The organism is Rhizobium sp. LjRoot30, from assembly GCF_964253915.1.
Classification (GTDB): Bacteria; Pseudomonadota; Alphaproteobacteria; order Rhizobiales; family Rhizobiaceae; genus Metarhizobium.
Genome location: NZ_CAXUSG020000007.1, coordinates 1 through 56,270 on the forward strand (window position 1 = coordinate 1; position 56,270 = coordinate 56,270).

General features: G+C 62.0%; 51 protein-coding genes and 1 CRISPR repeat array (1 of these 52 running past the window's edge). Of the genes, 27 read left to right on the forward strand and 24 right to left on the reverse strand.

Annotated elements, in window-relative coordinates; translation table 11 throughout:
* Positions 1–15: 15 nt before the first annotated feature.
* Positions 16–707: a CRISPR direct-repeat array (repeat unit 32 nt; unit sequence GTCACCTGCCGTAGGCGGGTGTGGATTGAAAC).
* An 86-nt stretch (positions 708–793) separates the two neighbouring features.
* Genes ACSQ3I_RS15170 through ACSQ3I_RS15185 form a run of 4 tightly spaced genes read right to left on the reverse strand, consistent with a single transcriptional unit; the run spans position 794 to position 4,819 of the window.
* A complete protein-coding gene (locus tag ACSQ3I_RS15170; RefSeq protein ID WP_436000696.1) occupies positions 794–1,408 on the reverse strand; it encodes an ABC-type transport auxiliary lipoprotein family protein in 615 nt (204 codons plus the stop codon).
* Positions 1,409–1,440: 32 nt separating this feature from the next.
* Positions 1,441–2,811: an MlaD family protein gene (locus ACSQ3I_RS15175; RefSeq protein ID WP_436000247.1), complete on the reverse strand. Its 1,371-nt coding sequence runs from the start codon at positions 2,809–2,811 to the stop codon at positions 1,441–1,443.
* A gap of 10 nt (positions 2,812–2,821) precedes the next feature.
* Entirely contained in the window at positions 2,822–3,658 is an 837-nt protein-coding gene (locus ACSQ3I_RS15180; protein ID WP_436000249.1) for an ABC transporter ATP-binding protein, read from the reverse strand.
* 9 nt (positions 3,659–3,667) lie between these two features.
* The gene (locus ACSQ3I_RS15185; RefSeq protein ID WP_436000251.1) at positions 3,668–4,819 is read right to left on the reverse strand and encodes an ABC transporter permease; all 1,152 of its coding nucleotides are present in this window, start codon (positions 4,817–4,819) and stop codon (positions 3,668–3,670) included.
* A 129-nt stretch (positions 4,820–4,948) separates the two neighbouring features.
* Between ACSQ3I_RS15185 and dgcA the strand changes: the two genes are divergently transcribed.
* Positions 4,949–5,932: an N-acetyl-D-Glu racemase DgcA gene (gene dgcA, locus ACSQ3I_RS15190; protein WP_436000253.1), complete on the forward strand. Its 984-nt coding sequence runs from the start codon at positions 4,949–4,951 to the stop codon at positions 5,930–5,932.
* On the opposite strand, the gene ACSQ3I_RS15195 is transcribed toward dgcA, so the two are convergent.
* Both ACSQ3I_RS15195 and ACSQ3I_RS15200 read right to left on the reverse strand, forming a co-directional pair.
* The gene (locus ACSQ3I_RS15195; protein WP_436000255.1) at positions 5,884–7,104 is read right to left on the reverse strand and encodes an MFS transporter; all 1,221 of its coding nucleotides are present in this window, start codon (positions 7,102–7,104) and stop codon (positions 5,884–5,886) included. The two genes, dgcA and ACSQ3I_RS15195, sit on opposite strands and share 49 nt — an antisense overlap.
* Positions 7,105–7,199: 95 nt before the next feature.
* Positions 7,200–8,024, reverse strand: coding sequence for a UDP-2,3-diacylglucosamine diphosphatase (locus ACSQ3I_RS15200; RefSeq protein WP_436000256.1), 825 nt, complete (start codon positions 8,022–8,024; stop codon positions 7,200–7,202).
* A gap of 189 nt (positions 8,025–8,213) precedes the next feature.
* Between ACSQ3I_RS15200 and ACSQ3I_RS15205 the strand changes: the two genes are divergently transcribed.
* Both ACSQ3I_RS15205 and ACSQ3I_RS15210 read left to right on the forward strand, forming a co-directional pair.
* The gene (locus ACSQ3I_RS15205; protein WP_436000257.1) at positions 8,214–10,532 is read left to right on the forward strand and encodes an NADP-dependent malic enzyme; all 2,319 of its coding nucleotides are present in this window, start codon (positions 8,214–8,216) and stop codon (positions 10,530–10,532) included.
* A gap of 130 nt (positions 10,533–10,662) precedes the next feature.
* Complete coding sequence (locus ACSQ3I_RS15210) at positions 10,663–11,775, forward strand: DUF2865 domain-containing protein (protein WP_436000259.1); 1,113 nt, start codon at positions 10,663–10,665, stop codon at positions 11,773–11,775.
* Positions 11,776–11,815: 40 nt separating this feature from the next.
* Here the strand turns inward: ACSQ3I_RS15210 and ACSQ3I_RS15215 are convergent, their stop codons facing one another.
* From ACSQ3I_RS15215 to ACSQ3I_RS15225, 3 genes are all read right to left on the reverse strand, one after another.
* Entirely contained in the window at positions 11,816–13,318 is a 1,503-nt protein-coding gene (locus ACSQ3I_RS15215) for a GGDEF domain-containing protein (RefSeq protein WP_436000261.1), read from the reverse strand.
* 92 nt (positions 13,319–13,410) lie between these two features.
* Positions 13,411–14,253, reverse strand: coding sequence for a TolB family protein (locus tag ACSQ3I_RS15220; protein ID WP_436000263.1), 843 nt, complete (start codon positions 14,251–14,253; stop codon positions 13,411–13,413).
* An 8-nt stretch (positions 14,254–14,261) separates the two neighbouring features.
* On the reverse strand, positions 14,262–15,878 hold the full coding sequence (locus ACSQ3I_RS15225) for a nitrilase-related carbon-nitrogen hydrolase (RefSeq protein WP_436000265.1): 1,617 nt from the start codon (positions 15,876–15,878) through the stop codon (positions 14,262–14,264).
* Between the two features lie 219 nt (positions 15,879–16,097).
* Here ACSQ3I_RS15225 and ACSQ3I_RS15230 point away from each other — a divergent pair, with 219 nt between their 5' ends.
* The 3 genes from ACSQ3I_RS15230 to ACSQ3I_RS15240 all read left to right on the forward strand — a co-directional run bounded on the left by ACSQ3I_RS15230 (position 16,098) and on the right by ACSQ3I_RS15240 (position 19,678).
* On the forward strand, positions 16,098–18,002 hold the full coding sequence (locus ACSQ3I_RS15230; protein ID WP_436000698.1) for an LTA synthase family protein: 1,905 nt from the start codon (positions 16,098–16,100) through the stop codon (positions 18,000–18,002).
* A gap of 130 nt (positions 18,003–18,132) precedes the next feature.
* The gene (locus tag ACSQ3I_RS15235) at positions 18,133–18,660 is read left to right on the forward strand and encodes a DUF1003 domain-containing protein (RefSeq protein ID WP_436000267.1); all 528 of its coding nucleotides are present in this window, start codon (positions 18,133–18,135) and stop codon (positions 18,658–18,660) included.
* Between the two features lie 79 nt (positions 18,661–18,739).
* A complete protein-coding gene (locus ACSQ3I_RS15240) occupies positions 18,740–19,678 on the forward strand; it encodes a hypothetical protein (RefSeq protein WP_436000269.1) in 939 nt (312 codons plus the stop codon).
* Here the strand turns inward: ACSQ3I_RS15240 and ACSQ3I_RS15245 are convergent.
* The gene (locus ACSQ3I_RS15245; RefSeq protein WP_436000270.1) at positions 19,646–20,068 is read right to left on the reverse strand and encodes a GFA family protein; all 423 of its coding nucleotides are present in this window, start codon (positions 20,066–20,068) and stop codon (positions 19,646–19,648) included. The two genes, ACSQ3I_RS15240 and ACSQ3I_RS15245, sit on opposite strands and share 33 nt — an antisense overlap.
* Positions 20,069–20,299: 231 nt before the next feature.
* Between ACSQ3I_RS15245 and ACSQ3I_RS15250 the strand changes: the two genes are divergently transcribed.
* A complete protein-coding gene (locus tag ACSQ3I_RS15250; protein WP_436000271.1) occupies positions 20,300–20,722 on the forward strand; it encodes a TadE/TadG family type IV pilus assembly protein in 423 nt (140 codons plus the stop codon).
* 61 nt (positions 20,723–20,783) lie between these two features.
* Entirely contained in the window at positions 20,784–22,463 is a 1,680-nt protein-coding gene (locus ACSQ3I_RS15255; RefSeq protein WP_436000272.1) for a TadG family pilus assembly protein, read from the forward strand.
* 51 nt (positions 22,464–22,514) lie between these two features.
* Here ACSQ3I_RS15255 and ACSQ3I_RS15260 read toward each other — a convergent pair whose 3' ends face one another.
* From ACSQ3I_RS15260 to rpiA, 4 genes are all read right to left on the reverse strand, one after another.
* Complete coding sequence (locus ACSQ3I_RS15260; protein ID WP_436000274.1) at positions 22,515–23,888, reverse strand: class II 3-deoxy-7-phosphoheptulonate synthase; 1,374 nt, start codon at positions 23,886–23,888, stop codon at positions 22,515–22,517.
* Between the two features lie 137 nt (positions 23,889–24,025).
* Positions 24,026–25,411, reverse strand: coding sequence for a glutathione-disulfide reductase (gene gor, locus ACSQ3I_RS15265; RefSeq protein WP_436000276.1), 1,386 nt, complete (start codon positions 25,409–25,411; stop codon positions 24,026–24,028).
* 126 nt (positions 25,412–25,537) lie between these two features.
* Positions 25,538–26,089 carry a DUF2059 domain-containing protein gene (locus tag ACSQ3I_RS15270; protein ID WP_436000277.1) on the reverse strand — a complete coding sequence of 184 codons (552 nt, stop codon included), beginning with the start codon at positions 26,087–26,089 and terminating at the stop codon, positions 25,538–25,540.
* A gap of 12 nt (positions 26,090–26,101) precedes the next feature.
* Positions 26,102–26,803: a ribose-5-phosphate isomerase RpiA gene (rpiA, locus tag ACSQ3I_RS15275; RefSeq protein ID WP_436000279.1), complete on the reverse strand. Its 702-nt coding sequence runs from the start codon at positions 26,801–26,803 to the stop codon at positions 26,102–26,104.
* 207 nt (positions 26,804–27,010) lie between these two features.
* Here rpiA and ACSQ3I_RS15280 point away from each other — a divergent pair, with 207 nt between their 5' ends.
* Positions 27,011–27,685 carry an HAD family hydrolase gene (locus ACSQ3I_RS15280; RefSeq protein ID WP_436000700.1) on the forward strand — a complete coding sequence of 225 codons (675 nt, stop codon included), beginning with the start codon at positions 27,011–27,013 and terminating at the stop codon, positions 27,683–27,685.
* A gap of 95 nt (positions 27,686–27,780) precedes the next feature.
* Here the strand turns inward: ACSQ3I_RS15280 and ACSQ3I_RS15285 are convergent, their stop codons facing one another.
* Positions 27,781–29,691, reverse strand: a complete 1,911-nt coding sequence (locus tag ACSQ3I_RS15285; protein WP_436000281.1) for a L,D-transpeptidase family protein — start codon at positions 29,689–29,691, stop codon at positions 27,781–27,783.
* 483 nt (positions 29,692–30,174) lie between these two features.
* On the opposite strand from ACSQ3I_RS15285, the gene fumC reads away from it, so the two are divergent.
* The 4 genes from fumC (at position 30,175) to ACSQ3I_RS15305 (ending at position 35,374) form a co-directional block, all read left to right on the forward strand.
* Positions 30,175–31,566 (forward strand): class II fumarate hydratase, encoded by a 1,392-nt coding sequence (gene fumC, locus ACSQ3I_RS15290; protein WP_436000283.1) that lies wholly within the window; start codon positions 30,175–30,177, stop codon positions 31,564–31,566.
* Between the two features lie 131 nt (positions 31,567–31,697).
* Positions 31,698–33,305 carry a fumarate hydratase gene (locus ACSQ3I_RS15295; protein ID WP_436000285.1) on the forward strand — a complete coding sequence of 536 codons (1,608 nt, stop codon included), beginning with the start codon at positions 31,698–31,700 and terminating at the stop codon, positions 33,303–33,305.
* 181 nt (positions 33,306–33,486) lie between these two features.
* Positions 33,487–34,557: a GGDEF domain-containing protein gene (locus tag ACSQ3I_RS15300; protein ID WP_436000287.1), complete on the forward strand. Its 1,071-nt coding sequence runs from the start codon at positions 33,487–33,489 to the stop codon at positions 34,555–34,557.
* Between the two features lie 160 nt (positions 34,558–34,717).
* On the forward strand, positions 34,718–35,374 hold the full coding sequence (locus ACSQ3I_RS15305; RefSeq protein WP_436000289.1) for a L,D-transpeptidase: 657 nt from the start codon (positions 34,718–34,720) through the stop codon (positions 35,372–35,374).
* Between the two features lie 54 nt (positions 35,375–35,428).
* Here ACSQ3I_RS15305 and ACSQ3I_RS15310 read toward each other — a convergent pair whose 3' ends face one another.
* The 5 genes from ACSQ3I_RS15310 to ACSQ3I_RS15330 all read right to left on the reverse strand — a co-directional run bounded on the left by ACSQ3I_RS15310 (position 35,429) and on the right by ACSQ3I_RS15330 (position 39,767).
* Complete coding sequence (locus ACSQ3I_RS15310) at positions 35,429–36,226, reverse strand: M15 family metallopeptidase (protein ID WP_436000290.1); 798 nt, start codon at positions 36,224–36,226, stop codon at positions 35,429–35,431.
* Positions 36,210–36,599: a hypothetical protein gene (locus tag ACSQ3I_RS15315; protein WP_436000292.1), complete on the reverse strand. Its 390-nt coding sequence runs from the start codon at positions 36,597–36,599 to the stop codon at positions 36,210–36,212. Before ACSQ3I_RS15315 ends, ACSQ3I_RS15310 begins: the two co-directional genes overlap by 17 nt.
* Before the next feature lie 155 nt (positions 36,600–36,754).
* Complete coding sequence (locus ACSQ3I_RS15320) at positions 36,755–37,363, reverse strand: pyridoxamine 5'-phosphate oxidase family protein (RefSeq protein ID WP_436000294.1); 609 nt, start codon at positions 37,361–37,363, stop codon at positions 36,755–36,757.
* Between the two features lie 75 nt (positions 37,364–37,438).
* Positions 37,439–39,274 carry a monovalent cation:proton antiporter-2 (CPA2) family protein gene (locus tag ACSQ3I_RS15325; RefSeq protein WP_436000296.1) on the reverse strand — a complete coding sequence of 612 codons (1,836 nt, stop codon included), beginning with the start codon at positions 39,272–39,274 and terminating at the stop codon, positions 37,439–37,441.
* 118 nt (positions 39,275–39,392) lie between these two features.
* Positions 39,393–39,767 carry a gamma-butyrobetaine hydroxylase-like domain-containing protein gene (locus tag ACSQ3I_RS15330; protein ID WP_436000297.1) on the reverse strand — a complete coding sequence of 125 codons (375 nt, stop codon included), beginning with the start codon at positions 39,765–39,767 and terminating at the stop codon, positions 39,393–39,395.
* 202 nt (positions 39,768–39,969) lie between these two features.
* Here ACSQ3I_RS15330 and moaA point away from each other — a divergent pair, with 202 nt between their 5' ends.
* Together moaA and ACSQ3I_RS15340 are read left to right on the forward strand one after the other, a co-directional pair.
* The gene (gene moaA / locus ACSQ3I_RS15335) at positions 39,970–40,959 is read left to right on the forward strand and encodes a GTP 3',8-cyclase MoaA (protein ID WP_436000701.1); all 990 of its coding nucleotides are present in this window, start codon (positions 39,970–39,972) and stop codon (positions 40,957–40,959) included.
* Between the two features lie 128 nt (positions 40,960–41,087).
* A complete protein-coding gene (locus tag ACSQ3I_RS15340) occupies positions 41,088–41,993 on the forward strand; it encodes a S1C family serine protease (RefSeq protein WP_436000298.1) in 906 nt (301 codons plus the stop codon).
* 66 nt (positions 41,994–42,059) lie between these two features.
* Here the strand turns inward: ACSQ3I_RS15340 and ACSQ3I_RS15345 are convergent, their stop codons facing one another.
* Complete coding sequence (locus tag ACSQ3I_RS15345) at positions 42,060–44,624, reverse strand: methyl-accepting chemotaxis protein (RefSeq protein WP_436000300.1); 2,565 nt, start codon at positions 44,622–44,624, stop codon at positions 42,060–42,062.
* Between the two features lie 317 nt (positions 44,625–44,941).
* Between ACSQ3I_RS15345 and ACSQ3I_RS15350 the strand changes: the two genes are divergently transcribed.
* From ACSQ3I_RS15350 to mobB, 3 genes are read left to right on the forward strand one after another with little or no spacing between them, the layout of a single operon-like run.
* Positions 44,942–45,856 carry a DMT family transporter gene (locus ACSQ3I_RS15350; protein WP_436000302.1) on the forward strand — a complete coding sequence of 305 codons (915 nt, stop codon included), beginning with the start codon at positions 44,942–44,944 and terminating at the stop codon, positions 45,854–45,856.
* Entirely contained in the window at positions 45,856–46,491 is a 636-nt protein-coding gene (mobA, locus tag ACSQ3I_RS15355; RefSeq protein WP_436000304.1) for a molybdenum cofactor guanylyltransferase MobA, read from the forward strand. Before ACSQ3I_RS15350 ends, mobA begins: the two co-directional genes overlap by 1 nt.
* A complete protein-coding gene (gene mobB, locus ACSQ3I_RS15360; protein ID WP_436000305.1) occupies positions 46,488–47,006 on the forward strand; it encodes a molybdopterin-guanine dinucleotide biosynthesis protein B in 519 nt (172 codons plus the stop codon). The genes mobA and mobB overlap by 4 nt, the downstream gene beginning before the upstream one ends.
* 58 nt (positions 47,007–47,064) lie before the next feature.
* Here the strand turns inward: mobB and ACSQ3I_RS15365 are convergent, their stop codons facing one another.
* The gene (locus ACSQ3I_RS15365) at positions 47,065–49,323 is read right to left on the reverse strand and encodes an OmpA family protein (protein WP_436000307.1); all 2,259 of its coding nucleotides are present in this window, start codon (positions 49,321–49,323) and stop codon (positions 47,065–47,067) included.
* Between ACSQ3I_RS15365 and ACSQ3I_RS15370 the strand changes: the two genes are divergently transcribed.
* The 9 genes from ACSQ3I_RS15370 (at position 49,322) to ACSQ3I_RS15410 (ending at position 55,624) form a co-directional block, all read left to right on the forward strand.
* Positions 49,322–49,549: a hypothetical protein gene (locus tag ACSQ3I_RS15370; protein ID WP_436000309.1), complete on the forward strand. Its 228-nt coding sequence runs from the start codon at positions 49,322–49,324 to the stop codon at positions 49,547–49,549. The genes ACSQ3I_RS15365 and ACSQ3I_RS15370 overlap by 2 nt on opposite strands.
* Before the next feature lie 112 nt (positions 49,550–49,661).
* The gene (locus ACSQ3I_RS15375; protein ID WP_436000311.1) at positions 49,662–50,444 is read left to right on the forward strand and encodes an ABC transporter substrate-binding protein; all 783 of its coding nucleotides are present in this window, start codon (positions 49,662–49,664) and stop codon (positions 50,442–50,444) included.
* 123 nt (positions 50,445–50,567) lie between these two features.
* A complete protein-coding gene (locus ACSQ3I_RS15380) occupies positions 50,568–51,371 on the forward strand; it encodes an ABC transporter permease (RefSeq protein ID WP_436000313.1) in 804 nt (267 codons plus the stop codon).
* Positions 51,368–52,198 (forward strand): ABC transporter permease, encoded by an 831-nt coding sequence (locus ACSQ3I_RS15385; RefSeq protein ID WP_436000315.1) that lies wholly within the window; start codon positions 51,368–51,370, stop codon positions 52,196–52,198. The genes ACSQ3I_RS15380 and ACSQ3I_RS15385 overlap by 4 nt, the downstream gene beginning before the upstream one ends.
* Before the next feature lie 159 nt (positions 52,199–52,357).
* The gene (locus ACSQ3I_RS15390; protein ID WP_436000317.1) at positions 52,358–52,624 is read left to right on the forward strand and encodes an usg protein; all 267 of its coding nucleotides are present in this window, start codon (positions 52,358–52,360) and stop codon (positions 52,622–52,624) included.
* 113 nt (positions 52,625–52,737) lie between these two features.
* A complete protein-coding gene (locus ACSQ3I_RS15395) occupies positions 52,738–53,550 on the forward strand; it encodes a methyltransferase (protein ID WP_436000319.1) in 813 nt (270 codons plus the stop codon).
* A 111-nt stretch (positions 53,551–53,661) separates the two neighbouring features.
* Positions 53,662–54,534, forward strand: coding sequence for an NAD(P)-dependent oxidoreductase (locus tag ACSQ3I_RS15400; RefSeq protein ID WP_436000321.1), 873 nt, complete (start codon positions 53,662–53,664; stop codon positions 54,532–54,534).
* Entirely contained in the window at positions 54,531–54,929 is a 399-nt protein-coding gene (locus ACSQ3I_RS15405; protein ID WP_436000323.1) for a hypothetical protein, read from the forward strand. Before ACSQ3I_RS15400 ends, ACSQ3I_RS15405 begins: the two co-directional genes overlap by 4 nt.
* Entirely contained in the window at positions 54,926–55,624 is a 699-nt protein-coding gene (locus ACSQ3I_RS15410; RefSeq protein ID WP_436000324.1) for a DNA alkylation repair protein, read from the forward strand. Before ACSQ3I_RS15405 ends, ACSQ3I_RS15410 begins: the two co-directional genes overlap by 4 nt.
* A 17-nt stretch (positions 55,625–55,641) precedes the next feature.
* On the opposite strand, the gene ACSQ3I_RS15415 is transcribed toward ACSQ3I_RS15410, so the two are convergent.
* Complete coding sequence (locus tag ACSQ3I_RS15415) at positions 55,642–56,130, reverse strand: Lrp/AsnC family transcriptional regulator (RefSeq protein WP_436000326.1); 489 nt, start codon at positions 56,128–56,130, stop codon at positions 55,642–55,644.
* A 71-nt stretch (positions 56,131–56,201) separates the two neighbouring features.
* A protein-coding gene (locus ACSQ3I_RS15420) for a uracil-DNA glycosylase family protein (RefSeq protein ID WP_436000328.1) crosses the window boundary here: on the reverse strand, positions 56,202–56,270 show its 3' end. It continues 558 nt past the right edge of the window; only the last 69 of its 627 coding nucleotides appear in the window; the start codon falls outside the window, past its right edge — the gene reads right to left on this strand; its stop codon occupies positions 56,202–56,204.

Below are 56,270 nucleotides of genomic sequence, written 5' to 3' on the forward strand. Positions count from 1 at the left end.
GGCTCTTCCGCTTCGGTCACCTGCCGTAGGCAGGTGTGGATTGAAACTGGTCAAGACGAAGACCGATAGAAACTCCACCAGTCACCTGCCGTAGGCAGGTGTGGATTGAAACATCGGCATCGCAGTCTAGCCCCATCCGCTTCGGTGTCACCTGCCGTAGGCGGGTGTGGATTGAAACTGGTGGATGCCGCCACGCACGATGGCGTTGGCCGGTCACCTGCCGTAGGCGGGTGTGGATTGAAACAGTGTCAGGGCGTTGAGCGTGTGCGGATCTTCATGTCACCTGCCGTAGGCGGATGTGGATTGAAACTGGAATTCGATTGACAGGGCGTGCCGTGCGGCAAGTCACCTGCCGTAGGCGGGTGTGGATTGAAACCCCAAGGCCGGCGTCGATCCGGCATCCGACCGCGTCACCTGCCGTAGGCGAGTGTGGATTGAAACGCGCTGGCCTGCCTGCTCACGTCCTGCGCTACCAGTCACCTGCCGTAGGCGGGTGTGGATTGAAACTGTCCTGCCTCGCCACCACGGAGGGCTCCGACCGGTCACCTGCCGTAGGCGGGTGTGGATTGAAACATCGATAGCGAAGCCGAGCGCCGCAAGCTCACGCGGTCACCTGCCGTAGGCGGGTGTGGATTGAAACCAGGATATCGCGGTCACGGCTGCAATGGGGATGAGGTCACCCGCCGTAGGCGGGTGCGGATCGAAACGAACAGGAACGACGCGAAGAGGTCATGCCTTGGCCGGGACAGGCATCATCCGGAAACTCTCCGGATGATGTTTCCCTTGCAGCGGTTCAGATTGCCCGCAGCGTCCAGTCGACGATCTCGGCCGTCACCTTGGCAAAGGCTGCATCCAGCGCGCGGATGAAGGCGGTGTTGCCGGCGCCGCTGGCGACGGGGGACGCGGCGGAGAAAATCTTCTGGGCAATCACGGTGCCGTTGCGGTCGTTGAGGATTTTTACGGAAATCTCGACATTCGCCCGGCGGCCTGCCGTATCGATCTCGAAGGCGCGGATATCGCTGACGATCTGGTAGTCGATTGCCAGCCCCTGCCCCGGCTTGCCAACACCGCCGAGCTTGCCGGTGTTTTCGAAAGCTTCCACCAGCTTGGCCTGGACCATACGCGGCAGCTTGTCGCTCCACTGCGCCTTCGACAGATATTGGATCTCGGCGCCGGAAACACGCACCAGCACCTGTTCGCTGCCAAGCGCGCTCAGCGCCGTCGGTTCGGGCACGAGGATCTGGCGGTTGCGGGCCGAAGGACCGTCGGCGGAAACGGCGGTGTTGAGGTCGAACGTATCGTTCTGGGCGCCGCCGCCACAGCCGGTCAGCAGTGCGGCAACCAGCGGCAGCACGACGAGCAGGCTGCGTTTCGGGCAACGACGCAGAACCAGTTGCGATCCGACCATGCTCTTCCCACCCTTCGTCGTTGTCACGCGCATCAATGCCGGTTCCGGCCGTTATAGGTCTTGACCGTGTCGCCGCCGAATATCAGCCGTTGCGGGTCGCGGTCGAAATTGCTGATCGCATCGTTGAGGCTCTCCACCGTACGGCGGGTTTCACCGACCAGCGTCTGCACGTCGCGCAGGCCAGTCGAGGAGAAACGTGCCAGATTGTCGGCAATCGGCCCGATACGGGCATTGAGATTGTCGGCAACGCTGCGGAAGGAGTCCAGCGTCTTGCGCGCCTCGGCAAACAGCGAGTTGGCATCACCCGACCCGAGCAGGCCATCGACCTTGGCGAGGATGCCGTCGACACGGCTGGAGGCGGCATTCAGCTTTTTGGCCATGTCGGAAACATCGGCGATCGTCTGGTCGATTTCCTGCTGCCGCTTGGAGATATTGTCGGTCACGCCGCGAATCGAGGCGATCGCCTGGCGCGCATCCGCAGTCGCCGTCGAGATGTCGTCGACCGAGCCACTGATCTTGGCCGTGTCCACCGCCGCCAGCAGGTCTTCGGCCTTCTTGAGCGCCCGCTCGGCCTCGGCGCCAAAGCGGCTGAACGTCTCCGCCGTCTGCCGGAAGGACTTGACCGTTTCGCTCAACTGGCCGCTCGACGCGGCAATGTCGGTGCTGATCTTTTCCGCATTGGCAACGATCGTGCGGATTTTTTCGGGCTCGACACTCTTCACCAGCGATTCAACCCCTTCGATGGTCGAATCGAGGCGGCCGGAAATGCCGGTGACGGTGTCGGAGAGCGATGCGACACTCTTGAGGAACTTGTCGATACCCTCGGAATTGGCCTTCAACGAGTCGGTGAACTGCTCGACATTGCGGACCGTGTTGGTCAGCGGGTCGCGGGCATCGCGCACAAAACCCTGAATGTCATCGATGGCATCGTCCGCCTTGCCCATGATCTTGTCGGCAGTGGCGAGCAGGTTGGTGACGCTCGACTGGTCGGCCAGCATGATCGCTGTCTGGCCCTTGTCGCGAGCCGCCTGCAGGATGTTTTCTTCACCGGTCTTGCCGCCGGAAAGCTCGACATAGGCCGCGCCCGTCAGGCCCTGGATTTCCAGCACTGCCTTGGTGGAGGTGTAGATCGGCGTGTCTTCCTTGACCTCGGCAAGCGCAATCGAGAACTCCGGCTCATCCTTGTCGATCGCCAGGTTGCGCACGGTGCCCACCGCGATGCCGTTGAAGCGCACCGGCGAACCGACGCTCAGGCCGTTGGCCGAGCCCGGAATGCGGATGATCAGGTCCGTCATCGGGCCGCCGCGGCCGTACTGGGCCATCCAGTAGACAAAGCCGAATGCGGCGGCGATCACCAGAATGGTGAAAAACCCGACGATGGCGTAGTTGGCTCTGGTTTCCATAGATCCCTATTCACTTCAATCCGTGGCGCAGCGTGCCGGAAACATTGCTGCGATCTTGCGGAACTATCGACCGCGCCCGTTTGCCGCGGAAGTAGGACTGGACCCAAGGGTCGTCGAATTCGAGCATGTCCTCGATCGTTCCTTCCACCAATACCCGTTTCTGGCCGAGAACGGCAATACGGTCGCAGACAGAAAAAAGGCTGTCGAGATCGTGGGTTACCATGTAGACGGTCAGACCCAGCGTATCCCTCAGCCGCGCAATCAGCTCGTCGAATTCGGCAGCGCCGATGGGATCGAGGCCGGAGGTCGGCTCGTCCAGGAACACCAGGTCCGGGTCGAGCGCCAGGGCGCGGGCAAGGGCTGCGCGCTTGATCATGCCGCCGGAGAGTTCGGAAGGATACTTGTCGGCCGCATCTGGCGCCAGTCCCACCATCTCGATCTTTAGGAGCGCCAGCTCGTCCATTAGCCATTTCGGCAGGTCGAGATATTCGCGCATCGGCAACTGGATGTTTTCCCGCACCGTCAGCGCGGAAAACAGGGCGCCGTGCTGGAAGAGCACGCCGAGCCGCATATCCAGCCTCATACGCTCTTCTTCATTGAGGGCGTCGTAGTCCTCGCCGAGAATATGGATCGTGCCGGAGCGCCGCGGCAGCAGCCGCAAGACAGTGCGCATCAGCACCGACTTGCCGGTGCCGGAGGCGCCGACGAAGCCCAGAATTTCGCCGCGATAGATATCGAGGTTGAGGTTATCGAGTACGACTTTCGGTCCGAAACCGACCGTCAGGTCGCGCACCGAGAGGATGGCTTCGCGCTCCGTTTCTGGCGTCTGCGATGTGTTTTCGTCCATCGTCACCCCCTAGAAATCGATCGCGGCGTAGAACATGGCAAACAGCCCGTCCACGAGGATGACGACAAAGATGGATTTCACCACGGAGGCGGTGACATGCAGGCCGAGCGATTCGGCACTGCCGCCGACCTTCAGGCCTTCCACCGCGGCAACGACGCCGATGATCAACGCCATGAACGGCGCCTTGATCATGCCGGAGACGATGGTCGACAGGTCGATCGCCTCATGCATGCGCTGCAGGAAGACGGAGAACGTGATGCCGGAATACCCCCAGGCGACCATCGCGGCGCCGAACAGCGAGGAGAAGTTGGCAAGGATGGTCAAGAGCGGCAGCGCGATCGTCAGCGCCACAAGCCGCGGAAAGATCAGCACGCCGACCGGGTTGAGGCCCATGACCAGCAGCGCATCGACCTCCTCGCGCATCTTCATCGAGCCGATTTCGGCGGTGATGGCGCTGCCGGAGCGGCCGGCGATCATGATGGCGGTCAAAAGCACGCCGATTTCGCGCAATTGCAGGATACCGACGAGATCGACGACGAAGACTTCGGCACCGAAATAGCGCAACTGGAAGGCGCCCTGCTGGGCGATGATGGCGCCGATCAGGAACGACATCAAAAGAATGATCGGCGTCGCCCTGACGCCCATCTGGTCGATCTGGTTGACAACGGACGCCGGCGAAACACCGCTGGCGCGGCCGAGCTTCATCTGCGCGCCGCGAACCGCCGAACCGAGAATATGCATGGCGGAGAGAAAATCGCTCCAGAAACTGTCGGCAAGTTTGCCCACCGGCTCGAAAAGCCGGGTGAACAGGCTGCGTTGCGGCGCCTGCTCCTCCGCCTTTTCCACTGTTTCCGGCAACACGGCGATCAGTTCCCGGAACCGGCCTTCGCCACCGGATAGCCGGACCGCGTGGCCATTGGCTTCGACAGTGCGGGAAAGCCGCCGGATCATCCAGGCGCCGGCGACATCCATGGCGGCAATGTCGGAGAGATCGATTTCCATGTTGTCGGAGGCTCGGTCGCGGCCGATCTCGTCCAGATCGTGCAGCACGGCGTGCAGGCCGGTGTTGGTCCAGCGCCCCCCCAGGCGCAAGCGGTGTCCCGCCCCGTCCGGCAAGCTCTCGATCTTCACATGTGCAGCAGAAGGATCGGCAGGCTTCAAGTCTCTTGCATCTTTCCAGGCTTGCGACAATCTCGCCGAGTCATACCGGCTTGATTCCTCCGTGTCATCGCGCGGGCGGGAAATAAAGCCGTTCTTGAACCTTTTTAACCGGTTGCCAGGTCGAAAATCATGGTCCGTCACCTCGAAACAACAGTCGCCGCCTTTCCCATCGCCGGGGCCTTCACCATTTCCCGCGGCTCGAAAACAGAAGCGCGGGTGGTCATGTGCGCCATTCATGCCGATGGCAGGACCGGCATGGGCGAATGCGTGCCGTATGGACGTTACGGCGAAACCATCGAAAGCGTGGTCGCCGCAATCGAGGCGATTGCCCCGCGCATTGCTGCGGGCATGGAACGGCAATCGCTGCAGGCGGAGATGCCGGCCGGCGCCGCCCGCAACGCCGTGGACTGCGCGCTCTGGGATCTGGAGGCGAAGCTTTCGGGGGTGACGGTGGCATCCCGGCTGTCGCAAACCGCTCCGGCGTCGCTCACCACCGCCTACACCATCTCGCTTGCGGAAGCGGATGTCATGGCGGCACAGACAAAGGCCGTCGCCCATCGCGCCCTGTTGAAAATCAAGGTCGGCACCGAAGACGATGAAAGCCGGCTGCGCGCCGTTCGGGCAGCCGCGCCTGACAGCGTCATCATCGCCGATGCCAACGAAGGCTGGACCGAGGAAAATCTCGAACGGCACCTGCAGATCGCCGCCCGCGAAAACATCGGCCTGATCGAACAGCCGCTGCCGGCTGGCAAGGACGGAGTGCTGGCGCGCATCCCGCGGCCGGTGCCGATTTGCGCCGATGAAAGCGTGCACCACGCCCGCGACCTCGGCGCACTGCGCGCCCGCTACGATGCGGTCAACATCAAGCTCGACAAGACGGGTGGACTGACCGAAGCGCTGATCATGCGCGACGAGGCCCGCCGGCTGGGTTTCAAGATCATGGTTGGCTGCATGGTTGGCACATCGCTCGCCATGGCGCCCGCGGTGCTGCTGGCGCAAGGCGCCGAATTCGTCGATCTCGACGGCCCGCTGCTTCTCGCCCGCGACCGCGAGCCGGGCCTCGTCTATCGCGACTCGCTCGTCTTCCCGCCGGAGCCGGCCCTCTGGGGCTGAAGATACCAGGCGACGATGACGCAGCCGAGACCGACGGCCGCTATCGCCGACATGACATAATAGCCGTGCAGGCCGAAAGCCGCATAGATATAGCCGGACGCGAAAGTTGCAGCTGCCATGAAGATGCCGTTGTAGAAATAGTAGGCGCCTTGCGCCGAAGCTTCCTGCTCCTCATGCACCGCATCGACGATCCGCCGCTGGATGCCGATATGGCAGAAGGCGAAGGTGAAGGCATGCAGGCACTGCAGCACGAAATAGCCGAGATAACCGATATCGAGCGGAAACAGCAGCCAGCGGCAGACGGCGATGGTCGCGCCGAAGCGGATCAGCGTCCAGGCGCCGAAGGTGCGGCTGAGCTGGCGTGCGAAGAAGAAGGCAATCACCTCCGCCAGCACCCCGGCGCTCCACAGAATGCCGACCGCAGTGCCGGAATATCCGAGCTGCGCCCAATAGATCGAGGCGAAGGCGTAGAGCATCGCATGCCCTGCCTGTACCACCGACGAGCCGATCATCACCAGATGCAGGTCGAAACGCGACAGCGACGCCCGCTGCCCGCTCTTGCCGGTGGCGGCAACGGCGCGGCGCGGCACGCGGCCGATACGCGGCGCCGCAAGTCCCATGGCCGACATGACGATGCAGCCGACCGTCATCACCGGTAGCACCATGGCGCCACCATAAAGGCCGATCAGGTGGCCGCCGACCAGCGTGCTGGCGATGAAGGCGAGAGATGCCCAGAGCCGCATAGAGCCATAATCGAAACCCCAGCGGCGCACGCCGGTGATCAGCATCGATTCCACCACAGGAATGTAGGGAGCAAACACCGCCCCCTGCAGCGCGAAAACCAGCAGGATCGGCCAGAAGCTCTGCGTCCAGAAGAGCGCCACGGCCGTCGCCAGACAGAGCAGGCCCGACCAGACGAGGATGCCGGTGCGCTCCTCCATGCGGTCGGCGAACATCGCCAGGATCGGCGCGAAGATGACGCGAACCACCATGGGCACGGCAAGGATGACGCCGATCTGGTGGTCGTTGAGGCTGTGGGTCTCGAGCCAGACCGGAAAGAACGGCAACACCGTGCCGTTGACGATCATCGGCGCGCAGAAAACCAGCGCGCTGCGCTGCGGAAACCAGCGGGGAGCGTCTTCACGCGCCGGTGCCTGACTTGCAAGACTCATGGAGTGGAACCTGTAAGGAGAGTGCCTCTTCCTAACACAGGCAACAGACCTCGCCTATGGCGAAAAATAGCCCTCAAGAAGGCGGGAATTTCGCCTCAGGCAGCCCGGTAGCTGATCGCCTTGATCGTGGTGGTCGGGTCCGGCTCTTCCGCCGTGCCGACCATGTTGCGCCAGGTGATCAGCTCGAAGCGGCCGTCCTCGTGTTCGGCGATCGCCGTGCAGCTTTCCACCCAGTCGCCGGTGTTGATATAGCGCACGCCGTCGATCTCCTCGATCACGGCATGATGGATGTGGCCGCAGATGACACCATCGGCATCGTTGCGCCGGGCCTCGTCGACGACGACGCGCTGGAACTCGCCGATGAAGTTGACGGCATGCTTGACCTGCAGCTTGGCCCAAGCGGAAAACGACCAGTAGGGCATGCCGAGCCGGCGGCGAATGCCGGCCAGCACCACATTGATCATGATCGCCATGTCATAGGCCCAGTCACCGAGATAGGCGAGCAGCCGGGCGTTGCGCACGACGACGTCGAACTCGTCACCGTGCAGAACGAGATAACGCCGGCCATCGGCGCCCTCATGGATCATCCGCTCGGCCACCTCGATGCCACCGAAATGCATGCCGGGAAAATCGCGCAGGAATTCGTCGTGATTGCCGGGGATATAGACGATGCGGGTGCCCTTGCGCGCCTTGCGCAGTAGCTTCTGGACCACGTCGTTGCAATCCTGCGGCCAGTACCAGCTCCGCTTCAGGCGCCAGCCATCGACGATGTCGCCGACAAGGATGATGGTATCCGCCTCATGGTGCTTCAGGAAATCGAGCAGGAAATCCGCCTTCGCCGCCTTCGAGCCCAGATGGATATCGGACAAGAACAGTGTCCTGAAATGTTTGACTTCCTGCTGCCCAGCCACGGATGTCATCCTTTGGTTCATGGAACTTTTGAAGCCCGTAAAACCAGAGTCTTGTTTCAACATGATGACAGGGGCTGGGTATGACCCAGGCGCGCCGAGCGAGCCACAACATCGACAAGCGCGAAATTCCCGATTGTATCGCCAAAACGATTGTTGCTATGAGGAACCAACTGAAAAGACACAAGAGGAAGGCGCGCCATGGATAACCACGAAAAATCAAAGGCGCCGACGGTTCCCGCAAGCGGCGACCTCGATGAACAGGCCCTGTTCTTTCACCGTTATCCCCGGCCGGGCAAGCTGGAGATCCAGGCAACCAAGCCGCTCGGCAACCAGCGCGACCTGGCGCTCGCCTACTCTCCGGGCGTTGCCGCCCCCTGCCTGGCGATCCGTGACAACCCTGAAACGGCGGCCGACTATACCGCCCGCGCCAACCTCGTCGCGGTGATCTCCAACGGTACCGCCGTTCTTGGCCTCGGCAATATCGGCCCGCTCGCCTCCAAGCCCGTCATGGAAGGCAAGGCGGTGCTCTTCAAGAAGTTCGCCGGCATCGACGTCTTCGATATCGAAATCGACGCTCTCGACGTCGAGCGGATGGTCAGCACGGTTTCGGCGCTCGAACCCACCTTCGGCGGCATCAACCTGGAAGACATCAAGGCGCCGGAATGCTTTGAGGTCGAGCGCCGGCTGCGTTCGATGATGAACATCCCGGTCTTCCACGACGACCAGCATGGCACGGCGATCATCGTCGCGGCGGCGATCCTCAACGGACTGGAACTCGCCGGCAAGCCGATTGGCGACGTCAAGATCGTCGCCTCCGGCGCCGGTGCGGCCGCGCTCGCCTGCCTCAACCTGCTGGTAACGCTCGGCGCCAAGCGCGAAAACATCTGGGTGCACGACCTCGAAGGCCTGGTCTACGAAGGCCGCGTCGAGCTGATGGACGAATGGAAATCCGTCTACGCCCAGAAGAGCGACAAGCGTCGCCTCGACGAAAGCATCGACGGTGCCGATGTCTTCCTCGGCCTTTCGGCGGCCGGCGTGCTGAAGCCCGAGCTTCTGGCCCGCATGGCGGAAAAGCCGCTGATCATGGCGCTCGCCAACCCGACGCCGGAAATCATGCCCGACCTCGCCCGCGCCGCAAGGCCCGACGCGATGATCTGCACCGGCCGTTCGGATTTCCCCAATCAGGTCAACAACGTCCTGTGCTTCCCCTATATCTTCCGCGGCGCGCTCGATTGCGGCGCGACGACGATCAATGAGGAAATGAAGATGGCCGCGGTGCGCGCCATCGCCGCGCTCGCCCGCGAAGAAGTGTCGGAAGTCGCCGCCAAGGCCTATTCCGACGAGACGCCGACCTTCGGCCCGAACTACCTGATCCCCTCGCCCTTCGATCCGCGGCTGATCCTGCGCATCGCGCCGGCCGTGGCGAAGGCTGCCGCCGACAGCGGCGTCGCGGCCCGGCCGATCGCCGATTTCGACGCCTATTTCGACCAGCTCAACCGCTTCGTCTTCCGCTCCGGTTTCGTCATGAAGCCGATCTTCACCGCGGCCAAGAATGCCAGCCAGAAGCGGGTTATCTTTGCCGAAGGCGAAGACGAGCGCGTGCTGCGCGCCGCCCAGGTTCTGCTGGAGGAAGGCACCGGCCAGCCGATCCTCATCGGCCGTCCGCAGATCATCGAGACGCGCCTGCAGCGTTTCGGCCTGCGCATCCGGCCGCATACGGATTTCGAAGTGGTCAACCCGCAGGACGACCCGCGCTACCGTGAGTATGTCGACGATTATTTCGCCCTCGTCGGCCGCGCCGGCATCAACCCGGAAGCCGCCCGCACCATCGTGCGCACCAACAACACCGTCATCGGCGCGCTTTCGGTGCGTCGCGGTGAAGCCGATGCGCTGATCTGCGGCGTGGAAGGCCGTTATGACAAGCACCTGCGCGACGTCAACCAGATCATCGGCAAACGCAAGGGCGTCTGCGCCTTCGCCGGCCTCAGCCTGCTGATCTCGCAGCGCGGCGCGATCTTCTTCACCGACACTTTCGTCAACGACAATCCGACGGCGGAAGAACTGGCGGAGACGACCATCCTTGCCGCCCAGGAAATCCGCCGCTTCGGCATCACGCCCAAGGCGGCGCTGCTCTCCCATTCGAATTTCGGTTCGCGCAATTCGGAAAGCGGCCGCAAGATGCGGCACGCTCTGGAGTTGATCCGCCAAAAGGCCCCGGATCTCGAAGTCGATGGCGAAATGCAGGGCGGCTCGGCCCTGTCCGAAGCACTGCGCAAGCGCGCCATGCCGAATTCGACGCTGACGGGCGAAGCCAACCTGCTCGTCTTCCCGACGCTCGATGCCGCCAACATCTCGCTCGGCATCGTCCGCACCATGATGGACGCGCTGCATGTCGGGCCGATCTTGCTCGGTGCCGCCCTTCCGGCGCACATCCTGTCGTCCTCCGTGACCTCGCGCGGCGTCGTCAACATGGCGGCCCTGGCCGTCGTCGAGGCCTCGCATCCCGTGGCACCGTAAACCACCCGGGAGCAAAAACCGTACCAGCCAGCCGCACCATGTTGCGGCTGGCTGCCGTTGCGGTATGATGGCATCGCTTGCAGAGGCGGTTCGTCCGCCACCTCTCGATCACCCTAACGGAGAAAAGCCCGTGTTGAAGTTTGGGCGTGTGTTTCCCGTCGTGTTCCTGACGCTGGTTGCGACGGTGCCGTTGCGCGCCGAGGCAAGAGCCGTGTGCGAAGAGCTGCGCGCCAGCCTCGCCGGCGCGCCGACGGTGATCGGTAATACCGGCGACGTGCGCCGCTCCGCCAATGCCATCAACCGGCTGAACCAGGAAATCCGCCGCCTGCGCAGCGACATGCGCCGCAGCGGCTGCTCCTCGGGCAGCATCGTCGTTTTCGGCGGAAACAGCGAAAATTACTGCATGCAGGCGGAAGCCGACCTCAACGACATGGAGGTCGAAAAGGACGAGTTGATGCGCCAGCGCTCCGGCCTGCGCAGTGGCCGTAGCGGCATATTGGCGGCATTGCGCGAAAACGGCTGCGACGAACCGGATCATTCCGACACGGCGCTGACGGAACCGCAGGACATGCGGGCGACGCTGGAAAGCGAAGAAGGTTCGATCATTTCAAACAACCGGGTTTTCGGCGCCGTCGATCGCCAGCCGACGAGCCTGTTGCCGCTTGAAGGGGAGCCTTTGCCTTTGGGCGAGCAGCTGCCGCTGCAACAGGAAGGCGGTCTCCGAACGCTGTGCGTCCGCACCTGTGACGGCGCCTTCTTCCCGATCTCCTCGAATGCCAGCAGCCAGAGCTTTCGCCATGATGCACAGATCTGTGCAAAGATGTGCCCGGGCACGCAGACGGAACTCTACTACCACGCCATGATCGGCCAGGAGAGCGCCGACATGGTCTCCGCCGAAACCGGCGCGCCCTATACGGAATTGCCGAACGCCTTTTCCTATCGCAACCGGACGAGCAGCAAGGATTCCGCCTGCGGCTGCAACCTGAATGCCTATTACGAGCAGAAGCTGAAAGAGAGCAACGCCGGCAAGCTGCCGAAGCAAACCAGCACGAAATCGGTGACCGAGATTTTCACCGAGACAAAACCCGAGACCCGCGGCACGATCGATCCCGTTCCGGAAGAACGCGCCTATGATCCGGCAAACTCGAAGATCCGGCAGGTCGGCCCGCAATTCCTCGGCGATGACAGCGCCGCCATTGACCTGAAGAACCCGAAGGGTTCGACGATCCAGCCTCTGCAATAAGCCCCACCAGGGCCGGTCGCCCCGGCAATCGCGTCTTCCGTCAGGCCGCGGCCGTGCTCGGCCGCATGATCGCGTCGCCTTCGTAGAGCACCGCGCGGTTACGCCCGCCGTTCTTGGCGGCATAGAGCGCCATGTCGGCGGCGTGGACGAAATTGCGGATGTTGTGGCCATCGCGCGGGAAGATCGCCGCGCCGGCACTGCCGCCAACCTGCAGCAGCAGGTCGTTGAAGACGATCGGCACCTGGGCATCGATGACGAGACCGGCGGCCAGCGCCATGATCGTCGTTTCATTGGCATTGGGGATGAGAACCATGAACTCATCGCCGCCGAGGCGGGCGACAAGGCCGGTATCGCCGACACGATCGCTGAAGCGTGCCGCCACGGCCTTCAGGACAGCATCGCCGGCGGCATGGCCGTGCTGGTCGTTGACGGACTTGAACTTGTCGAGATCGACGGCGAGCACGGCAATCGGCCCATCCGGATGCTCTTCCATCATTGCCGTCAGGCTTTCCTCGAAGGCTATACGATTGGCAAGGCCGGTCAGCGCGTCGTGTTTGGCAAGGAAACGATTGGTCGCTTCGCTCTTCTGCAAGGCGCGCACCACCGCGCCGAAACGCCAGGCGATGAACCCCATGGCAAGCGCGGCAAGCAGGGAGAGGATCGCCACCTTCGGCATGGCCGACTGCCAGATGAACGGTCCCGGCGCATTCGGTGACCACGCCACCAGGAACGGTCCGTCGGTAAAGCCCTTGCCGACAGGCGTATAGGCATCCGGCCGGTTCTTGTTTTCCTCGTCGGCGACAACATGCAGGTCTTCGACCGCCAGTCGCTGGCTCATCGAAGCAAACATCTTTTCCGAAATCGGCTTGACGGTGATCATGATAATCGGCTGTTCCGAACCGCGCGGAATGAACAGGGATTTCGGCACGACCGCCTGGGCGACGACGATGCTCATGCGACCGTCGACCACACGCATGTCGGCAGCATGGATGTAAGGCAAGGGAGCCGAAAGCTGGTCGCGGTCACCCTGAACCATCCGCAGGCGAAAACCATCCTTCTCCGGCTTGAGAGCAGCCCAATAGGACTGATTGGCCTCGTAGACGAGATCGTCGATCCAGAAGAGCAGGCTGTCGGCCTTGTCGGGCGACACGGTCTTGCCGTCATTGACGGCAAGCTTGGTCTGGTGTCCGGTTTCGCTGAAGACGATCCAGGAGAAACCGAAATCCGCCCAAAGCCAATCGTGGATACGGCGCTTGACGAAAGCATCGCCGAAGGATGGCGCCCGCGCCTCCTTGACCGTCTCGTCCCGGAAGGACAGTTCCGCCTGATATTTGACGACCTCGTCGATCTGGTGCTGGAACTGCTGCTGCACAAGCTTGCGTTCCGTCGAAAGCCCGAACTTGTTCGCCTGGTAGACGGAATAATCGAGAACGAGGAAGACGCTGGCGACGAACAGGAAAACGAAGACGGCGCAGGCGAGATAGATGCCGCGAACCATCCAGCTGCTGGTATTCGCAAAAACTCTTGCGCTGATCTCGCTCATCTCATCCCCTTGGGCCCGTCCGCCCCATTCGTTGTCGGGGAAACTAGCAAACAAGCGGGAAAAAACGCTTAAGCGCGATGGTTTTAAAAGACTTAATCCGTTTCCTGACCGTCGGCCGCCGTGTATCGGACATAGGCAAACTCTTCGCCGTCAGCGCGCCAATTCGGAACGTTAATGGTGCCCTGCCCTCCAAACAACGGAAACAGCGTGGTCAGATTGCCGCCGTCCATGTCCATCAACCTGAGGCGTACATGGCAATCACGAGGATGGTCGAAGACATCGGCATCGTAGGAGAGAATCAGCACCTTGTCGTTGCCGGGTGCCGGATGGGCGAACCAGTTGCCCTGATTGTCGCCGGTCACCTGCATGAGACCGGTGCCGTCGGGATGCATGCGCCAGATCTGCATCAGGCCGGTACGGCTGGAGTTGAAATAGATCCATCGCCCGTCGGCAGAATAGTCCGGACCGTCATTGCGCCCCTCGCCGTGGGTCAGGCGCAGTTCTTCGCCGCCATCGATGCCGATTGTGTAGATGTCGAAGACATCGTTGCGAATGCCGCAATAGCTGAGCCTCGCGCCATCCGGCGACCAGCCGTGCCAGTAAGAGGGCAGGTTCTTCGTCACCAGCCTCGGCGTGCCGCCTGCAGCCGGAAGGATATAGATCGCCGACTTGCCGAATTCGGTCTTGTCGGAAATCGCCAGCAGGCGGCCATCCGGCGAAAGACCGTGGTCGTTGTTGCAGGCGCGGGCAAAACCGGTATCCACCGGTGTCGGTGCCGCGCCATCGAGCGGCAGCCGGTAGATCAATCCATCGGCATTGATCAGCAGATGGCTGCCATCGGGCGCATAATTCGGCGCCTCCACTAACCGGTCCGTCTGCCAGACGATGCGGCTGCTTTTCTCACGAAGATTGTAGATCTCGACAGAACTGCGCATCTGCATCCTCACTCGACGGTGTTAAAGCGGTTGTTCAAAGGGTAGCGTCGGTCACTTCGGCCATTTTGCCACATCAATCCGACGCCCGGAAAAACACGCCGCCGCTTGCCTTCGGCACGATAAACCAGCCGCTCGATCCTGGCCACCTCATCGGCTGAGAAGCCGCGGGCGACGATCTCGGCCGCACCGAGGTTCTTGTCGATCAGGTATTCGAGGATACGCTCGATATCCCCTTCGCCGGGCAGGATGCCATTCAAGGCATGTTCTGAAACCAACGCGCCCGTCGGCCCCAAGGCATCCGGCGTCCGGTGACCGTTGCGCCAGCGGAGGAGATCACACACCCGCGTATGGAAAAAATCCCGGATCGGATAAAAAGCGCCGCATGTTCCGGCATGCGCACCAAAGGCACCGGTCGCAATGTCCGACCTGCCGGCCGACCCGACAATCATCGCCTCCAGGCCATCGGCAAGCGCGACAAGAATGGCGCCCCGCGCCGCTTCCAGCGGCCTCTCAGGTCCGGCATGTGGGACAAGACCCGCAAGCGAGGCCCCAATGCCCTGCAGCGCCGTATCGACGGGCACGACATGGTGCCGACAGCCGAAGGCGGCGGCGTTCGTCCTTGCCGTTTCCAGCAAATCGGGCGCAGCGGAGTGATCGGATAGGGTCACCATCCGCACCCGCTCCGCACCCACGGCATCGACAGCAAGCGCGGCGGAGAGCAGGGAACCGACCGTTCCGGAAAGCTCGACGACAAGGGTGCGCACAGCGTTTTTCTCGACATGGTCGCGCAGACCCAGCAGGCAGGCACGATAATCCGCTTCGTCAGGCCCCGGCAGATCCTCGATCCGGCTTTGTCGGCAGATCCAGCCTTCGCCGCCATCCTCCCAGTCGCAGATCGCCAAACCTTCATCGAACTGCGTCATCTGGAATGCCAGCGTCCGGTCGGCATTGAAGCCAAAGCCCGCACCGTCGAACACATGCTGGCCGTCGCCCCCAAGCGCGTTGGCGTAAACGATGGGCAGGTCCGTCTCGATCACCCGGCGCAAAGCCTGCTGGTGGCGGATATCGAGCATCTTGCCGCCATAGGCGGACATGGTGGAGACGACCAGCATGTCCGCCCCGCTTTCCGCCAGGGTTTCGCAGACATCGAGGTCGCCGGACAGGTCCTGCCCGATGACAATGCCGAGCCGAACGCCGCGAAACCCGACGGGACCGGTCATCGCGCCTGCAGAAAAATATCCGCTTTCTCCATGGTGCAGATCGACCTTGTCGCGGATCGCGATCACCAGGCCATCGTCGATCACGGCAACAGAATTGCGCCTTGCCGCGCCGTCTGGTCTCGGGAAGCCGATGACGATGCCCGGGCCGCCCTGCCCGGTGCAGCCGGCAAGTGTTGCGACAGCATCGGCGCAGGCGCCGAGAAAGCTTTCACCGAGCACGAGATCCCCGGGCGTAAATCCCGCCAGGAAAAGCTCGGCGAAAACCAGCAGGTCGGCGCCCTGCCGATGCGCTTCGTCCAGGGCCAGTCGTGCCTTTGCGAGATTGCCGGCAACGTCACCGGCGACGGCATTCACCTGGGCGACGGCGATGCGCAAGCTCTTCTGGTTACGGCTTTTTTCGTTCATGCCCACCGTTTAGCGCGCCGCCATTCGCTCCGCAATGCGGCACCCGCCCAACCTGGTCGTAGGCACCGCCCTTTCCTGCAGGAAAACATGTGCAACAGGCCGTTGAACCAGGGCGGTTCATCTAGCGTTCATGACGACCATGTGACAGTAATGCGAAACTTTTAAGAAACTTTAATAACGCTCCCGGAGAACAGCTTGGTCGAGTTTCTGTCTAAGGCAATGGCGGCTACCAGAACCGCCCGCCTTCCTCTTTACCGGCCTCAATCCCGGCGTAGCGAGCAGGCGCTTGCCATCGGTTATGCGCTCGGCAAATCGTTCATCCTGGCGCTGCTGATCCTGATCGCCGTAGAATGGATCGCTCGCGGCTCGACAACCGATATCGGCGACTTCATGACCTCGTCTGCCCGCCCGGGCATGACCTCGGTCGCGCTGATGACGATGCTCATCCTCTGCCTCGACGCCATCTTCGGACGACGCTACCAGTCGTTGCTCATCATCGTGCCGCTTGCCATCATACCGGCATTCGTCTCCCAGCAGAAGCAGCTGTTTCTCTCCGATCCGCTCTATCCCACGGATTTCCTGTTTGCCCGCCAGATCGTCGAACTGATGCCGGTGATGATCAGCCAGCGCCCCTGGACGGCAGTCGCGGTCTTCATCGGCCTGATCGCCTCGATCGCCATGATCGTCTATCTTTGGCTTTGTGCGTGGAAGCGCTTTCCGCAGCTCTCCGGCCGCTGGCGCGCCGTCAGCCTCGGCCTGACGCTGCCGCTGCTTGCCGGCTTTGTCTCGCTGATGGACTACAGCCAGTATTCCTGGCTGCGTGACCGGCTGCAGGTCATTCCGATGATGTGGGACCAGAAGGAAAACTATCGCCACAACGGCTTCCTTCTCGCCTTCGCCTTCAACGTGCCGATGGCCAATGTTTCCGCACCGGCAGGCTACGGCGCCGAAACCATGGCGAAGATCCCCGGAAAAGCCATGCCCTTCGGCACCGGCAGCGAGGATCATCCCGATGTCATCGTGCTGATGAGCGAGTCCTTGTGGGACCCGACGCGCCTTTCCAACGTCAAGCTCTCGCCGGACCCGATGCCGGTGATGCGTGAAAACCAGTCGGGCAACGTGTTCTCGCCCGAGTTCGGCGGCATGACGGCCAATGTCGAGTTCGAAGCGCTGACGGGTTTCTCGAACGCCTTCCTGCCCTATGGCAGCATTCCCTATCAGCAATATGTACGCCGGCCGATGCCGTCGCTGGCGACGTTCTTCCGCGGCGAAGGCTATGCCACCCGCGCCATCCATCCCTATCAGAGCTGGTTCTGGAACCGCTCGGAAGTCTACAAGGCCTTCGGTTTCGAGGAATTCAAGTCGGAAGAAAACCTGCCGGCCCTCGACAAACGCGGCTTCTTCGCTTCCGACGAGGCGCTGTTCAAGGAGATCATGCGCCAGGCCGACGGCATGGACCGCCCGTTCTTCTTCTTCTCGGTCACCTTGCAGGGCCACGGCCCGTATGAGCCGACCCGTTACGCCAAGAATGCCATCACCGTCGAAGGCAATCTTCCCGAGGCCGACAAGAGCACGTTGGCGACCTATGCGCATGGCGTCAAGGAAGCCGACGACAGCTTGAAAATGCTGATGGAGTGGGCCAAGAAGCGCGAGCGCGAGACGATCATCGTCGTCTTCGGCGATCACTTGCCGCCGCTCGGACCGGTCTACGTCAACAGCGGCTACATGCCGGAACAGGTCGCGACCCGCAAGGCGTCGATCGAAGTGATGAAGCGCGAGCATGAGACGCCGCTCATCGTCTGGTCCAGCCGCTCCGGCAAGAAGAACATCGGCACGATCAGCCCGGCGATCCTGCCCTATCACGTCGTCAAGATGGCGCGCTTCGACCATCCCTACTACACCAATTTCCTCGGCCGCGTTCAGCGTCGCTATCCGATCATCGACCGCTATCAGCTCGTTGCCCGCGACAACCAGACGAAACCCGACTGGCTGCGGGCAAAAGAACCGCTCGATCCGATGATGCGCGATTTCCGCTATATCCAGCACGACATGATGTTTGGCCAGCAGCACAGCGTCGATCGCCTGTTCCCCAGCCATGCTTGGGTGACCCGGCCACAAGGATGACGAGCATTGCCGGCGCGACTATCTGCCGTGCCGCATCTTCTTGAATAATCTCCGTTAAAGGGCTAAGGCCATTACCGGCGGCTGCTTTCCGGCACCGCTGCTCATGTGCCTTGTCCTATGGAGAACAGCGATGTCATTCCTTCCTGGCTTCGAGCATATTCGTTTCGGCCGGAAGCCCGAAGGCATCGGCGAAACCGAAAAACGCATCATCGAAAAAGCCAAGGACCGCATGATCGTCGCCACCGACGTCAATGCCGTGCTCTCGGCGCAGGAGAGTTTTGGCGAGCGGCTGTCCGATACCATCGCCCGCGTCGGCGGTTCCTGGACCTTCATTATCAGTTTTGCCGCCTTCCTGGTCGCCTGGGCGGTCATCAATACCGTCATCCTGATCGGCGATGCCTTCGATCCCTATCCTTTCATCTTCCTCAACTTGCTGCTCTCCATGCTGGCGGCGGTGCAGGCACCGATCATCATGATGTCGCAGAACCGCCAGGCGGCGCGTGACCGTTTCGAGGCGGCGAAAGACTACGAGATCAATCTCAAGGCCGAAATCGAGGTGCTTTCCCTGCATCAGAAGATCGACATGCAGGTGCTGGCGGAGCTCGCCGAATTGCGCAAGGACGTTGCCCGGTTGACCGAATTGATCGGCAAGACTTAATAAATTCCGCCTCTCCGTGAACACAATCAGGCCTTTGCCCGTTATGATCATATCGTTGCCTGCCCATAGAAGTTCGCCAATGCCCGATGAAGCATCCCTCGACCGGCTCCGCACACCCTCGCTGACCCGCGACCAGATCCTGGAGCATCCGCTTTTCCTGACGATCGAAGTCGAAATCGCCACCCATCTCGTCGGCATCCACGAGGAGACACCGCGCCTGGCGCGGCTGAAGGCTTCGCACCAGAAATGGATCATGACGCAGATGCTTTATGCGCTGCAGCTGGAGCGCGATCCGCTGGCAGCGTCCACCGGGCTGACGGCTTCCCGTCTCTACGATGTGCTCGCCCGTTACGCCGTGGTCAGCCGCAACACGGTGGCAAGCTACCTTGCCGAACTCGTCGCCTACAAGTTTCTCCGTGACGCGCCCGACAGTCAGGACAAGCGCAAACGCCCGCTGGAAATCACCGACGCGGCGGCCAAGGCGATGTACAGCTGGTTTCTCGGCCACATGGTCTGCCTGGACCGGCTGGATGGCGGCAACCGCGCTGAGCGCAGCGAAAGCGATCCGGCATTGTTTCGTCTTGGCCAGCCTTATGCAGCCAGAGCGTTGATCGACGATCCGGCATGGCGCAACCTGCCGGAAACGGTTTCTTCGTTCATCTGGGCGGAATCCGGTGGCATGGTGCTGCACGAACTCATCAGCCGCCTGCCCTCCGACAAGGAGGAGGACGGCCGGATATTCCTCGGGGAAATTTCAATTGCCGAGATCGCCCAGAAATATGCGATTTCCGCCACGAATGTGAAACGCATGTTCGCCCCCGCCGAAACCGCCGGACTGCTCGGTTGGGAGCGTCCGCGGCGGCGCGGACGGCTCTGGTTCTCGCCGCCATTCCTGCGGGATTACTTCTACTGGCAATCGGTCAAGTTCGCCGCCCTCGATGAGGCTGTGCATTGGGCCGAACAGCAATCACGCAGCGACACAGCCTCAGGGGTTACCCGCAACCACAAGGCCGGGTGATCCCTGCGCATAATGCGGCGCGTCGTCCGGTAGGTTGTAGAAATCGGCCTTGTCGGCGCAAAAAATGTGTTTGTCGACACGCAATCCTGTCGGCTGGTCGAAGCTGCCGGCGAGCACGGAGATGTAATCCTCCTTGTCGGCCTGCCAGAACAGCGCCGATCCGCAGGTCCGGCAGAAACCGCGCCGGGCAAAATCGCTGGCCCGGAACCAGGTGATGTTGTCCTCCCCCTCCAGTTCGAGATCGACGATCTGCACGTTGGTGGCGGCATAATAAAGGCCCGTCTGCTTGCGGCATTGCGAGCAGTGGCAGGCGATGACATTGCGCAGCTTGCCTTTGGTGCGGAAGCGGACCGTACCGCAGAGGCACGAGCCGGTATGGATTTCAGTCATTGCTCACCCTCGATGTTCTTGGAACTGCAAATCTAAGGTTTCGCACGCTGCTGTCAAACCCTCGCCAGCCCTTCTTTATCCCGCCTCAGAATGCCGACCGAAGGTGGTTTTCTAAAAATATATTCCCGTAAAAAGATTATTCGGCAATCGATTTTAAGGATTAATTAGCAAATGTGAAAGCAACATATGATTTCATTATAGTATACTAACTCAATCAATAGGAGATGACCCATGCCCCATCTTCGGAGGTTCTTCTTCTGCCGCAGGGGTGCCGCCGCGGTGGAATTTGCCGTCATCGCCCCCCTTTTCCTGATGACGGTACTGAGCCTTATCGGTTACGGCATCTACATTGCCGCCGCCAACTCGGTGCAGCAGATCGCCGCCGATGCCGCGCGCACGGCCGTTGCCGGCTTATCGGCCGAGGAACGGTCCCGGCTCGCGCAGGCTTTCGTTGACGACACCACGTTGCACTACGCCTTTCTCAGCCGTAACCGGCTTCAGGTGTCCGTGAAGGACGATCCCGCCAATCCCAATCAATTCATCGTCGCGCTCGACTACGATGCCTCCGACCTGCCGATCTTCAAGCTCTACTCTTTCGTCTTGCCGGATGAGCGAATCCGGCGCTTTTCGACGATCCGCATCGGAGGGATCTGACATGCGATTGAAAAACGCATCGCTCCGTAAATGGCAACACGACAGGAGCGGCAACATTGCATTGTCATCCGCGTTGATCGCGCCCCTCGTCATCATGATTCTCGGCCTCGGCGTCGATTTTGGCGCGCTCACCCTGCAGAAGCGACAAGCTCAGGGGCTGGCCGACATTGCCGCCATCGTTGCGGCCTCGCAGCTCGACCAGGCGGAAACGAACCTTGCCGAGCATTTTCGCACCAACGGCATCAATCTCGTCGTTCAATCCTCCCGCGGCTTGATCAAACCCGATGGCGAGATCCTGCCGGCCGGCGAGGCGATCTATCCCCATTTTGGCGGTATCGCCACCGTCGAACGCGGTCGTTATGCCGCCGATCCGAACCTGCCGGTCGACCAGCGCTTCGAGCCCGGAACCGCGCCGTTCGATTCCGCCCGCGTCAATATCGAGGAACCGGGCGAGGTCTATTTCGCCGGCATATTCTCGACCTCTCCGGTCGTCACCGCCAGCGGCGTCGCGGCAACGCAGAAATATGCCGCCTTCACCATTGGATCACGGCTTGCGAGCATCAATGACGGCCTGCTCAACGATCTGCTCGGTGGCCTCCTCGGCGCCAAGCTGACCCTCAGCCTCATGGATTACAAGGCGCTTGCCAATATCGACATCAACGCCCTCTCGTTCGTCGACGCGCTGGCGGTCCATGTTGGCCTGCAAGCCCTGAGCTACGAGGACATTTTGCAGCAGGACATCTCCTATGGCCAGTTTCTTGCCGCGCTCGGAAAGACGACCGGTGTCACGCCGTCCGTCGCGGCGATCCTCAAAGGCGTCGAACAGGCAATCGGAAAATCCAGTGCCCGGCTGAAACTCAGCCAGATCCTCGACCTGCACGCCATCGGCAGCAATCCCGTCGGCAGCCATCAGAACCTGATGGTCAAGGCCAACCTGCTGCAACTGGTGAATGCCGGCGCCGTTGCCGCCGGCGGCGGCAAACAGGTCGGCATCAACCTTGCCGGCAAAATTCCCGGCCTGGCTTCCATCTCGCTGACGGTGGCGATCGGCGAGCCGCCGGTCGAAACGCCGTCCATCAAGGTCGGAGACCCCGGGTCGATCGTCCGCACCGCGCAGACCCGCCTCCTCGTCGATGCCAGCATCGATGGCCTTGCCCTGCTTGCCGGCCTCAAGCTGCATCTGCCGATCTATGTCGAAATCGCCCATGCGGAAGCCAGGCTGGCGGATATCCGTTGCCTCGGCGGGGTGGGCACCAATGCCAACGTCACCATCGACACCGTGCCCGGCGTGCTGGAACTTGCCATCGGCGCGGTGGATACGAGTGCTTTCGCCAACTTTTCCGACAAACCGCGCGTCACCCCGGCACGCATTCTTTCCTCGGCCGCGCTCAAGGTGACGGCCATGGCGCATGTCAACACCACCAACATGAAGCCGACCCGCCTCACCTTCACGCCGGCCGACATAGCCGCCAACAAGATCCGCAACGTCTCGACCAAGGATGCGCTGACCTCGACGGTCAGCTCGCTGCTCGGCAACTTGACACTGGAAATCGACCTTCTCGGCCTGCCGCTCGGTACCCCGAAGGCGGTTCAAACAGCGCTCGCCAACACGCTAGCCGGCGTTACAGCACCTCTCGACGACCTTCTCTACAACACGCTGCTCATCCTCGGCGTGAAGATCGGTGAAGCCGACGTCAGCGTGTCCGACGTCCGCTGCCGCAACGCTGTTCTTGTGCAATAAAAAACCGGGCCTCGCGGCCCGGTTTTGGTGCTTGCAGTCTGTCTGCCCGGTTTAGCCGTTGACGACGAGGCGCTTTTCTTCGCGGCCGCCCTTCATGCGCTCCGCCAGGAGGAAAGCCAGTTCCAGCGCCTGATCGGCGTTGAGGCGCGGGTCGCAATGGGTGTGGTAACGATCCTGCAGGTCCTCGGCAGAAACGGCGCGCGCGCCGCCGGTGCATTCGGTCACGTCCTTGCCGGTCATCTCGATATGGATGCCGCCCGGATGGGTGCCTTCGGCACGATGGATCTGGAAGAAGCTCTCGACTTCCGACAGAACCCGCTCGAACGGCCGGGTCTTGTAGTTGTTGAGCGTGATCGTGTTGCCGTGCATCGGATCGCAGGACCAGACGACCTTGCGGCCTTCGCGCTCGACGGCGCGGATCAGCCGCGGCAGGTGCTCGGCGACCTTGTCGTGGCCGAAGCGGCAGATCAGCGTCAGGCGGCCGGCCTCATTGGCCGGATTGAGGATATCGATCAGCTCGATCAGGCCATCGGCAGTCAGCGACGGGCCGCACTTCAGGCCGATCGGGTTCTTGATGCCGCGGCAATATTCGATATGCGCATGGTCGGCCTGGCGCGTACGGTCGCCGATCCAGATCATGTGACCGGATGTGGCATACCAGTCGCCGGACGTGGAATCGACACGCGTCAGGGCCTGCTCGTAGCCGAGCAGCAGCGCCTCATGGCTGGTGAAGAAATCCGTCTCGCGCAGGCTCGGATTGTTGTCCGAGGTGATGCCGATCGCCTTCATAAAATCCATGGTTTCGGTGATGCGGTCGGCCAGCTTGCGGTAACGCTCGCCCTGCGGGCTGTCCTTGATGAAGCCGAGCATCCACTGGTGAACGTTGTCGAGGTTGGCGTAGCCGCCCATGGCGAAGGCGCGCAACAGGTTCAGCGTCGCGGCCGACTGGCGATACGCCATCATCTGCCGTTCCGGATTGGGAATGCGCGACTCTTCGTTGAACTCGATGCCGTTGATGATGTCGCCGCGATAGCTCGGCAGCGAGACATCGCCCTGCTTCTCGATGTTGGACGAGCGCGGCTTGGCGAACTGGCCGGCAATACGGCCAACCTTGACAACCGGCTGCTGCGCGCCAAACGTCAGGACGACGGCCATCTGCAGGAAAGCGCGGAAGAAGTCACGGATGTTGTCGGCGCCGTGTTCGGCAAAGCTTTCGGCACAATCGCCGCCCTGCAGCAGGAAGCCGCGGCCTTCGGCGACATTGGCGAGCGCCTTGGTCAGGCGGCGGGCTTCACCGGCAAAAACCAGCGGCGGATAGCTTGCGAGCTGCGCTTCGGTCGCGCTCAGCACTGCCTGATCCGGATAGTCCGGCACCTGCTGGATGGGTTTCTGCCGCCAGCTGCTCGGGGTCCAATTCTGTACCATCTACTCACCTGTGCTCAAGCATCCTCGGCGGATGCCCCGTCGTGTTGGAAATGCGGGCTTATAAACTTTAACAAAGCGTTTGCATAGCCGCCGCGCCGACAGACGATGCCGCCGGCAAAACGGGCGATGCGTGCCGGTCACACACGCTCGCCGTTGCGGATTCGATAGCTCGGCACGTACATGGTGACGAGCTCTTCCGCAGCAGTCGGATGAACGGCCATAGTACGGTCGAAATCGTCCTTGGTGCAGCCGGCCTTGAGTGTGATGCCGAGAAGCTGCGCCATCTCGCCGGCCTCATGGCCAAGGATATGGGCGCCGACGACCTTGCGATCGGCCGCATTGACGATCAGCTTCATGATCGTCCTTTCCTGCCGGCCGGAGAGCGTCGCCTTCATCGGCCGGAACTGGGCGCGATAGATTTCCAGCTCGCCGTATTTCTTCGCAGCCGCCTCCTCGCTGAGGCCGACCGTGCCGATCTCCGGCTGCGAGAACACCGCGGTGGCGATCAGGTCGTGATCGACAGGTGTCGGATTGCCGCGATATTCGGTCTCGATGAAACACATCGCCTCGTGGATCGCCACCGGCGTCAGTTGCACCCGGTCGGTGACATCGCCGAGCGCGAAGACGCTCGGCACGTTGGTGCGCGAATAGGCATCGACAACGATCGCGCCGCGCTCATCGATTTGCACCCCGGCATTTTCCAGGCCCAGCCCCTTGGTGTTGGGATCGCGGCCGAGCGCCAGCATCACCGTCTCCACCTGCAGGTTGCCATTGTTCATCGTGACCGCCAGGCTACCGTCCTCGTTTCGCGACACATCCTGCAAGACGTCCTGCAGCAGGATGCGGATGCCCTTGGCGGTCATCGCCTCGTGCAGCCCGCGACGCATGTCCTGGTCGAAGCGCGAGAGGATTTCCTGACCACGATAGATCAACGTCGTTTCGACGCCGAGACCGTGAAAAATGTTGGCAAACTCCACGGCGATGTAGCCGCCGCCGGCAATCAGAATCGACTTCGGCAGGGTCTCCAGATGAAACGCTTCATTGGAGGAGATGCAAAGCTCGTACCCCGGCAAGGCGGCATGCGGATTAGGCGCGCCACCAACCGCGATGACGATCCGCTCGGCCGTGACCGTCCGGTCGAGACCTTTCAACAGAACCGTATGTGCATCAACGAGCTCTGCGCGGCTTTCGAAGATATCGGCGCCGGCCGTCTCCAGGCCCTTGCGATAAAGCCCTTCCAGCCGTGTGATCTCCTTGTCCTTGGCGGCGATCAGCTTTTTCCAGTCGAAGCTCTTTTCACCGACCGTCCAGCCATAGCCGGCAGAATCCTCGAAATGCTCCGGATACTGGGAAGCATAGACAAACAGCTTCTTGGGTACACAGCCCCTGATGACGCAGGTGCCGCCAAAACGGTATTCTTCCGCGATGCCCACCTTCTTGCCGAGCGAAGCCGCCACACGGGCACTGCGCACACCGCCCGAGCCCCCGCCGATGACAAAAAGATCGTAATCGAATGACGGCATGGCAGGCACTCCTTCAGCAAACGCAGAGGCGTTGGATTGTTTCGCCCTGATATAGGATTTCCAATGACAAAAATAAAAGCCCGGAAAAATCCGGGCTTTCAAATAATTCGCGAAAAGGACGGCGCCTTACTGCTGCGCGGGCTGCTGGGCCTGATCGCCCTGCGCCTTGACCTGCTCACCGATCTGCTTTTCGAGCGCCGCATCGCTTTCGTTGGCGAGGTCGCGGGTAATGCCGGACGCCCAGATATCGGCAGCCTTCATCATTTCGCGGGTGGCGACAGGACCCTGACTCAGCAGCTTCTTGCCGACGTCGGACTGGTAGAAGGCAGCAACGGCATTCAACTCTTCGGTCGTGAACGACTTGGCGTAGATGGTCGCAGCTTCACGCTCCAGGTCGCCGCGGCGCGAGGCAAGCGCCAGCGCCTTTTCATCGACAGTTGCGGTGATCATGTCGGTGTAGTTCGGCGACGCCTGGATGAGCTGCGCCTTCAGCCGCTCGGCAACCGTCGGCAGGATGTTGTCGAACTGGGCCGTCAGGTTGAGCGACTGGATCGCCGCCTTCGCAGCGGCAATCTGCGCTTCGCTGATTTCCTGCGCGTGGGCGGCGGAACCGAACGCAACTCCCGTGAGAACGATGGCTGCAGCGGCAAAACGGCCGAAACCTGCAAATTTCGTCATGAATGAATGCTCCTATTCTGTCTTCGCTTGCAGCGTCCGCGCGCCCGCCGGACCGGCGATAACGGCAAGTGATGCTATGTTGATGAACAGCCCGTGTTCGACGACGCCGGGGATTGAATTCAGTTCGCTCGAGAGTGCCTCTGCATCAGGAATACGGCCAAATGATGCATCGAGAATGAGATGCCCGCCATCGGTCATGAACAGATCTTCACCGGCGGCACGCAGGCCCATCGAACCCGAAAGGCCGAGCCGGGCGGCGACCTTTTCCACGGCAAGCCGTGTCGCGGCCTGGCCGAAAGGGTTGATCTCGATCGGCAGGGGGAAAGCGCCGAGCGTTCCCACCACCTTGCTTTCGTCGGCGATGACGATCATGCGGTCGGAGGCGCAGGCGACGATCTTTTCGCGCAACAACGCACCGCCGCCGCCCTTGATCAGCGACAGGTTGGCATCGACCTCGTCGGCCCCGTCGATGGTCAGGTCGAGATGCGGCAGTTCGTCGAGCGATTTCAGGGGAACGCCGAGTTCGACGCACAGCCGTGCCGTACGCTCGGAGGTCGGCACGCCTTCCACCCGCAGGCCGCCCGCGACCTTTTCTGCCAGAAGCCGGACGAATTCTTCGGCCGTCGACCCCGTTCCGATCCCCAGCCGCATACCGTCCTCGACATGCGCAAGCGCCGCTTCCGCGGCCTTGATCTTCATTTGGCGGGCGTCCATGCGCCACAAGCTCCCGTCTATTGCGTTGTGTGCTGTTTACACGGCTGTCAACGCAAACGAAAGACCAAATAGAATCGCCCCATCGTGAAATTTGCGATTGCCGCAAACGGCGGAAAGCGTATCGGGTTGCAATCGGCAATCCCTTCCCATACTGCCTGAAACCGTTCCGTTTCCCGCCCAGAGGCCCTCCCCGTGACCGCTCCCCCCGTGACAGCCCCCCTTGTCGTCTTCGATCTCGATGGCACGCTCATCGACACCGCGCCGGATCTCGTCGCCAGCCTGAACCACACCATCGCCGCCGCCGACCTCGAACCGGTCACCTATGCCGACCTCACCCATCTTGTCGGCCACGGTGCGCGGGCGATGATCGAGCGCGCCTTTGCCCTGCGCGGAAAACCGCTGGTGGAGGAAGAGTATCCGGCGATGCTGGAGCGGTTCATCACCTTCTATCAGGACACCATGCCCGGCGATTCAAGGCCTTTTCCCGGCCTGCTTGCCGCACTCGACCGGCTTGCCGCCGCCGGCTTCCAGCTGGCGGTCTGCACCAACAAGATGGAAGGACTGGCCCGCACGCTGCTCGAACGGCTTGACATGACCGGTCGTTTTGCCGCCATCACCGGCGGCGACACGTTTACAGTGCGCAAACCCGATGCCGCCCACCTGCTCGGCACCGTCGAGCGCGCCGGCGGCGATCCCCGCCGCACGCTGATGGTCGGCGACAGCCTCAACGACTTTCTGGTTGCCCGCAATGCCGGCATCCCCTCACTCGGCGTGCCGTTCGGTTATTCGGATGCCCCGATCGAAAGCTTCGACCCCGGCCATATCATCCGCCATTTCGACGAGTTGACGCCGGAACTGGCGTTTTCGCTCATCGATCGGTGAATGATCAGGTCGACACGCATCGACTGACAACAAAAAAAGCCGCCTGCGACTTTCGCTGGCGGCCTTTGCACTTGAATTGATACCGGGAAAAGCACTCAGCCCTGCACGGCGCGGGCCTTGCTGGTGGTTTCGAACGCCTTGTTCACATAGGCATCGCGACCATAGACGTCGTCGAAATACTCCACGACATTGTCCTTGTTCGGCCAGGCCGTGAAATAAGCGACGTAGACCGGGAATTTTTCCGGCACCTGCACCGCCTTGTTCTTGCCGGCGGCGATCTGCTTGGCAACATCCTCGACCGTCGTGCCGAGCACGGCAGCGGCCATGGCGCGCGGATCGTCGAGGCGGACACAACCGTGGCTCAGAGCGCGCACGTCGCGCTTGAAGAAGCTCTTCGACGGCGTATCGTGCATGTAGATCGCGTGGCTGTTCGGGAACAGGATCTTGAGTTCACCCAGCGCATTGTCGCCGCTCGGCGGCTGGCGGACGGAGATCGAGTTGGTCGAACCGTTCCAGTCGACGCTGGTCGAAGAAACCGCCTGGCCGTTGACCGCGACTTCATAACCCAGACGGTCGAGATAGCTCGGGTCAGAACGCAGCTTCGGCAGCATCTCGTTGATGATGATCGACTGCGGCACGCCCCAGAACGGGTTGAATTCCACCGTCTCGACTTCATCCTGGAAGAAGTAGGTCTGGTTCGAGCGCGAGCCGACGACGGTGCGCATCGACAGCTCTTCCTGGTTATTGTTGTGATAATAGACCATGTAGGCCGGCTGGTTGATGAAGACGTAGCGGCTGCCGAGATCGGCGGGCAACCAGCGGGCCTGTTCCAGCGCCACCACCAGCTTGTTGATCTTGTCCGCATCGCTGTCGCCGACCATGGCGCGTACGGTCGCCTGACCGATGACGCCGTCCGGTTTCAGGCCGCGCTCCTTCTGGAAGGCTTCCACCAGCTCAACCAGCTCCGGCGTGTATTCCGGCGTCTGGGTGTAGCTGGAGAGCGTCAGGGCGTGATCCACCTTCAGCGCATCCGAACCGTGCTTGCCGATGGCGGCAACGATATTGGCCATCTGGTCGGAACTGCTGCCGGGCTTCAACAGGCCTGTCAGCGTCACGACAACACGATCGTCGTCCTTCTGCTCGGCACGCAGCTTGGCAAGCTCGGCCTTCAAGAGGGAGAACTGCTGGCCGGAGGGCGTGCGGCTGCCGAGATAGGCGGCGATATCAGGAGAGGCGGCGGCGACCTTCAAGACGCCCGACAGGTTGACCGTCTTGCGCTTGAAATCGTGGTAGCCGGAGATCTTGTTGGGATCGACACGGCCGCGCACGGTATCCTGCACATAGGCCAGCATCTTGGCGGACAGTTCCAGTTCGAACTGCATCAGCGCCCGGTTGTGCCCGGCCTCGTCCATGCTGTCATACTGGTCTGACGGCGCGACAACACTGTAGTCGCGGGCGTCGAGACCGACTGCGTCGGCATCGGAAAGCACCGCAAGCGCGGCCTTGCCCTTGTCGCTGACAGCATTACCGTTGATCCAGAGCAGCGGCTTGTTGCTGCCGTAGTAGCCTTCGAGCACCTTGGCGATCTCGTCGGTGGCGCGGACCTTGGCCTCGGTCAGCAGGCGGCGCTGTTCGCTGCCGGCATCAATGCTAATAGGTGTCGTCGTTGCCGTTTCACCGGCGATCGCGCCGGTTACCAGCGGATCGGCAAATTTCGAGGAGGCGACGAGACGCAGGCTGTCGGCCTTGTAGGTGTAGTAGCGCGGGCCGGAAACTTTCGGCAGCGGCTTCGATTCAGCGGCCTTTTCCTCAAAGACCGGCTGAGCCGGGAATTCGCCGCGCTCGATGCGCTGCTGGGTCTGTTTCGTCTGGCCATGCTTGTTGCTGCGCAGGAAATCCAGAAGAGTTCCCGCCGATGCCGGCTGCGCGCCGAAAAATGCGACGCCACAGGTCAAAGCCAAGGCCAAAGCCCCGACGTTCTTCAATCTCGTCTGTCTCAAAATCATTCCCCGTCTATTGCGGTCGTCGTCGCCTGCGGCCGGCGTTGCACATGATGATGCATATCTAGCCGATCGCCTTTCCGTTGAAAAGAAAACGGCCGGGCCTGCCTGCTTATTCGCAAGCCGGTGTTTCCTGAAAGCCACGCGCCGGCGGCATCCGCGCAACATTCATACAAATTTATGAAATTATTCGTTAATTTTCCGAAAATTTCCCCCCGCGGGAAAAGGGGCGAAATGCCGTTGCCGCTCCTCTTCCGGCTGTGACAATCTTGTCCGGCGTGTCGGAAATATCACGCTTTCATGACGGATTTCGAGGCTTTCGCAGCGTCGCGAAGATCCGCCGCAAGCCGAACCGTTTTCCATTGCTGCCGGCGATTGAACTGGATAAGAAGGCTCATCTTAAAGCAAGGCGGACCGGTGGCGGATCATGACCGCAGCCCTGAAAACAGGTATTCTTTCGGTCCCCGGACGGTTGGAAAGGCAAACCTCATGACGAAGACGAGAACGGAAACCGATACGTTCGGCCCCATCGAGGTCGCCGCGGATCGCTATTGGGGCGCCCAGGCGGAACGCTCGCGCGGCAACTTCAAGATCGGCTGGGAAAAGCAGCCGCTGTCCGTCGTCCGGGCGCTCGGCATCGTCAAGCAGGCGGCCGCCCGCGCCAACACGGCGCTCGGCCAGCTTTCGCCCGATCTCGCAAAAGTGATCGTCGAAGCAGCACAGGAAGTCATCGACGGCAAGCTCGACGAGCATTTTCCGCTGGTCGTCTGGCAGACCGGCTCCGGTACCCAGTCCAACATGAACGCCAACGAGGTGATCTCCAACCGGGCAATCGAAATGCTCGGCGGCGTCATGGGCTCGAAGAAGCCGGTGCATCCCAACGACCACGTCAACATGAGCCAGTCGTCGAACGACACCTATCCGACGGCCATGCATATCGCCTGCGCGGAGCGCATCGTTCATCACCTGCTGCCGGCGCTAAAACACCTGCACGGCGCGCTGCAGGCCAAGACCGACGCCTTCGCCAACATCATCAAGATCGGCCGCACCCATACGCAGGATGCGACACCGCTGACGCTCGGCCAGGAATTCTCCGGCTACACCGCCCAGGTCGCCTCCGCCATCAAGCGGCTGGAACTCACTTTGCCCGGCCTCTACGAACTCGCCCAGGGCGGCACGGCGGTCGGCACCGGCCTCAACGCCCCCATCGGTTTTGCCGAGAAGGTGGCGGAAGAGATCGCCGCCATCACCGGCCTGCCCTTCGTCACCGCGCCGAACAAGTTCGAGGCGCTGGCCGCCCATGACGCCATGGTCTTTGCCCACGGCGCCATCAATTCGGCCGCCGCCGCCCTGTTCAAGATCGCCAACGACATCCGTTTCCTCGGCTCCGGCCCGCGCGCCGGCCTCGGCGAACTCGCGTTGCCGGAAAACGAACCCGGCTCGTCGATCATGCCCGGCAAGGTCAACCCGACCCAGTCTGAAGCCCTCACCCAGGTCTGCGTCCAGGTCTTCGGCAATCACGCCGCACTGACCTTCGCCGGCAGCCAGGGCCATTTCGAGCTGAACGTCTACAATCCGGTCATGGCCTACAACTTCCTGCAGTCGGTGCAGCTGCTCGGCGATGCCGCCGTTTCCTTTACCGACAATTGCGTCGTCGGCATCGAGGCCCGCGAGGACAATATCCGCAAGGGTGTCGAGAATTCGCTGATGCTGGTGACGGCGCTCAACACGCGCCTCGGCTACGACATCTGCGCCAAGATCGCCAAGACGGCCCACAAGAACGGCACGACGCTGCGCGAAGAAACCGTCGGCGGTGGCTACCTCACCAATGAGGAATTCGACCAATACGTCCGCCCGGAAAACATGATCGGCCCGAAATAAGCCTTCCGCTGCCTCATCCGGCCCTTGGAAACAGGGCCGGATAGCTACTTTTTTTGTCCAGTTTTGTACCGATTGCATTCGCGGAAAGCCGACGCTAGAGGGGTTTTAACCCTCTTCGAAAGGTTTTTCCGATGGCTGACGCTCTCTTTCCGCTTGGCGACGACACGACGCCCTACCGCAAGCTTTCTTCCGACCATGTCTCGGTGGATACGTTCAAGGGCCAAGAGATCCTCACCGTCGCGCCGGAGGGTCTGCGGCTCCTGGCGGAAGCCGCCTTTGCCGACATCAACCATCTCCTCCGTCCCGGTCATCTGAAGCAGCTTGCAGCGATCCTCGCCGATCCGGAAGCCACCGATAACGACCGCTTCGTCGCCTACGACCTGCTGAAGAACGCCAACATCGCCGCCGGCGGCGTGCTGCCGATGTGCCAGGATACCGGCACGGCGATCATCATGGGCAAGAAGGGCCGGCGCGTCTGGACCGAAGGCGGCGACGAAACCGCCCTGGCCGACGGCGTGCTCGATGCCTACACCAAGAAGAACCTGCGCTACTCGCAGCTGGCGCCGATCAAAATGTTCGAGGAAAAGAACACCAAGAACAACCTGCCCGCCCAGATCGACCTCTACGAAGAAGGCACCGACGCCTACAAGTTCCTGTTCATGGCCAAGGGTGGCGGCTCGGCCAACAAGACCTTCCTCTACCAGGGCACGCCGTCGCTTCTGACGCATGACAGGCTCGTCGACTTCCTCAAGGAGAAGATCCTGACGCTGGGGACGGCAGCCTGCCCCCCCTACCATCTGGCGATCGTCATCGGCGGCACCTCCGCCGAGATGACGCTGAAGACCGTCAAGCTCGCTTCGGCGCGCTACCTCGACACCCTGCCGACCGAAGGTTCCGAAAGCGGCCACGCTTTCCGCGACCTGGAGATGGAAGCCGAGATCCACAAACTGACCCAGCAACTCGGCGTCGGCGCCCAGTTCGGCGGCAAGTATTTCTGCCATGACGTTCGCGTCATCCGCCTGCCCCGCCACGGTGCCTCGCTGCCGATCGGCCTGGGTGTCTCCTGTTCCGCCGACCGCCAGGCGCTCGGCAAGATCACCAGGGACGGCATCTATCTCGAACAGCTGGAAACCGATCCGTCGAAATACATGCCCGAGATCGACGAGGCAAAGCTGTCCGAATCCGTCGTGCGCATCGACCTCAACCGGCCGATGGCGGATATTCTCGCCGAGCTTTCGAACCACCCGGTGAAGACCCGCCTGTCGCTGACGGGCACGATCATCGTCGCACGCGACCTTGCCCACGCCAAGATCCGCGAGCGCCTCGAGGCCGGCCAAGGCATGCCCGACTACCTGAAGAACCATCCCGTCTATTATGCCGGCCCCGCCAAGACTCCGACCGGTTATGCATCCGGCTCCTTCGGTCCGACGACGGCTGGCCGCATGGACAGCTATGTCGACCAGTTCCAGTCCTTCGGCGGCTCGATGGTGATGCTTGCCAAGGGCAACCGCTCCCGCGCCGTGCGCGAGGCGTGCAAGCAACATCGCGGATTCTATCTCGGCTCGATCGGCGGTCCCGCCGCCCGGCTTGCCCAGGACTGTATCAAAAAGGTCGAGGTGCTCGAATATCCGGAGCTCGGCATGGAAGCCGTGTGGAAGATCGAGGTTGTCGACTTCCCAGCCTTCATCGTCATCGACGACAAAGGAAACGATTTCTTCCAGGCACTTAATCTCGGCTGACCACCGCCACCCTCTGCTTGTATAGGGAACTTGAGCCTGCACCACCGGTAGAAATGGTGGTGCAAAATGACACGGTAATTATTTTACGGGGTAGAATTCACAGTTCCTGCTTTAATGGTTTTCGAACAATTTTACGGTAACACCATACTGGGAAATCAGAGAAGAAAGTTAGGAGTGGCCGATGAATACGGCGACAGCGCAACAGAAAGCGCAAATCCCTGACATAGCAGGCCAGATCACTTACGCCATGCGCACCATGGGGGTTGCCCCTATTCCGCGCAACTACGAACTGTTTTACGAAGCCTATATCGGCTCCAACCCGGCGTTGAGCCGCGACCTTGCCGCACTGGGCAACCGCGCCACGCAGGAAGAACTGGACGCGATCAGCAGCCAGCATTCGCTGCATCACCAGACCAAGGCAATCGAGACGGCGCATACGAAGATCATCGGCGAGCTTGACGGCTTGCTGAGACTGCTGAAGCAGGAACAGACGTCGCTCGACAGCTACAACCGGCTGCTCGGCGAGACCTACAACCGCATCACCAACAAGAATAACCACAGCGCCGACCTGCTGCGCAACGCCATCACCCTGCTCAGCGAAGCCACCGACGATACGATGGCCCATGGCGAGAAGACGGTCGAAAGCGTCGTGCGCAAATCGCAGGAAATGGACCAGGTCCGCCGCGAGCTCGACGAATACAAGCGCATCGCCAATACCGACTCGCTGACGCGCCTGGCAAACCGCCGCGCCTTCGACGAACGGCTGATCGCCATCTACGATACCCCGATGACGCTGGCCGTCACCGGCCTGGTCGTCCTCGACATCGACCATTTCAAGCGCATCAACGATACCTATGGCCATCCGGTCGGAGACAAGATCCTCGCCACGGTCGCCAGCGTCATCCGCGGCAGCCTGCGCAAGGATGTCTTCGTCGCCCGCATCGGTGGCGAGGAGTTCGCCGTCATCATCGATGGCAACACCGAGGACGAGGTGGTGCAGCAGTGTGAACGGCTGCGGCGCGGCCTGGAAGCCACCCCCTTCAAGAACTCCAAGACCGGCGTCAACTATGGCCCGGTCACGATCTCGCTCGGCATCTGTATGGCCAGCGCCGCCAGCGACCCCGGTGAGCTCTATAGCAAGGCCGACATCGCGCTCTACTCCGCCAAGAATGCCGGTCGCAACCGCTCCATGGTCTTCGAGGACGGCATGACCAAGGACTTCCAGAAAAGCTGGCTGATCTACAAGAGATAAGCAAAATCCGGTAAAATCACCGGATTTTTAGCCCTGTCGGGCTTTGTTCCGGCGGGAACAGCGGCAAAAGGCGCATTCTCCTAAAACATCCCCATGAACACGGATCGGAAGAGAGCTGGCATGAAGCACAGCGTCACCGGTCAACATGGGGAGAATACACATGAACCGCATCGCTGCCGTACTGCTGTCGAGCCTCACCCTTGCCGGCTCTTTCGCGACCATCGCTTCCGCAGAAACCCGCGCCGACAAGCCGGTGCTGATGGCCTCGCTGGAAGGCAAGAGCAACAAGACCGGCTGGCTTGCCGTTCTTTCGGAAGACAAGCCGAAGAAAAAGAAGCAGGTCAAGACGAACATTCACACGTCGCCGATCCCGCGCCAGCTGATCGACTTCACGGAATCCGTTGAAGCCGGCACCATCATCGTCGACAACTCCGACCGCCGCCTCTACCACGTCCTCGGCAACGGCACGGCTGTCGCCTACGGTATCAGCGTCGGTCGCGACGGCTTTATCTGGACGGGTGCCGAAAAGGTTACCGCCAAGGCCGAATGGCCGACGTGGAACCCGCCGGCTGAAATGCGCCGCCGTGAAGCCAAGAAGGGCCACATCCTGCCCAAGACCATGAAGGGCGGTATCAACAACCCGCTCGGCGCCCGCGCCCTCTATCTCGGCTCGACCGAATATCGCATCCACGGCACCAACCAGCCGTCATCGATCGGCCACGCCATGTCTTCGGGTTGCATCCGCATGGCAAACGAAGATGTCGAGCACCTGTACGCCCAGGTCGCGCTCGGCACCCAGGTCATCGTCCGCGATTGATCCGCCCGACGGCTGAAGAGGCCGGCACCCGAAAGGGTCGCCGGCCTTTGTCTGTCATGGGCAAGCCGAGACGCCGGAACGCCGGGCGATTTCCAGAAGCTCCGGCCGATATTCGAAATGCATCGTATCGTAGTGATACCAGCGCCCGCCCCAGACGAAACCATGGCGCTCGAAGATATCGATAATCTTCATCGGGAACTTGTTGTGATACTCCGGCACCTTGCCCGGCTTGCCGCCCGACCAGACCCAATAGTCGGCATGCTTGGTGTTGAGATCCAGCGCCGCGCCGAAACTGTGGACGGAGAGATTGGGCTGCCCGGAAACCTTGCGCCAGTTGAAGACACCGGCCGAGGGCGTCAGGTATTTTTTGAGCGCCGGATCGGTGGCCAGTTCGTCGCGCACGGCTTCCAGCGCCTTGTCGACGCCCTGGCGGCGCGTGACGCGCAATGTCTCGCCGAACCATTTCACCGGAACGAGGTCGGCCTGAACGGTCTTGGCGGAATTGCCGAACAGCCGCTTGAGCAGTGCCTCGCTGCGAATGCGGCCCGGATCAAAATTGATCGCCGGCCGGGTCTCGCAGGCACCGGCGGGATAAACCTGTTGCAAGCTGTCCTCAACGTCGCCGCTTGCCAGCTTGGCGAAATGATCGCGGCTCTTGCCGTCGTCGATGACGATCGGCGCGCCATCCTTCATCACCAGCTTGCCGCCCTCGGCCTTGACGATGCTCTCGGGATAACTTGCAACGAGGATATCGATCTTCTCGGCCAGCGACAGTTCGGCGGCCCTGGCGCTGCTGGCCACGCCGGCCAGCAGCGCCAGCAGAAGGGCGAGCCGCTTAGTCGACGGTGACATTGATGTAATCGCCGTCATCGCCGCGCCAGATCTGCACGTTGATCATCACGTCGCCGCCAAGCAGCGCGTTGCGCGCGTCACGCGTGATCGTCCCGTTGCGGATCATCCGCTCGGCGCGTTCACGGTTCTTGGCCGAGGCAAAGAAGCTGTCATCGTCGTCGCCCGGCTGCGAGATGCCGAAACGATGATAGTTGGCCCGGTCCTGGCGGATCACCTGCCAGGGCTGCGATAGCTGCATGCCATCGGAATTGAACAGATCGTCCTGGCCGATATAGGCGTTGTATTCCTCGATCAGCTCGTCGGCGAGGGCCGGTTGGCCGAGAAGCACGCCGCCCAGGATCGCAGACGCTGCGAACCAATGTTTCATAGTCATGGTAACCCTCGCTGAAAGCAATGAAATCATATGCATGACGGATAGGACGCCGCATCTATTCTGATGAGCCAAGAAATCCGCAGCGACGATCTTTCCAGCAATGACAGCCGGCTTGCAAGCCGGTCGGAAGCTCCATCCTAAAAAGGTTTTTCCGCCTACCACATGCTTTTGCGGGCGCGCTCCGGCCACTCCCGGTCGTAGGTCTCCTGGTCGAAACCCTGCTTGGCTGCCTTGAGCAATTGCCCCGGCGTCGGCAGGGTACTTGCCTCGACATGATGCTCGGCGTTCCACAGATCGGCGCGCATCACCGCCCGGGCACACTGAAAATACACCTCATCGATGGTGACGACGATGACGCTGCGCGGGTTCTTCCCGTCCATCTCGAAGCTCGCCAGCAAGGTAGGATCAACGGAAACCACAGCCCGGCCGTTCAGACGCATCGTCGTCGTCGAGCCCGGGATCAGGAACATCAGCGCGACACGCGGATCGCGGACGATATTTGCCAGCGAATCGACGCGGTTGTTGCCGCGCCAGTCCGGCAGCAGCAAGGTCTTGTCGTCCCGGACACGCACGACACCGCCGAGATCGCCCCGCGGCGAACAATCGAGCCCCTCCGGGCCGACGGTGGCGAGAGCCACGAAAGGCGAGGCCTCGATCATGCGGCGATAGTCGTCCGTCAGCGCCGGCGTCACCTTGACGAGAGCGGCCTCGCTGCAGTCACCATAGAGTGCCTTCAGCTCGTCAACCGATTGTACGATCGTCATCCTCGTCTCCTTCTCAACCAAGCCGGCGACGCCCTACCCCGCCGTTGCGACAAACGGATGACGGCATGGCCGGTGTCAGGTCTGCGGTGTTGCACCCGCCGCTCGCGCGGCTTCTTCCGCTGCCTCGCGTGCCGCCCGCTCGCGCCCGGTGCGGGCCGCGACGAGGTCCGCCGGCTGGGCGTTGCCGCGGATCAGCGACCGGCCGGCATAAATGCCGCCGACGACTTCCAGCGCGAAACGCTCGTCATCGACATCGCGGAACTCTTCCACCAGCTGGGCGGCAAGCTCCGGCTCCTCGCCCATGACATGCAGCACTTCCTCACTGAAATTCAGCGCCGATTCGAAGGTCTCGCGGATCTGATAGTTGACGCCGGCATGCAGCAGGTCGATGGCGTGACCGCGGTCGAAGGCGCGCGCCAGCACCGGTATCAGCGGATATTCGTGGCGGACATGCTCGGCGATGCGGAGTGCGGCTTCCTTGTCGTCGATGCAGATCAGGATCGCCTTGGCGGTGGCGGCGCCTGCCGCATGCAGGATTTCCGGCCGCGACCCGTCGCCGTAATAGACCTTGAAGCCGAAATCGCCGGCATCGCGGATGAACTCCACATCCTTGTCGATCAGGGACAGCGTGTAGCCACGAGCCAGCAGCGGCTGCGAGACAATCTGTCCGAAACGGCCGAAACCGATCATAAGCAAGGTGCCTTCGACATTTTCGGGGAGTGCCAGCCCGGTGGTATCCGGCTGCTGCTTCGGCACCATCCGGTCGTGCAGGATGATCATCAACGGCGTCAGCACCATGGAAATGATGATCGTCGCCGTCAGGATGGCGTTCGTCCTACCGTCGATGATGCCGACGGCCATGGCGGCGGAGTAGAGCACGAAGGCGAATTCACCGCCCTGCGCCATCAGCACCGCCCGCTCCAAGGCCTCCGAATGACAGGTGCGCAACAGGCGGGCGACGGCGTAGATCATCACCGACTTCACCACCATGTAGCAAACGACACCGGCGACAACGAGCTGCCAGTTGGCGGCGATCACCTTGAGATCGATCGCCATGCCGACGCCGAGGAAAAACAGGCCGAGCAGGATGCCGCGGAAAGGCTCGATATCCGCTTCCAGCTGATGACGGAAGGAGGATTCCGACAGGAGCACGCCGGCGAGAAAGGCGCCCATGGCCATGGAGAGGCCACTCAGCTGCATCGCCAGCGCCGACCCCAACACCACCAGAAGGGCTGCGGCGGTCATGACTTCGCGGGCATTGGCGGCGGCCAGCAGCCGGAAAAGCGGATTGAGAAGGTATCGTCCGGCCAGCACCAGGGCGACGATCGCGCCCAGCGCGATGCCGCTGGAGATCAGCCGTTCCGTGACCGTGACCGTTTCGCCGCCGCTGCCGAGAAAGGCGACGAGGGCGAGCAACGGCACAATGGCCAGATCCTCGAACAACAGGATGGCGACGATACGCTGTCCCTTGAGCGCCGAGATCGCGCCGCGCTCCTGCAGCACCTGCATGACGATGGCCGTCGAGGTCAGCACGAAACCGGTTCCGGCGACGAAGGCGACAATCGGCGGGAACCCGAAGGCCACGCCGACACCGGTGAGACCGACGATGCAGCTCAGCACCTGCAGCGCGCCGAGGCCGAAAATATCCTTGCGCATGCCCCACAGCCGCGATGGCTGCATCTCAAGCCCGATGATGAAGAGGAACATCACCACGCCGAGTTCAGCTATATGCAGGATCGCCTGCGAATCGGAAAAGAATCCCAGCCCGTAAGGACCGATCGCCAGGCCTGCGGCCAGATAACCGAGCACGGAGCCCAGCCCGATGCGCTTGAAGATCGGCACGGCAGCAACGCCGGCCGCCAAAAGCACCACCACCTGCACCAGATCGTTCGCATTTGCTTCCGCTGCCAAACCCTGTCCTTTCAGCGTAGAGCATCCCGGCTTTTCTCCGAAACGCGAAAACACTCCATGTCTTAGTCTTTACGCAATTCCGGACGCAAAACCGCTGCGCACCCTTGCTGGAATTGCTCTAACGCGGCTTTTCCGAATGATCCCTGCTCATGCCCTTTTCCGCAAGCTCGCGCTCATAGTCGGCAAACAGTTCCGCGCCGCGCTCGCCAAGCTCGTAGAGGTATTTCCAGGTGAAGATGCCGGTGTCGTGCATGTCGTCGAAACCGATGCGGACGGCATAATTGCCGGTTGGCGTCGCCCCGATGATCGCGACATTGCGTTTTCCCGGCACAGTCAGCTTCTGGCCCGGTCCGTGTCCCTGCACTTCCGCCGATGGCGAGAGAACGCGCAGCATCTCCGCCGGCAGGTCGAAACGCCGGCCGTCGTCGAAGGAAACCAGCAGGTGCTGCCGGTCCTTGGAAACACGAAGTTCGGTGGGCCAGGGTTCGGTCATTGTCTTTTCCGCAGTTGCTCACTGGCAGGAGTACGTTGCAGGAGGAAGGCGCGCAAGTGCATTTTGCGCCTATAGTTCGCCCTTCCGGCTTGACGATCCCATTCCGAAATAACACATTATTGTCTCATCAGGAGGAAACGGCTTGAACAGCATCGTCAGACCCTCGGCCGGTGGCACGCCGCTGGTCGCAGACCCTTCGCCGATGGTGGATCCCTTCGGCCGCACCGTCTCCTATCTGCGCGTTTCGGTGACCGATCGCTGCGATTTCCGCTGCACCTATTGCATGGCGGAAAACATGACCTTCCTGCCGAAGAAGGATCTGTTGACGCTCGAAGAGCTGAACCGGCTCTGTTCCGCCTTCATCGCCAAGGGTGTCCGCAAGCTTCGGCTGACCGGCGGCGAACCGCTGGTGCGCAAGAACATCATGTTCCTGATCCGCGAACTCGGCCGCCACATCGAGGCCGGCACTCTCGAAGAACTGACGTTGACCACCAACGGCTCGCAGCTCGCCCGCCACGCACAGGAACTCTACGACTGCGGCGTACGCCGTATCAACGTCTCGCTGGATACGCTCGATCCCGCCAAGTTCAAGGAGATCACCCGCTGGGGCGATTTCCACAAGGTGATGGAGGGCATCGACGCCGCGGAGAAGGCTGGCCTCAAGATCAAGCTGAACGCCGTCGCACTGAAGGATTTCAACGAGACGGAAATCGCCGAGATGCTGCGTTTCGCCCACGGCCGCGGCATGGATCTCACCGTGATCGAAACCATGCCGATGGGCGAGATCGAGGAAGATCGCACCGACCGATATCTGCCGCTGTCGAAACTGCGCGCCGACCTGGAAGAGCAGTTCACGCTGGTGGACATTCCCTACAAGACCGGCGGCCCGGCGCGTTATGTCGAGGTCAAGGAAACCGGCGGCCGCCTGGGCTTCATCACGCCGATGACCCATAATTTCTGCGAGAGTTGCAATCGTGTTCGCCTGACCTGCACCGGCACGCTCTACATGTGCCTCGGCCAGAACGACGCGGCCGACCTGCGCGCCGCGTTGCGGGCTTCCGAGGACGACGCCTACCTGTTTTCCGCCATCGACGAAGCAATCGGCCGGAAACCCAAGGGCCACGACTTCATCATCGACCGCGTCCGCCGCAAGCCCGCCGTCGCCCGCCACATGAGCGTCACCGGCGGCTGATCACCGCGTCCGCTTTTGCGCCCCGCCCCTTGCAGCCGCGTGCCGCGCTCCATACCTAACAAGGCATCCCCGTAGCGTTATTTGCAGCTTCGGGAGACCTGAAATAATTGCTTAGCCAGGATAAAAGCATGGATATGGACAGTATCTTGCAGTCCGTCGTGGCCGTACGTTCGACGATACCGGACGACGCCTTCACGGCAAATACGCTCGGCACGCACCGCGAAGGCAGCGGTGTGGTGATCCGCGGCAACGGCCTTGTGCTGACCATCGGTTACCTCATCACCGAAGCCGAAGAGATCTGGCTGACGCGCCAGGACGGCCACGTGATCGCCGGCCACGCGCTCGCCTACGACCAGGAGACAGGCTTCGGGCTCGTACAGGCACTGGGGCAACTCGACCTGCCCGCCGTCAAGCTCGGCAATGCCGCGGATGCGCAACTCGGTGATCCCGTCGTTTTCGCCGATGGCCTCGGCCAGTTCGTCCGCTCGAAAATCGTCGCCAAGCAGGAATTCGCGGGCTACTGGGAATACCTGCTCGACGAGGCGATCTTCATCGCGCCGGCCCATCCCTCCTGGGGCGGCGCCGCACTTCTTGACGAGGAAGGTCGCCTGCTCGGCATCGGCTCGCTGCGCCTGCAGATGAGCCGCAAGGGCGAGGTTTCCGACATCAACATGATCGTGCCGATCGACATTCTGGCACCGATCCTCGACGACCTGCTCAACCGTGGCCAGGTGGACAAGCCGGCGCGTCCCTGGCTCGGGGCCTTTTCGGCCGAAAGCAATGGCGACGTGGTGGTAATGAGTGTTGCCGATGGTGGGCCGGCGGCAAAGGCGGGGCTGCGCCAGGGCGACATCATCTCGGAAATCCGCGACGGTGAAGTGGATGGGCTGGCCGATTTTTATCGCAAGGTCTGGGAGAGTGGGCCGGCGGGATCGGAGATCCCGATGCGCGTGCTGCGGGACGGCCGCGAAGCCTGGCTAAGGATCAAATCCGCCGATCGCGGCAGCTTCCTGAAAAAGCCGCAGATGCAGTAAACTGAAATGCAGAAGCCCGCGACCACTGTCGGTCGCGGGCTTCTGCAGTATGGTTTTGCAGGCCCATCAGGCTGCGTGGCGGGAAGACCGGCCGTTGCGGCGGTCATGCCGGCCGTTGTCGACCTGCAGGGTCAGATCACGGGTCTTGAACCGCTCGATCTCTTCCACCAGCATATCGACGCGCTGGCGCAAGCCATGGATTTCGGCGTTGTTTTCCTCGACCATGGCGGCATTCTGCTGGGTGATCAGCTCCACTTCGTTGACGGCCTTGCTGACCTCGGTGATGCCCGTCGACTGTTCGCCGGTGGCGGCGGAAATGTCGGAGACCAGGCGCTGCACCTCGGTGACATGGTTGATGATGACCGAAAGCGCGCCGCCGGTTTCCTCGACCAGTTGCACCCCGTTCTGGACCTGGGTGGAACTGGCCGAAATCAACCCCTTGATCTCGCGTGCCGCACTGGCGCAACGCTGAGCAAGCTCACGCACCTCCTGCGCCACAACCGCAAAACCACGACCGGCCTCACCTGCCCTCGCCGCCTCGACGCCGGCATTGAGTGCCAAGAGGTTGGTCTGGAAGGCAATCTCGTCGATAACGCCGATGATCGTGGCGATCTTTTCCGAAGAGCGGTTGATTTCACCCATCGCGTGGACGGCACGTGCAACCACCTCGCCGGACCGCTCGGCATAGGCCTGCGTCTCGTTGACCGACGTTGCGGTGCGCTTGGCACTGTCGGCGGTCGAGCGTACGACTTCGCTGAGATGCTTCAGCGCCCGCGAACTTTCTTCCAGGGCCGCCGCCTGCTGTTCGGTGCGGCGGGCCAGATCGTCGGCGGAGGCGGCAAGGTTGCCGGTGCCGCCGCGGATCTCTTCCGTCGTGCTGCGCACATCGGCAAGCGTCTGGCGCAGGGCGCCGACGGCGTGGTTGTAGGTCTGGGCCATTTCGGAGAAATCGGCAGCGAGATTGTCGCTCATGCCCTCCTCCAGATTGCCGTCTGCAAGCTTGTGCAGCACGTCGGAAAGAGCCGTCAGCGCCTGCTTCTGCTCCGCCTCGATACGGGCGCGTTCGGCGGCACGCAGGGCTTCTTCTCGGGCCGAAAGGTCGCGGGCGGCAGCCGCCTCCTGCTCCAGCCGGACATTCTCCAGCGCATTGTCGCGGAAGACGGCGACCGAGCGCACCATGTCGCCGATCTCGTCGCCGCGGTTGCGGCCATCGATGGCGACGTCGAGATCGCCCTTGGCGAGCCGTGTCATCATCTCGTTGACGCGGCGCAGCGGTCCGCGCAGCGTCTCGACCAGCATCAGGCCGCCGACGATGGCCAAGAGCGTGCCAGCGACCATGGCGATCACCGAGACGGTGGCGGAACGCTCGCTGTCTTCCTTGCCGACTTCCTGCGCCGTGCTGACGAAATTCTTGAGCGCCGCCATTGACGACGACAGGATATCGACCGTCGCCGTGCGCGCCGTCTGCCAGTTCGCCGCCGTCAGCAGCACGTCGGTGGACGATTTTTCGACCAGCGAGACAATCGGCATCACCTTGGCGGAAAAGTCGCGCATCGTCGAATTCTTGGCGCCCAGCTGCGAAATCACCGAGCTGGAGATCGTCAGTTCCGCCAGGTCGCTCAGCACCACTTCGCGGGCATCGGCAGTCAGCGTCGTGCGCATCTGGCTGATATGCAGCTGCAGCTTGTCGATGGTCTGCAGCGATTGGTCGACGAAGCTCAGGAGGTCGCGCAGCTGGCTGACCTCCTGGTCGAGACCGACGAAACGCTCGGCCGCGGTATTGGAATTGCGCATGGCGAGATCAGCGAGCTTCTTTTCGATCGCCGGAAAATCGGCAAGCAGCATCGTCAGAGCCGCACTCTTGGCATCGTCGGCATCCGCCCCCTTGAGGATGGCATCGACCTTGCCGGCAATATCCTTAACGGTGTTGACGGAAACCTTGCCCTTTTCGGAGGCGATCTTTTCGCCCTGGCCGATTTCCTTGGTGAGCGCCGCCAGATAGGTGCCCGCCGTCTTCACCTGCTTGCCGGCGGACGCTTCCATCTGCACGGCGGCGCGCAGCTTGCCCATGCGATCCGACAGCGCCTTGAAGGCGGCGGCATCGTAAAGCAGGCCCTTGGCGAAGGCTTCCTTGTCGGAAAACTCCTTGCGCACGACATCCACCTGCTTCTTGGTCGCCTCGCCGTACTCGCGCAGCGATGCCAGGCCGGTGCCCATTTCCGTATCGATGCCGTCACGCTGCTCCTTGATCGTCCACAAGGCGGCGGCCTGTTCGCGCATGCGCGGTGCGAGGCCTGTGACGCTTTCCACCTGCGCCTGCTGTTCCGGCGTCGTCAACAGGGCCTGCAACAGGCCGATGCCGGCTTCCTGCTTGTCGATCGCTTCCGACAGGCCGGCGCGGCTTTCCTCGTTCGGCGCGCCGGTGAAATTCAGGAGCGCCGCCTGCAGGTTCTCGAAATCGCCGATATTCTCGATGGTCGCCCGCGTCACGGTCATATGCCCGTTGAGCATGTTGGCGGTGTAATAGCCGACAACGCCGACACCGGTGATCAACACCACCAGCGGCACGACAAACAGCAGCACCTTCGTGACGATCCGGCGGCTCTGCAGGAGACGATCGATAAAAAACACGGCAACCTCACCGATGGTCCGCCCTGCCGAGGGATCATCCCAGGGCAAACGGAACGGCATGCCGTTGCGTCATGCAAAAGCCTTGGGTCACAGCCTGCGAAATGAACATTGAAGAAGCATTAAAAGCAGCTGGCACGCTTCTCAAAAAGTACTTGTTTTTTAAAGAAAATTTGTGACCTTTGTGGTCATTTTTCATTCGATTGCCCGCATATGCCGCAGTTGCACAAAAAAGAATTCTTCCGCGCTCCGCACTGGCGGGAATGGCAATTCTTCGGGCCAATGACTAGAAAAGACAATTCGAATTCGAGAATCGTCGCATGTCTCTGTCGAGAAATACCCGCGGCGCACTGCTGATGATGGCGGCCATGGCGGGTTTTTCCGGCAACGATGCGCTGATCAAGGCGGTGACGCCGGTCATGAATATCGGGCAGATCATGTGCGTCCGCGGCATCGTCACGACCGTCCTCGTGTTTTTCATCGCCCGGCATTTCGGGGCATTGCGGCCATTGCGCGTGCTGCTGCAACCGATGATCCTGCTGCGCGTCTTCTTCGAAATCCTCGCTGCGATTTCCTATCTGAGTGCCATCACGACGATGCCGCTCGCCAATGCCGCCGCCATCCTGCAGGCCTTGCCGCTGGTGGTGACGCTGGGCGCCGCCGTCTTTCTCGGCGAACCGGTGGGCTGGCGGCGCTGGACGGCCATCGCGGTCGGTTTCGTCGGCGTGCTGATCATCATCCGGCCGGGGCCGGAAGGTTTTGGCCTTGCCTCCCTCTATGTCCTCCTCTGTACCTTCTTCACCGCCGCCCGCGACCTCGCCACCCGCCAGGTGCGTTCCGAGGTGCCGTCGCTGATGGTAACGCTGGCAACGGCCGTGACAGGCTGCATCGCCGGGGCGCTGCTGACACAGCCGATGGGCGGCTGGCGGCCGATGTCGGCCGAAAGTTTCGCCATCCTGCTGTCCGCCTCGGTGCTTGTGCTGGTCGGCTATCAATGCATCATCATCGCCATGCGCACCGGAGAAATCTCCTTCATCGCCCCGTTCCGCTACTTCGCGCTGCTCTGGGCAATCGTGCTCGGCATGATCTTTTTCGGCGACATGCCCGATCTGCCGATGCTCGCTGGTATGACCATCGTCATTGCCTCCGGCCTCTACACCTTCCATCGCGAGCGAAAGCGGCAGGATGCGGCAACGGCCGAAAGCGCTTCCTCCGCAGCAACGGAAAAAACCTGATGCCGACCATTTCCAATCAGCCGGTTCCGGCCATCATCCTCGCCGGCGGACGGTCGAGCCGGATGGGCAGCAACAAGGCGCTGCTGCCGCTCGGCGGCGTGCCGATGCTCCGGCATATCATCGACCGCCTCTCTCCGCAGGTCACCTCCGTCTCCTTGAACGCGCCGCCGGGCTGGGCCGGGGATTTCGGTCTGCCACTGGTCGCCGACAGGGTCGCCGGCGAGGCCGGACCAATCGCCGGTATCGCAGCCGGGCTGCACCACGCGCTTCGGCAAGACTGTGGGGCAACGCACATTCTCACCGTGCCCTCCGACAGTCCGTTCTTTCCTGCCGACCTGGTTTCCCGCCTGCACGCCGCCGTCAGCGACGAGCGCGATATCGTCATCGCGGTTTCCGGCGGACAGGACCATCCGGTGTTCGGCCTCTGGCCGCTTGCGCTGTCGGAAGAGATGGAGTTTTTCCTGCAGACCGACGAACGCCGCCGCCTGCGCGACTTCTTTCGCCGCCATGTCACCCGCGAAGTGGATTTTCCGTTCCTGGAGACGCCGGCCGGCCCTATAGATCCCTTCTTCAACGTCAACACGCCGGACGACTTCGCCCGCGCACAAGAAATCCTGGAGCATTTTCACGCATGACCGGGCCTCGCATTTTCGGCATCTCCGGCTGGAAAAATTCCGGCAAGACCGGCCTCGCCGTCCGGCTCGTCAGCGAATTCACCCGCCGCGGCTATCGCATCTCGACCATCAAGCACGCCCATCACGATTTCGATATCGACAAGGTCGGCGCAGACAGCTTCCGCCATCGCGAGGCCGGCGCCCATGAGGTCACCATCGTCTCCGGCACCCGCTACGCCATCATGCACGAGTTGCGCGGCGCCCCGGAACCGAGCTTCGAGGAGATCCTCGCCCGTATCGCCCCCTGCGACCTGGTGCTGATCGAAGGTTACAAGCGCGAGCCCATTCCCAAGATCGAAGCCCGCCGCGTCGAGGCGAAAAACCGCGAGCCGCTGGCACCGGGCGATCCGCACATCGTCGCCATCGCCGCCGACCATCAGGTTTCCGATACGACCCTGCCCGTCTTCGATCTCGACGATACGATGGCGATTGCCGATTTCATTGCCCGTACGGTCGGCCTTCCCGACCAGGCCTGACGGCAAAAAGCCCGCCGGATTGCTCCAGCGGGCTTCGTTATCGACCTGCCGTCGTCCCTTACTGCGCCTGCGCCACCGGCCGCACCAGCGACGTCACGCGGCGCACGGTCACGCGGCGGTTCTGCTGTTCACCCGCCTGCGTGCGCACCTTGAGGTAACGCTCACCGTAGCCCTGCGGCACGAGGTTTTCGGGCGGAATGCCATAGACATCCGTCAGCAACGCGGCCACCGCTTCGGCGCGCTGGTCGGACAGGATCAGGTTCTTCTGGTCGGAACCGACGGCATCGGTATGACCCTCGATGAGGAAGGTTTCGCCCGGATCGCGGTCGAGAACCTTGGTCATCGCATCCGCCACCTTGCGCAAGGTCTTCGCCTGGCTCATCGGCACCTCGGCACTGCCGGATGCGAAGGTGATGGTATCGAGATCGATGCGGCGCACCTTGTCGCGCAGGCGGGCGGAATAACGCACCTCGTCGATCGAATAGGTGCGCTCGACCCGCTCGACCGGCGGCTCGGCCAGGAACTCGTAGTAATCGCGGTCCATATCCTCGGACGTATCGACGATGTAGTCGCTGACCGGGATGCGCAGGCGCATCGGCGGCAGGTCGTCGCCGGCGTCACGGACCAGCGGCGGACGGCTGCGGTCTGCTTCCGGCGCAAAGACCAGCAGGTGCTCTTCGCCGTCTCGGCCGATGCGCGTGCGCTGGATGACGTCGCCATAGGCGTTATAGATCGTCACCAGCCGCACGCCGTTCGAGCGCACGATCGTTTCCCGGGTACGACCCCGCGACAGTTCCTCGTAGAAACTGTCCTCCGCATCCCGGCGCAGCCGCGGCCGGTCGTCGCTGCGCACCACGTAGCGGTCGTCGACGCGCAGGACGGTCCGATTGTCGTTCTGCTGCACGATGCTGATGTTGTTGATCGTATTGTTCACCGTGTTGTTGTTGATCGTCGTGCCGCCACTCTCGGTGCCGCCGCCATTGCGGCCCGCCGGCAGTTCGAACTCCGGCGTTTCCTTGATGCGCCGGCCCTTTTCCTCGATCTGCTGGCGAATCACCTTGGTTTCCACCGCCGTGGCGGTCGCCTGTGCCTCGGCATCGCTGGTTGGCGGCTTGATGTTTTCTTCCTCGTTGCGCTGTGCCTCGCGCTGTTTGCGCCGCTCTTCGCGTGAGGTCTGGCCGCCGCTGTTGTCGGCGTCCTTGTCGCTGTCGAGCACGGCGGCACCGTTCTCGACCGGGAGAACGACCGTCTCGCTGGTTTGGGACGGATCGGCGGCGATCGCCTGCTTTTCTTCCTGGCTGCGCGTGTCGACGATTTCCGGCACGACGACGGGCTGGGTCGTGGTTTCCCCGGCATTCTGCTGATCGGCCGGCTGCTGGCCGTCGGCGGTTGCCGGCTGGTTTTCCTGAACCGGCTGTTCGCCCTCGGTCACCACCGGCTGCTGTTCGTCGCCGGCGGGTTGCTGCTGCTGTTGGTCCTGCGCGGTCGTCGGCTGGTCGCTTGTAACCGGCTGCTCGCCTTCCGTGACCACAGGCTGTTCCTGCGTCTGCTGCTGCTGTTGCTCCGCAGCGCGCTGGGCATCTTCCGCAGCCTTCTGCTCGGCGGCGCGTTGCGCCTCTTCGGCAGCCTGCTGTTCGGCGGCACGCTGGGCTTCCTCGGCAGCCTTCTGTTCGGCAGCACGCTGCGCCTCTTCGCCGGCCTGCTGCTCGGCAGCGCGTTGTGCTTCTTCGGCAGCTTGTTGTTCAGCAGCCCGTTGCGCTTCCTGGGCAGCCTGTTCCTCGGCAGCACGCTGCGCTTCCTGGGCGGCCTGCTGTTCAGCCGCACGCTGTGCTTCTTCGGCGGCCTGTTGCTCGGCGGCGCGCTGTGCCTCCTGGGCGGCTTGCTCCTCGGCAGCCCGCTGGGCTTCCTGCGCGGCCTGCTGCTCAGCCGCGCGCTGGGCTTCTTCGGCAGCTTGTTGTTCGGCGGCGCGCTGTGCCTCCTGGGCGGCTTGCTCCTCGGCAGCCCGCTGGGCTTCCTGGGCAGCCTGCTGTTCAGCGGCGCGCTGCGCCTCTTCGGCAGCCTGTTGTTCGGCAGCGCGTTGTGCTTCCTGCGCAGCCTGTTCCTCGGCGGCACGCTGGGCTTCCTGGGCAGCTTGCTGTTCGGCAGCGCGCTGCGCTTCCTCGGCAGCCTGCTGCTCCTGTAGCTGACGCTGTTCATCGTCGCTGGCTTGGGCCACCTCGTAGGTGCGCAGGGCACCATCGGCCAGCGCCGGCCCCGTCATCAGCACGGCCGAAAGCGGCAGCGCCACGGTGGCGAACAGTGTGGATCGAAGGGTCATGAGCTTGTTTCCTCGTTGCCAGGACATTCGTATCGGCCATCCTGCACACGGATACGGGCAGGATGCGTTTCTCCCCAAAAAAGTAGGAAACGGCGCCTTAACCGGCGATGAATGGCGCGCCCTGCGCAGCAATGCGCCGAAACCGGATTTGTTCCCCCAACCACCGTTGGGCAAATCCCACGCGGCCGTCTTCGCCTTTCGGTGGGTTCGTTTGTTTTCAGGTTGATTTTATGCGAAAGCAGATGAATATCGAAGGAAGGTGGTGCAGGTTCTCCACCTTAAAACGGGTGACCGGAAAAAATCAAACGGCAGGCACCCAGCCAACAGAGAGGATCCTCATGCGTATTTCTACCCGTCTTCTGGCGGCAGCATCGATCGCAGCCATGTCGCTTTTCGCCGGCTCGGCACTTGCAGAGGGCGAAAAGATCATCATCGGCACCGAAGGCGCCTACCCGCCCTTCAACAATCTGGAAGCCGATGGCACGCTCACCGGTTTCGATATCGATATCGCCAAGGCACTCTGTGAAGAGATGAAGGCCAACTGCGAGTTCGTCACCCAGGATTGGGACGGCATCATCCCGGCGCTGCAGGCGAAAAAGTTCGACGCCATCATCGCGTCGATGTCGATCACGCCGGAGCGCAAGGAAAAGGTCGACTTCACCGACAAATATTACAACACCGGGCCGGCGATCGCCGTGCCGAAGGATTCGACGATCACCGAAGCGACCGAAGATGCCCTCGACGGCAAGGTCATCGGCGCACAGTCCTCGACCACACATTCCAACTATGCCGAAGCGCATCTGAAGAAATCCGAGCTGAAGCTGTATCCGACCACGGACGAATACAAGCTGGACATCTCCAACGGCCGCATCGACGGCGTGGTCGACGACGTGGTCGTCCTCTCCGAGTGGGTGAAGTCCGAGGCCGGCGCCTGCTGCAAGATCCTCTCCAAGCTGCCGATCGACATCGAGATCAACGGCCCCGGCGCCGGCATCGCCGTGCGCAAGGGTGACGATGCCCTGCGCGAAAAATTCAACGCTGCCATCAAGGCGATCCGCGCGAACGGCAAGTACAAGGAAGTCAACGCCAAGTATTTCGATTTCGACGTCTACGGCGATTGAGATCGGTAAAGTCTGATAACCCATGGCGGAAGGCTTGCTCTTCCGCCATTTTTGTTTGACAAAGATGACAACAACGACAAGCGGCCGATCCATATATGAAGGCCGCCAAGGGGATGTACCGGCATGAGCGGATTGTTTTCCGCCTTGGGCTCGTTCTGGGCCTGGATTACCTATGCTCTGGATCCGCTGTGCGGACCGGTCGGCCTTTTTTCCCTGTTCGGCTCATCCAGTCTGGTTGCCTGCGGCGATACCGGCTGGGGCGACGAGATTGCGCTTGGCGTCAAGGTTACGCTGACGCTGGCGCTTTCCACCCTGCCGCTCGGCTTGCTGATCGGTTTTTTCGTGGCGCTCGCCATGCAGTCGAAGGACCGGACGCTCCGTCTCGCCGCCGGTATCTACACCACCATCTTCCGTGGCCTTCCTGAGCTCCTGACGCTGTTCATCGTCTATTACGGCGCACAGATCCTGATCCAGTCGGGGTTGGCAGCCATCGGCTTCGAGGAGCGCATCGAGATCAACGCCTTCTTCGCCGGCATGCTGGCGTTGTCGGTCGTCTTCTCGTCCTATTGTTCGGAAGTGCTGCTCTCGGCCTTCAAGGCAATCCCTCACGGGCAATACGAGGCCGGCGACGCGCTCGGCCTACACCGCGGCCGCACCATGCTGCTGATCATCGTGCCGCAACTGGTGCGCATCGCCCTGCCCGGACTGGGGAACCTCTGGATGAACCTTCTGAAGGATACGGCCCTGGTCTCGGTCATCGGCCTGTCGGATATCCTGCGGCAGACCGGCGTGGCCGCCAAGGTCAGCAAGGAAGCCTTCTTCTTCTATCTTCTCGCCTGCCTGCTGTTCCTGTTCCTCGCCGTCGTCTCCTCGGGCGGCCTGCGGCTGATTGAACGCTGGGCGCGGCGATCGGAGGTGCGCCGGTGAGTTTTGTCGATCGCATGATCCCGCCCCGCCCCGCGCCTGCCATCGAAACCAAATCCGTCTCGGCCGCGCGTATCACCGGCATCCTGTTGCTTGTTCTGTGGGCCTCGCTCGCCGCGGCGCTGGCCTATATGATGATTTCCAACTGGGATACCGACAAGTTCGTCCGCTACGGGCCGCGTTATCTCTCCGGCCTGTGGGTGACGGCCTCGCTCGTCACCCTGTCGATCGTCTTTGGCGCCGCCCTTTCCTTGCCGATTGCCTTTGCCCGCATGTCCGGCAACCGTGTGCTGAACGGCATCGCCTATGCCTATGTCTACATCTTCCGCGGCACGCCGCTGCTGGCGCAGCTCTACCTGATCTATTACGGCCTCGGCTCCTTCCGGCCGCAGCTGGAATCCGTCGGCCTGTGGTGGTTCTTCCGCGAGGCCTGGTATTGCGGATTGTTGTCGATGACGCTCAACACCGCCGCCTACCAGGCGGAAATCCTGCGCGGCGCGATCCAGAGCGTGCCCAAGGGACAGCATGAGGGCGCCCAGTCGCTTGGATTGCCGCCGACCGTGACCTTCCGCAAGATCATCCTGCCGCAAGCGCTCATCGTCGCGTTGCGGCCCTATGGCAACGAAATCATCCTGATGATCAAGGGATCGGCCGTCGTCGCCGTCGTCACGGTGCTCGATCTCATGGGCCAGACGCGTTACGCCTTCTCGCGCACATTCGACTACCAGGCCTATCTGTGGGCGGCGATCTTCTACCTCTCCATCGTCGAGGTACTGCGCCATGTCTGGGCGGCCATCGAAGCGCGACTGACGCGGCATCTCAAGCGCTGATCCGGTTAGCAGCACTCTCCGGACATTGCTGCTAACGTTTTGAAATTTCTATCGAAAAGGCTCATACACGGACTTTCGTAAAGCAGCCGTTAACCCTCGCATGTTTCCATTTCAAGGACCACCCGACATCAGAGTGGAGCTTTGAAAGCGAGGTTGTCGATGAACAAGGACATGGAACTGCAACTGAAGGGCTACGGTCTCACCACGGCCCATATCCTCTACCGCATGCCGGACCACCCGACCATTCTGCAAACCTTCGTCTGGCAGGCCTACGACCTCGCCCCCGACTTCCCGGAAATGAAGACGTTTCTGAAATTCTGGCAGCAGAAGCTCGACGGCCCGCTGCACTCCGTGCGCTATTTCCACCGCAAGCTCATCTCGGCCAGCGAATGGCGCGGCCTCAGGGGCGAATTCATCCTCAATTGAAGCGGTCCGGACAGACCGGCGCAGCGAAACGGGCGGCGCGGCAAAGCGTTCCCTTGCCAATCGGCCTTGCGGAGCTTAGAGGCAGTCGAAACGACTTCAGCTAGGAACCGGCCATGACCAAGATCGACGAAGAAGCGCTCGCAGAAGCCTACAATCGCGCCCTGGCGCTTGAAAAAGCCGGCGATGTCGATGCCGCCGTCAAGGCTTATCAAGAGGTACTGGCGCTCGACCCCGAGGACCACGGCGGGGCCGCCGTCCGTATCGCCGCCATGGGCCGGGGCGACACGCCACCCAAGGCGCCTGACGCCTATGTCGAAACCCTCTTCGACCAGCATGCCGAAGTGTTCGAGGACGTGCTGGTCGAGCAGCTGGGTTATGCCGTGCCGATGATGGTGCGCCAGCGGCTGCAAGCCCTCGGCCTCGGGCCGTTCAAACGCCTGCTCGACCTCGGCTGCGGCACCGGCCTGACCGGCGAAGCGCTGCGGGACATGGTCGATGACCTGACCGGCATCGACATTTCCGAAAACATGGTGGAAATCGCCCACGAAAAGGAAGTCTACGAGACCCTTTACGTCGCCGAAGTCGAGGACTTTCTCGAAGACAACGACGACGAGCCGTTCGACATCGTCACCGCCACCGACGTGCTGCCCTATCTCGGCGCGCTCGAGCCGCTGTTCTTCGGCACCGCCGAAAACCTGCTGCCCGGCGGCATCTTCGCCTTCTCCTCGGAAACCCTGCCGGAAGAAACCTTTGCCGGCCGCGCCTACATGGTCAACGCCAAGCAGCGTTTCGCCCACACGGAAGGCTATGTCCGCGACCGCCTGGAGGCCACCGGTTTCGAACTCATCGACATCACCAACATCAACGTGCGCATGGAAGAGGGCCAGCCGACGCCGGGTCATCTGGTGATTGCAAGGCTGAAATAAGCCGGTCACAGCGACCGGGTTGCGGAGCAAGCCCGATCGCCGTGGTTATGCCCTTTCCCCGCCCCTGCCTTTCGGCTAAGCCTGTCGCTCGATTTCTGAGGAGCAGCACGCATGGCAAAAGTCGCATTCATCGGCCTTGGGGTCATGGGATATCCCATGGCAGGCCACCTGAAGACCAAGGGCGGACACGACGTCACCGTCTACAACCGCACCTTCTCGAAGGCGGAGGCCTGGGTGGCGGCTTACGGCGGCAAGGCGGAAAAGACGCCGGCAGACGCCGCCCGCGATGCGGATTTCGTTTTCACCTGCGTCGGTAACGACGACGACCTGCGCTCCGTCACCATCGGCGAGGACGGCGTGATTGCCGCCCTCAAGCCCGGTGCCGTGCTGATCGACAACACCACCGCCAGCGCCGAAGTCGCCCGCGAGTTCGACGAAGCCGCTCGCGCCAAAGGTTGCGCCTTCATCGACGCCCCGGTCTCCGGCGGCCAAGCGGGCGCGGAAAACGGCGTGCTCACCGTCATGTGCGGTGGCGAGGAAGCCGTCTTCGAAAAGGCGCGGCCGGTCATCGACGCTTATGCCCGCATGGTCGGGCTGATGGGGCCTGTCGGCAGCGGTCAATTGGCCAAGATGGTCAACCAGATCTGCATCGCCGGCCTCGTGCAGGGGCTCGCGGAAGGCATCCACTTCGGCAAACAGGCCGGTCTCGATATCGAGAAGCTGGTCGAGGTCATCTCCAAGGGCGCGGCCGGCTCCTGGCAGATGGAAAACCGCCACAAGACGATGAACCAGGACAAGTACGATTTCGGCTTCGCCGTCGACTGGATGCGCAAGGATCTCGGCATCGTGCTCTCCGAAGCCCGCCGCAACGGCGCCAAGCTGCCGGTGACGGCACTGGTCGACCAGTTTTACGGCGACGTCCAGCAGATGGGTGGCCGGCGCTGGGATACGTCGTCCCTGCTCGCCCGCCTGGAAAAGAAATGATGACGGCGGCCCCGGCGCGCATCCTGGGCCTATGTCTTGCCCTGTTTTGCGCTGCCGGGGCACCGGTACACGCGTCTTCTGCCCAATCGCAGGAGGTCGAGACGGAGATCGTCGAGGTCCTGCATCGGACGATCGCCGCCTGCTGGTCGCTGCCGGCGACACAGGTGGCGCAGCCGGTCGTCACCTACCGCATCCATCTCGCCCTTGATGGCGCGCTCATCGGCGAGCCGGAGCTTGTCGCGCCCACCGGCGAGGACGGCAAAAATCCGATCGCCGCCAGCGCCCGCCGCGCCATCCTTCGCTGCGCCCCGTTCACGGCCATGCAGCCCTATGCGGAAAGCTACGACGTCTGGAAACAGATAGATCTGCGTTTCGACGCATCGGATCTGCGATGACCGACGACACGCCCCGTCCGGATTGGGACGCGCAACAGCTGTGCGCCTATCTCGAAACACTGCGGTCGGAAGCCAATATCGCCGGCATGGCCCGTTTCGGCATCGTCACGGACAGGGCGCTCGGCATTTCCAATCCAGACCTGCAGAAGATCGCCCGCAAGGCAAAACGCAACCACGAACGCGCCATGGCTCTGTGGAACAGCGATATCCGCGAGGCGCGCATGCTGGCGCTCTATACGGCCGAGCCGAAACGCCTGACACCATCACAGGCGCAGACCTGGGCCGGCGATTTCAATTCCTGGGAAATTGTCGACACCGCCGCAGACCTGTTCGTAGAGGCCGGCCTGACTGCCCTTATCCCGGTTTTTGCCAGGGACGAACGCGAATTTGTCCGGCGCACCGCCTTTGCCATGATCGCCGGCGCTGCGGTCCATATGCGCAAGGAGCCCGACGAGACCTTGATCGCCTTCCTGACGCTGATCGAAACGCATGCTTGCGATCCGCGCAACTTCGTCCGCAAAGCCGTCAACTGGGCACTTCGCAACATCGGCAAACGCAATCGCGCCTGCCATGCCGCCGCCCTCGCACTCGCCCACCGCCTCGCCGAGAGTTCGGACAAGACGGCACGCTGGATCGGCAAGGACGCCGTGCGGGAATTGACCAGCGAAAAGATCCTGAACCGCCTGAAGCCGTAAAGCCCGATGGAACCGGCTTACTCCTCGCCGGCCTTCTGGTTTTCCAGAACCATGTAATCCAGCGGCAGCTGCGTCGTGTATTTGATCTGCTCCATGGCGAAGGCAGAGGAGACGTCGCGGATCTCGATCTTGGCGATCAGCCGCTTGTAGAAGGCGTCATAGGCGCCGATATCGGGCACCACGACGCGCAGCAGGTAGTCGACATCGCCGCTCATGCGGTAGAATTCCACCACCTCAGGGAAATCCACCACCACTTCCGAGAACCGCTTCAGCCATTCGATCGAATGGGCATTGGTGCGGATCGAAACGAACACCGTCACCTTGGTGTTGACCTTGACGGGATCGAGAAGCGCCACACGGCGGCGGATGACGCCATCCTCTTCCATCTTCTGGATACGGCGCCAGCAGGGTGTCGTCGACAGGCCGACCTTCTTGGCGAGGTCTGCCACTGCAAGCGTCGAATCCTCCTGCAGCAGACGCAAAATCTTTCGGTCCAGTCTATCCATCACTTCGGCCCCTAGCGAATTATTTTCTCTTTATACCGCAAAAATCGCCCAAAGGAAGAATATTGTTTCATTCACAGACGTTCCCGAACCTGCTTTCTGAGGAAAGACAGCAATTCATCCTCGAACCACGGATTTTTCCG

Excerpts from the sequence above, each read along its gene's own strand:
- ACSQ3I_RS15170 (WP_436000696.1), bottom strand. The coding sequence starts at position 1,408 with ATGGTCGGATCGCAACTGGTTCTGCGTCGTTGCCCGAAACGCAGCCTG.
- ACSQ3I_RS15175 (WP_436000247.1), bottom strand. The coding sequence starts at position 2,811 with ATGGAAACCAGAGCCAACTACGCCATCGTCGGGTTTTTCACCATTCTG.
- ACSQ3I_RS15180 (WP_436000249.1), bottom strand. The coding sequence starts at position 3,658 with ATGGACGAAAACACATCGCAGACGCCAGAAACGGAGCGCGAAGCCATC.
- dgcA (WP_436000253.1), top strand. The coding sequence starts at position 4,949 with ATGGTCCGTCACCTCGAAACAACAGTCGCCGCCTTTCCCATCGCCGGG.
- ACSQ3I_RS15195 (WP_436000255.1), bottom strand. The coding sequence starts at position 7,104 with ATGAGTCTTGCAAGTCAGGCACCGGCGCGTGAAGACGCTCCCCGCTGG.
- ACSQ3I_RS15200 (WP_436000256.1), bottom strand. The coding sequence starts at position 8,024 with ATGACATCCGTGGCTGGGCAGCAGGAAGTCAAACATTTCAGGACACTG.
- ACSQ3I_RS15205 (WP_436000257.1), top strand. The coding sequence starts at position 8,214 with ATGGATAACCACGAAAAATCAAAGGCGCCGACGGTTCCCGCAAGCGGC.
- ACSQ3I_RS15215 (WP_436000261.1), bottom strand. The coding sequence starts at position 13,318 with ATGAGCGAGATCAGCGCAAGAGTTTTTGCGAATACCAGCAGCTGGATG.
- ACSQ3I_RS15220 (WP_436000263.1), bottom strand. The coding sequence starts at position 14,253 with ATGCGCAGTTCTGTCGAGATCTACAATCTTCGTGAGAAAAGCAGCCGC.
- ACSQ3I_RS15225 (WP_436000265.1), bottom strand. The coding sequence starts at position 15,878 with ATGAACGAAAAAAGCCGTAACCAGAAGAGCTTGCGCATCGCCGTCGCC.
- ACSQ3I_RS15230 (WP_436000698.1), top strand. The coding sequence starts at position 16,098 with ATGGCGGCTACCAGAACCGCCCGCCTTCCTCTTTACCGGCCTCAATCC.
- ACSQ3I_RS15235 (WP_436000267.1), top strand. The coding sequence starts at position 18,133 with ATGTCATTCCTTCCTGGCTTCGAGCATATTCGTTTCGGCCGGAAGCCC.
- ACSQ3I_RS15240 (WP_436000269.1), top strand. The coding sequence starts at position 18,740 with ATGCCCGATGAAGCATCCCTCGACCGGCTCCGCACACCCTCGCTGACC.
- ACSQ3I_RS15245 (WP_436000270.1), bottom strand. The coding sequence starts at position 20,068 with ATGACTGAAATCCATACCGGCTCGTGCCTCTGCGGTACGGTCCGCTTC.
- ACSQ3I_RS15250 (WP_436000271.1), top strand. The coding sequence starts at position 20,300 with ATGCCCCATCTTCGGAGGTTCTTCTTCTGCCGCAGGGGTGCCGCCGCG.
- ACSQ3I_RS15260 (WP_436000274.1), bottom strand. The coding sequence starts at position 23,888 with ATGGTACAGAATTGGACCCCGAGCAGCTGGCGGCAGAAACCCATCCAG.
- gor (WP_436000276.1), bottom strand. The coding sequence starts at position 25,411 with ATGCCGTCATTCGATTACGATCTTTTTGTCATCGGCGGGGGCTCGGGC.
- ACSQ3I_RS15270 (WP_436000277.1), bottom strand. The coding sequence starts at position 26,089 with ATGACGAAATTTGCAGGTTTCGGCCGTTTTGCCGCTGCAGCCATCGTT.
- rpiA (WP_436000279.1), bottom strand. The coding sequence starts at position 26,803 with ATGGACGCCCGCCAAATGAAGATCAAGGCCGCGGAAGCGGCGCTTGCG.
- ACSQ3I_RS15285 (WP_436000281.1), bottom strand. The coding sequence starts at position 29,691 with ATGATTTTGAGACAGACGAGATTGAAGAACGTCGGGGCTTTGGCCTTG.
- fumC (WP_436000283.1), top strand. The coding sequence starts at position 30,175 with ATGACGAAGACGAGAACGGAAACCGATACGTTCGGCCCCATCGAGGTC.
- ACSQ3I_RS15295 (WP_436000285.1), top strand. The coding sequence starts at position 31,698 with ATGGCTGACGCTCTCTTTCCGCTTGGCGACGACACGACGCCCTACCGC.
- ACSQ3I_RS15300 (WP_436000287.1), top strand. The coding sequence starts at position 33,487 with ATGAATACGGCGACAGCGCAACAGAAAGCGCAAATCCCTGACATAGCA.
- ACSQ3I_RS15305 (WP_436000289.1), top strand. The coding sequence starts at position 34,718 with ATGAACCGCATCGCTGCCGTACTGCTGTCGAGCCTCACCCTTGCCGGC.
- ACSQ3I_RS15310 (WP_436000290.1), bottom strand. The coding sequence starts at position 36,226 with ATGTCACCGTCGACTAAGCGGCTCGCCCTTCTGCTGGCGCTGCTGGCC.
- ACSQ3I_RS15315 (WP_436000292.1), bottom strand. The coding sequence starts at position 36,599 with ATGACTATGAAACATTGGTTCGCAGCGTCTGCGATCCTGGGCGGCGTG.
- ACSQ3I_RS15320 (WP_436000294.1), bottom strand. The coding sequence starts at position 37,363 with ATGACGATCGTACAATCGGTTGACGAGCTGAAGGCACTCTATGGTGAC.
- ACSQ3I_RS15330 (WP_436000297.1), bottom strand. The coding sequence starts at position 39,767 with ATGACCGAACCCTGGCCCACCGAACTTCGTGTTTCCAAGGACCGGCAG.
- moaA (WP_436000701.1), top strand. The coding sequence starts at position 39,970 with ATGGTGGATCCCTTCGGCCGCACCGTCTCCTATCTGCGCGTTTCGGTG.
- ACSQ3I_RS15340 (WP_436000298.1), top strand. The coding sequence starts at position 41,088 with ATGGATATGGACAGTATCTTGCAGTCCGTCGTGGCCGTACGTTCGACG.
- ACSQ3I_RS15350 (WP_436000302.1), top strand. The coding sequence starts at position 44,942 with ATGTCTCTGTCGAGAAATACCCGCGGCGCACTGCTGATGATGGCGGCC.
- mobA (WP_436000304.1), top strand. The coding sequence starts at position 45,856 with ATGCCGACCATTTCCAATCAGCCGGTTCCGGCCATCATCCTCGCCGGC.
- mobB (WP_436000305.1), top strand. The coding sequence starts at position 46,488 with ATGACCGGGCCTCGCATTTTCGGCATCTCCGGCTGGAAAAATTCCGGC.
- ACSQ3I_RS15370 (WP_436000309.1), top strand. The coding sequence starts at position 49,322 with ATGAGCTTGTTTCCTCGTTGCCAGGACATTCGTATCGGCCATCCTGCA.
- ACSQ3I_RS15365 (WP_436000307.1), bottom strand. The coding sequence starts at position 49,323 with ATGACCCTTCGATCCACACTGTTCGCCACCGTGGCGCTGCCGCTTTCG.
- ACSQ3I_RS15375 (WP_436000311.1), top strand. The coding sequence starts at position 49,662 with ATGCGTATTTCTACCCGTCTTCTGGCGGCAGCATCGATCGCAGCCATG.
- ACSQ3I_RS15380 (WP_436000313.1), top strand. The coding sequence starts at position 50,568 with ATGAGCGGATTGTTTTCCGCCTTGGGCTCGTTCTGGGCCTGGATTACC.
- ACSQ3I_RS15390 (WP_436000317.1), top strand. The coding sequence starts at position 52,358 with ATGAACAAGGACATGGAACTGCAACTGAAGGGCTACGGTCTCACCACG.
- ACSQ3I_RS15395 (WP_436000319.1), top strand. The coding sequence starts at position 52,738 with ATGACCAAGATCGACGAAGAAGCGCTCGCAGAAGCCTACAATCGCGCC.
- ACSQ3I_RS15400 (WP_436000321.1), top strand. The coding sequence starts at position 53,662 with ATGGCAAAAGTCGCATTCATCGGCCTTGGGGTCATGGGATATCCCATG.
- ACSQ3I_RS15405 (WP_436000323.1), top strand. The coding sequence starts at position 54,531 with ATGATGACGGCGGCCCCGGCGCGCATCCTGGGCCTATGTCTTGCCCTG.
- ACSQ3I_RS15410 (WP_436000324.1), top strand. The coding sequence starts at position 54,926 with ATGACCGACGACACGCCCCGTCCGGATTGGGACGCGCAACAGCTGTGC.
- ACSQ3I_RS15415 (WP_436000326.1), bottom strand. The coding sequence starts at position 56,130 with ATGGATAGACTGGACCGAAAGATTTTGCGTCTGCTGCAGGAGGATTCG.